Origin of the sequence: Pantoea sp. K16 (genome assembly GCF_048452805.1) — a bacterium.
In the GTDB taxonomy this organism is placed as follows: domain Bacteria; phylum Pseudomonadota; class Gammaproteobacteria; order Enterobacterales; family Enterobacteriaceae; genus Pantoea; species Pantoea agglomerans.
Genome location: NZ_JBLWNV010000017.1, coordinates 1 through 57,671 on the forward strand (window position 1 = coordinate 1; position 57,671 = coordinate 57,671).

The window sequence follows — 57,671 nt, forward strand, 5'->3', positions numbered from 1 at the left end:
CCTCTTTCTCAGAAGTTTTTCTCCGGCGGCGCAGTCTCCTGTGCCTCTCAACCCGTTTTCCGTTGCCGGTGTTCCGTGTCGATGGAGGCGCATTATAGGGAGTTCGCGCGGGCTGACAAGTGTTTATTACGAAAAGATTATCGTTCGCAGTAATTTTCATCAAATCGCGCTATTTCGCTACGATTTGCCTGGTAACTGTGCAAAATCATTGGCAAAAGTGCTTACCTGCTGCCAGTCCGTATACTCCACTTCTTTCGTCGAATCTGTCTCACCACCGGTCATGCGCATAATCAACTGAATCATGACGCGATCGAACCAGCGATAGCGCGGATAATAGAGCGCGCCTGCGAACACGGCACAGCAATCAGGCTGCCACGGCGAGTGTGCCAGGAACTTCTGCGTATAGGCATTGGTTTCAGGAGAGCGCTTCTCAGGTTTGCGCGCCGTCAGGTTCACCGAAAAGAAACCGCTGGTACGCTGCTGCAACTCATGAAGGTGTTGTTTAACGAACTTATCAACGACCGGCTGAAAATGGCCATAGCGGATAGATGCGCCAATTAACACGCGATCATACTGTGCCCAGTCAGGCAGAGTGGCATCCTGAATGTTCAGTACATCACACTGCTGCTGCTGCTGACGGATCACATCAGCAATAGAAGAGGCAATCTTCCTGGTTTGTCCGTCGCGAGTGGAATAGAGAATCAGCGCTTTCATGTCAGCATCCTTATTAATTATTCACGCCAGAAAGTAGGCGTGAACAGCACCAGCAAGGTGAATACCTCGAGACGCCCGAACAACATGGTGGAAATAAGAATCCATTTCGCCACGTCATTCATTGAAGTGAAGTTATCAGCTACGACCCCTAAGCCAGGGCCGAGGTTATTGAGCGTCGCGGCAACGGCAGCAAAAGCCGAGAAGTCATCAACACCGGTAGCGATGATCGCCAGCATGCTGATCAGGAACACCAGCGCATAAGCCGAGAAGAATCCCCATACAGCTTCAAGGATACGTTCCGGCAGCGCCCGGTTGCCCAGCTTAATGGTGTAGACCGCATTGGGGTGAACCAGACGCTTAAGCTCACGGTTACCCTGCTTGCATAACAGCAGTATGCGAATCACCTTCAGACCACCGCCGGTTGAACCGGCACAGCCGCCGATAAAGGCGGAGCACAACAGCAGTACCGGCAGGAACAATGGCCAGCGTGCGATGCTGTCGGTCGTGAATCCCGCCGTCGTCGCCATGGAGACCACCTGGAAAAAGGCCTGGTTCAGCGTCTGCCAGCCACTTTCATAGACATTATGGAACCAGAGCACCAGGGTACAGATCAACACCAGCGTCAGCTGAACGCCAATAAACATGCGGAACTCAGGGTCGCGCCAGTACACACGCAGATTGCGTCCGCTTAACATGGCAAAGTGCAGGCCGTAGTTGCAGCCGGAGATCAGCAGAAACACCGCCACGATGGTATTGATGGTGCCACTGTTAAAATAGCCGATACTGGCATCATGGGTTGAGAAGCCGCCAATGGCGATAGTCGAGAAACTGTGGCCAATAGCATCAAACGCTGGCATTCCCGCCAGCCACAATGCCAGCGCACAGGCTATCGTCAGCAGGACGTAGATCAGCCAGAGTGTTTTAGCCGTCTCGGCGATACGCGGTCGCATTTTATTATCTTTCAGCGGCCCCGGCATTTCAGCGCGATAGAGCTGCATGCCCCCGACGCCCAGAATCGGCAGTATCGCCACGGCTAATACGATGATCCCCATACCGCCCAGCCACTGCAGCATCTGCCGATAGAAGAGAATCGCCTTAGGCAACGAGTCCAGCCCCACCAGCGTGGTGGCACCGGTGGTTGTCAGGCCAGAGAAAGATTCAAAGAACGCATCCGTCACCGAAAGATGCGGCTGTTCGGCAAAGATAAAGGGCATCGCCCCTACGCTGCCCAGCACCGTCCAGAACAGGACCACAATCAGAAACCCTTCCCGCGGTTTGAGTTCGGTTTTCTTTTTGCGATTCGGCCACCACAGCAGCGAGCCGATCACCAGCGCCATCATAAAGGTCTGGCTAAACGCCCGCCCTGCGCCATCGCGATAAATTAAGGCGACCAGGCCGGGCAAAATCATCGTCACTGAAAAGAGGATCACCAGCAGACCGACTATGCGGGTAATGGCGCGAAAGTGCATTCAGCCGTTCCTTTAAATAAAAGAGATGAACATCATGGTGTGAGCGGGATCAGCGATAACGCGCCCCGACTAAAGTCTGACAAATTTTTTTTGAACCCGTCGATCTGTCCGTAAGGTACAGCCAGCGTCAATGCAATACGATCCTGAAACTGGCTGTCGGTCACCTTACCTTCAAAACGCTGTACCAGCCGTTCAATATCACTGAGCTGCGCATAGTCACATTGCAAAGTGAACAGCTTCATCGGCACTTTGCGCTGCCTTGGCAACTGCTTAAGCCCCTGCTGGACGCCACCACCATACGCTTTCACTAAGCCGCCGGTTCCCAGCATGATGCCACCGTAATAACGCACCACCACAGCGGTAATCTCGCCAATATCCGCGCCCATCAGTTGCGCCAGCATCGGTTTCCCTGCCGTACCCGAAGGTTCACCATCATCAGAGAAACCGAGTTGCTGAGAATCATTCGGCGCGCCCGCTACCCAGGCCCAGCAGTGATGCCGGGCAGTGGGATGCTCGCTTTTAACCTGCTGGACAAACGCGCGCGCCGCCTCTGCACCCTCGGTGTGCGCCAGTAGCGTAATGAAGCGACTCTTTTTGATTGTCTCCTCACTGCTGCTTACTGGCACAGCGGGAATATCAAAGGCCTCCATCAGGCCAGATGCAGATCGCGGGTCATGTTCTCAACGCGATGCGCATGGATCACCACGTTATCCTCGATACGAATCCCGCCATAAGGCCGAAGCGCATCAATGGCCTGCCAGTTAAAGTGCTGACTGAAACGGCCTTCACGCAGCGGCTTGAGTAACGAATCAATAATATAGAAGCCCGGCTCAATGGTTAATACCATGCCCGGTTGCAGCACGCGGGTGCAGCGAAGATAAGGATATTGCGCTGGCGCGGCGAGATGGGTGCCCTGCTCATCCTGCATAAAACCGGCAACGTCATGGACCTGCAGACCCAGCGGATGCCCCAGGCCATGTGGCATAAACGGACCGGTCAGATCTTCAGCCACCAGCGCTTCTTCGCTGATTCCCTGAACCAGCTCAAACTTCAGCAACATCTTCGCAATACGCTGATGCATCTGAAGGTGGTAATCGGTGTAGCGTACGCCCGGTTTCAGCGTGGCTATCAGGGCCAGCTCTTCAGTGTTCATCGCCTCAACCATTCTGGCATAGAGCGAACTGCTCTGCGCCGCATAGCTGCGGGTCAAATCAGCGGCATAGCCAAGATACTCGGCACCCGCATCAATCAAAAAGCTATGGCGTTTCGCCGGTGGCTGATGATCCAGCCGGGTGTAGTGCAGCACCGCAGCGTGCTCATTCAGCGCAATGATATTGCCGTAAGGTACATCGGTGTCGCGATGACCGGTAGCGGTCAGATACGCCTGATTGATATCGAACTCGCTTAAGCCCGCCGAGAACGCCTCTTTAGCCGCGCGATGACCGGCAACCGCCAGCTTCTGCGCCTGGCGCAGACAGGCGAGTTCATAATCAGTTTTGATGCTGCGATGGAAGTGCAGGAAGTCGATTACCGCTTTGGGATTAATATTGCCAGAGGCGATGCCGAGCTGAGATGCACGCGCGTTAACCGGGCCGATATAGGCGACGTTATCACGCTGTGCAGGCAGCAACTGCGCTATCTCATCCGCATTTTTCAGGCCGATAACGTCGACATCCCCGGTCCAGAAGCTATCCGGCAACGGTTCAACGTTATGCCAGTAATCCACCGGAGAGTAGAACCACAGTTTCGGTTTGTTCACCCCATCAATCCAGAGCCAGCAGTTGGGCACCTGCGTCACCGGCACCCAGGCCTTGAACTGCGGATTCACCTTAAACGGATAAGTGTGATCATCCAGAAACACCGTCAACAACTCACCGGAATGGATCAACATCGCATCCAGTTTATTGCGTGCCAGCACCTGCTGCGCCCGTTGTTGCAACGTGGCGATGTGCGCGTGATACAAGGTCTTCAGTGAATCCATTGACGTCTCTCCAGTGTCGCGAAATGGCCGCAGTTTAGCATACCCCTTGCGCAGATGCCGAAGTCGGCGCAGCTGTGATCTTGTTAGCAAATAAGCAAAGACCAGTTTGCAAAAAATTAACATCGCTCCCACACTCACGATCATCTGGTATGACCAGATCACCTTTCGCGGTTTCAGGAGACGCACATGCTCTACCAAGGCGCTAACCTTACTCTTCACTGGCTGGACGATGGCATCGCCGAGCTGGTTTTTGACGCTACGGGCTCGGTCAACAAGCTCGATACGCAAACTGTCGCCAGCCTGGGCGAGGCAATAGCTGTGCTGGAACAGCAGCCAGAACTGCGCGGCCTGCTGCTGAGCTCCGCTAAACCTGCCTTTATTGTAGGGGCAGATATCACCGAGTTCCTTTCACTGTTTGATGCACCCACCGAAAAACTGAGCCAGTGGCTGAGTTACGCCAACAGCATCTTCAATCGTCTGGAAGATTTGCCGGTACCGACTCTGGCCGCCATTGACGGCTATGCACTGGGCGGCGGATGTGAATGCGTACTGGCAACCGATCTGCGTATCGCTACTGCGGACGCCCGTATTGGCCTGCCGGAAACCAAACTCGGCATCATGCCGGGATTTGGCGGCAGCGTGCGATTGCCGCGCCTGCTGGGCGCCGACAGTGCGCTGGAAATTATTGCGGCGGGAAAAGATGTCGATGGCAATGCCGCTCTTAAACTCGGTCTGGTCGATGCGGTGGTGTCTCGCGAGAAACTGCGTGAGGCGGGAATCACCATGCTCAAAGCCGCTGCCACTGATGGCAGCTGGCGCGCCCGCCGGGCCCCTAAGCTGGCTCCGCTGAAACTCAGCCCGATTGAAGCGGCCATGAGTTTCACTATCGCGAAAGCCATGGTGCTGCAAACCGCAGGCAAGCATTATCCCGCTCCGCTGATGGCGGTAAAAACTATTGAAGCCGCAGCCAGCCTTGGCCGCGATGACGCGCTGAAACTTGAAACCGCAGCGTTTGTGCCGCTGGCCCAGTCTGATGAAGCACGCGCGCTGGTCGGCATCTTCCTCAACGACCAGTATGTGAAAGGTCTGGCGAAAAAGCGCGGCAGCGAAAGCGGCGCACCCGCTCATGCAGCGGTACTGGGCGCAGGCATCATGGGTGGCGGCATCAGCTACCAGTCTGCGTGGAAAGGCGTGCCGGTCAGAATGAAAGATATTAATCCACAGGCGTTAACGCTGGGGATGAACGAAGCCAGCAAGCTGCTCAATAAGCTGCTGGAACGCGGCAAAATCGACGGCAACAAACTCGCCAGTGTGATCGCCACTATCCAGCCCACGCTGGATTACGCCGGTTTTGAACAGGCTGATGTGGTGGTTGAAGCGGTGGTAGAGAATCCGCTGATCAAGGCAAAAGTGCTGGCGGAAACCGAACAGCATCTGCGTGAAGATGCGATTCTGGCCTCCAATACCTCGACCATTCCCATCAGCCAGCTGGCGCAGGCGCTGCAGCGTCCGGAAAACTTCTGCGGCATGCACTTCTTCAATCCGGTACCGCGTATGCCGCTGGTAGAGGTGGTTCGTGGCGAGAAAACCAGTGAAGCGACCCTGAGCAAAGTGGTGGCCTGGGCCAGCAAAATGGGCAAAACCCCGATCGTAGTGAATGACTGTCCGGGCTTCTTTGTTAACCGGGTGCTGTTCCCTTACTTCGCCGCTTTCAGCCTGCTGCTGCGCGACGGCGCCGATTTCCGTCAGATTGATAAAGTGATGGAAAAACAGTTTGGCTGGCCGATGGGCCCATCATGGCTGCTGGATGTGGTCGGCATCGATACCGCGCACCACGCGCAAAGCGTCATGGCTGACGGTTTCCCGGATCGTATGAAGCATGACTATCGTGATGCGATCGATCTGCTGTTTGATGCCGGTCGTTTTGGCCAGAAAAATGGCAAAGGCTTCTGGCGCTGGGAAGAAGATAAAAAGGGCAAGCTGATAAAAGTGGCTGATACCGAAGTGGATACGCTGCTGGAGCAGGTCTGCCAGCCTAAGCGGGTCTTCAGCGACGAAGAGATCCTGAATCGTATGATGCTGCCAATGCTGAATGAAGTAGTGCGCTGCCTGGAAGAGAAGATTATTGCCTCGCCAGCGGAAGCGGATATGGCGCTGGTCTATGGTCTCGGCTTCCCGCCTTTCCGTGGCGGCGCTTTCCGCTATCTCGATACCCTGGGCAACAGCAACGTGGTGGATCAGGCCCGGCGTTATAGCGCGCTCGGAGGCTTATATGCCCTGCCTGCGCTGCTGGTGCAGAAAGCCCATCAGCATGAAAGCTGGTATCCCGCCGCCAAACCGATTGATGAAGCCGCGCTGAAAAGCGCCTGAGGGCAAAAAGATGGAAAATGTGGTGATTATTGATGCGGTGCGCACGCCAATGGGACGTTCAAAAGGCGGCGCCTTTCGTCACGTGCGCGCTGAAGATCTCTCTGCGCACCTGATGCGCGAACTCCTGAGCCGCAACCCGGCGGTGAACCCGACATCACTGGACGATATCGTCTGGGGCTGCGTACAGCAGACGCTGGAGCAGGGATTTAATATCGCGCGTAACGCCGCGCTACTGGCCGAAATCCCGCATTCAGTGCCGGCCACCACCGTCAACCGACTGTGTGGCTCTTCAATGCAGGCGCTGCATGATGCGGCCCGCGCCATTATGGTCGGCGATGCGCAGTGCTGTCTGATCGGTGGCGTGGAGCATATGGGACATGTGCCGATGAATCACGGCGTCGACTTTCATCCCGGTCTGGGCCGTACTGTGGCAAAAGCAGCAGGCATGATGGGCTTAACGGCTGAAATGCTGGCGCGAATGCATCATATCAGCCGTGAGCAGCAGGATGCATTTGCCCTGCGTTCACACCAGCGGGCATGGCAGGCCACCCAGCGTGGGGACTTTGCAACAGAGATTGTCGCCACCTATGGTCACGACAGCGACGGCATTCTTAAACGCTATGACTTCGATGAGGTGATTCGCGAGGAGACCAGCGCCGAAGGACTGGCGGCACTCAAACCCGCCTTCGATCCGGTTAACGGCACCGTCACGGCGGGTACATCGTCGGCGTTGTCAGATGGCGCGGCCGCCATGCTGGTCATGAGTGAATCACGCGCCCGTGAGCTGGGGCTGACACCGCGCGCGCGCATCCGCAGCATGGCGGTGGTGGGCTGTGATCCTTCGATAATGGGCTATGGACCGGTACCGGCCAGCAAACTGGCATTGAAACGGGCGGGACTGAGCGTCAGTGATATCGATGTGTTTGAGCTGAACGAAGCCTTTGCCGCGCAGACGCTGCCCTGCATCAAGGACTTAGGTTTGCTGGAACGGATAGATGATAAGGTCAATCTGAATGGCGGCGCGATTGCGTTAGGCCATCCGCTGGGCTGCTCCGGCGCACGCATCAGCACAACGTTGCTGAATATTATGGAGCGACGCGACGCCCGTTTTGGCCTCGCCACCATGTGTATCGGACTGGGTCAGGGCATTGCGACCGTATTCGAGCGTCTGTAATACGTTGAGTCTTACTTTGTCAGATTTACCCGCCAGTAAATCGGCGGGTTTTTTCTGTCTGCTACAGGCTGCTACAGGGAATCAGATAAAGGCAAACGCATCGCCGTACATCTGTGACTCCACCGCGCCACGCTCGGCACAGAAACGATCGCGGGCAATCTTCGCCATCTCAAAACGTCCGGCGATGTAGATCTCATGCTCGCTCAGCGTACTGAAATCCTGCATTACTGCCGTCAGTACCGTGCCTGAACGGCCCTGCCAGCCCGCTTCAGGTTGCTCGACAACCGGGATCACCTTCAGATTCGGGTGCTTCACCGCCAGCGCATCCAGCTCTTCCAGATCGTACAGATGCTTGAGCTCACGTCCGCCCCAGTAAATGGCGATATCGCGCTCTGGCTGTTCCGCCAGTGCAGTGAGCAGAATCGAACGGGCATAGGAGAAACCGGTGCCGCCTGCAATCAGAATCAGCGGCTTGCTGCTCTCTTCACGCAGCCAGGCATCGCCGTGCGGCATATCAACCGTAATCTGGCGATCGTTACGGATGCGATCCATGACGGCCATGGCATAGAGGTTCAGATCGGACGCGCCGATATGCAGCTCAATGATATCTTTTTCCATCGGCGTTGAGGCCAGTGAGAACGGACGCTTGTCACGCTCGTCCATCACCACCATCAGATACTGTCCCGCGCGAAAACTGAATTCCGCTTCAGGGATCAGGCGAACGCGATAGACCGTGTCGGTAATCGCCTCAACCGAAGTTACTTTACAGCTTAACGTTGTCATGCGTTCCCTCTGTCGGGTCGTCTTTATGGTTGTGCTCGCCATCAACGCTGTGGCGGCTGATCAAAAATACCTAGCTCATCCCAGATAGCATCAATGCGCGCGGTGACCGCAGGATCTTTGACGATAGGTGTACCCCATTCGCGCTGCGTTTCACCTGGCCACTTATTGGTCGCATCCATCCCCATCTTCGATCCCAGCCCGGAAACGGGCGAAGCGAAATCGAGATAATCGATTGGGGTATTTTCCACTAATACCGTATCGCGGGCCGGATCCATACGCGTAGTGATCGCCCAGATCACGTCGTTCCAGTCACGCGCATTAACGTCATCGTCACACACAATAACAAATTTGGTGTACATGAACTGCCGCAGAAACGACCAGACGCCAAACATGACACGTTTGGCATGCCCCGCGTACTGCTTTTTAATCGTCACGACCGCCAGCCGGTATGAACATCCTTCTGGCGGCAGATAGAAGTCCACGATCTCCGGGAACTGCTTCACCAGAATCGGCACCAGCACTTCATTCAGCGCCACACCCAGCACCGCAGGTTCATCTGGCGGACGGCCGGTATAGGTAGAGTGATAGATAGGCTTATGGCGCTGCGTAATATGCGTAACGGTAAACACCGGGAAGCTATCTACTTCATTGTAGTAGCCGGTGTGGTCGCCGTAAGGTCCTTCCGGCGCCATATCGCCCGCTTCGATATACCCTTCCAGCACGATTTCCGCGCTGGCGGGAACTTCGAGATCGTTCGAGAGGCATTTCACTACTTCGGTTTTATTGCCGCGCAGTAAACCGGCAAACGCATATTCTGACAGCGTATCAGGCACCGGCGTTACGGCCCCAAGGATAGTGGCAGGATCGGCACCCAGCGCCACCGAGACCGGAAAACGCTCACCCGGATGCGCTTTCGTCCACTCCAGATAATCGAGCGCACCGCCACGGTGCGACAGCCAGCGCATGATCAGCCGATTTTTGCCGATCACCTGCTGCCGGTAGATACCGAGATTCTGCCGCTCTTTGTGCGGGCCGCGCGTCACGGTCAGCCCCCACGTAATCAGCGGGGCCGCATCGCCCGGCCAGCACTTCATCACCGGAATCCGCGTCAGATCGACTTCATCGCCGCTGAACACCTCTTCCTGACAAGGTGCATTGCGCAGGCGTTTGGTCGGCATGTTCAGGACCTGCTTAAACTGCGGCATCTTATCGAACAGATCGCGGAAGCCTTTTGGCGGCTCCGGCTCTTTCAGGAAGGCCAGCAGTTTACCCACTTCACGCAGTGCGCTGACCTCTTCCTGGCCCATGCCCATTGCCACACGCTTTGGTGTGCCGAACAGATTGCACAGCACCGGCATGTCGTACCCTTTCGGGTTTTCAAACAGCAGAGCCGGGCCACCGGCACGCAGAGTGCGGTCGGCGATTTCGGTCATTTCCAGTTCAGGATCGATCGACTGGGTAATGCGCTTTAGCTCACCGCGCTGTTCGAGCAGCGCGAGAAAGTCTCTTAAATCGTGATATTTCATGCGGCTTTAGCTTTCCGGCCAGAGTGAATCGGCCATTATAGGTCTGATTAAGCGGTTATGCTGAGGTTTATATGGCAGCGTCATACGCACTGAAAGGGAACCAGCGGTTGTAACGCGCGGGCATCGTGATACCCCTGAATCGGCTCGCCGTGGCGAAACAGTTTAAAATCTTCGTTTCGCACGCTGTGATAGCGCAGCTGATTGTCGTGAACGTGCAGAAAACTGCCTTCACGCAGTGCAATCACCGACTCAGTCGGATTAACTGCACAGAACTCTGCCAGCCGTTCGTCACGGGTTTCGCCCATATGACTGCTGACGCTGGCATCCAGATAGTGGGGATTAATCTGCACCGGAAAGAGTCCCAGCGCAGGCAGCACCACGCTGCTGCGCACCGGCATATCGTTCGTGGTACGGATTGAGGGCGTCGCCACGTTGCAGCCTGCGCTCCAGCCGACATAAGGTACCTGCCGCTCCCGCACCGCGCGCTGAATCGCCCCGATCAGACCCTGCTCATGCAGCATCTGATTCAGGAACCACGTGTTGCCGCCGCTGACTAAAATCAGCTCTGCCTGCGCAATCGCTTCAGCCGGTGAGGCGAATGCCTGAACCCGCTCAACCTGAATGCCCAGTGAGGCACTGAGTTCGGCGGCGCGTTGCTGCTGATCGCCACGAATAATCGCATAGGGGATCAGTACCGCCGAGCGGATAGCGCGTCGGGCGATCATGGCGTGCAGCTGCGGCTGCGCATAGCCCAGCAGCGGCGCATCATCCGCCAGCTTGCCGTTGCTCAACAGAAAGAGTTCCATCAGAGGATCCTTTTGCAGATGTGATGGACATTGAGTCTGATACAGAGCAATAGCAGACGTCAATTTTCAGTCACCTTTTCTACTGCCATCGGGCATCTTAAGAAAAGTCTCAGTTTATTTTCTTTGCGGGACGCTTTACCCTGCCCCTGCGCTATAACTCTGGCAGCAGGTTTGCTATTCTTAGCGTCCATTCAATGGGAGCAGTTATGGAATCCTGGTACTTACTCTATTGCAAACGTGGACAGCTACTGCGCGCGAAGGAGCATCTGGAGCGGCAGGAAGTGCATTGCCTCAGCCCGATGATCGCTCTGGAAAAGATCGTGCGCGGTAAACGCACCACCGTGAGTGAGCCACTGTTCCCGAATTATCTGTTTATCGAGTTTGATCCAGAAGCCATTCACACCACGACGATCAGCAGCACCCGTGGCGTCAGCCACTTCGTGCGCTTTGGCACGACGCCCGCGACAGTGCCTTCAGCCGTTATTGAAGCGCTGGAAACAGACGTCCCGCAAATCCTGCTTGACCCTGAAACGCCGCAAAGCGGTGATGAAGTGGTCATCACCGACGGGACGTTTGAAGGGCTGCGCGCTATCTTTGCCGAGCCGGATGGTGAAACGCGCTCAATTCTGTTGCTTAATTTGCTGAACAAGCAGGTAATGCGCAGCGTCGACAACAAGCAGTTCCGCAAGATTTAAGCCAGTCTGAATAACGTCCGCGCATTATGGTCGATGCGGGTCGCCAGTTCCTCAGCACTCTCACCACGCCATGTCGCCACCTGGTGCACAATATGCGGTAAAAAGCAGGGTTCATTACGGCGCGAAGTCGGGCGTGGACGCATGTCGCGCGGCAGCAGATATGGGGCATCCGTTTCCAGCAGCAGGCGATCGGCCGGAATCAGTGGCAGCAGCTCGCGCAACTCCAGACCACGGCGCTCATCGCATACCCAGCCCGTAATCCCTACCGATAATCCCATGCCCAGACAGGCTTCCAGTTCGTCACGCGTGCCGGTAAAGCAGTGGATCACCGCGCCAGGCAGTTTTGGCAGCCAGGGCGCCAGCACTGCGGCGAAACGCGTATGGGCTTCGCGGCAGTGCAGAAAGACCGGCATATTGAGTTCTGCCGCCAGAGCCAGCTGCGCATCAAACGCATACTCCTGCTGCTCATGAGCCGACAGGTTGCGATTGAAATCGAGTCCGCATTCACCGATGGCAACCACTTCCGGTTTTTCAGCCAGGCGACGCAGGGTGCTGGCAATTTCCGTTGACCATTCGCTGGCATGATGAGGATGGACGCCCGCGGTAGACCAACAGAAGCCCGGTTGATCCTCAGCCAATCGCTGAGCCTGCTGGCTCTCCAGCGCGTTAGTGCCGGTAATAAGCATGCCGGTGACGCCCGCATCACGCGCGCGTTTAACCACCTTTTGCCGGTCGGAGGCGAATTGCGTGCTGGTCAGGTTTACACCGATATCAAACATAATTTTTCCCACAGTTTATAAACAAAAACCGCCCATCAGGGCGGTTTGGATTGATCGCTTCCCGCCAGTGCGGGTAAAGCTGTCCGCATCAGGAGTCGGTATTCTCTTCTTCATCCTGTAACCGGCGGCCTTTACCCACATAGTAACGGGAAAAGAATACGCCGACTTCAAACAGGCAGTACATCGGAATAGCGAGCAAAGTTTGGGAAAAAACATCCGGCGGTGTGAGCAACATCCCGACCACGAAGGCGCCCACCAGAATATAGGGACGTTTCTTCTTCAACTCTTCCGGGCTGGTGATACCGGTCCAGCACAGCAACACAATCGCCACCGGCACTTCAAACGCCACGCCAAATGCCATAAACAGCGTCATGACAAAATCGAGGTATTTGGAGATATCCGTTGCTACAGTCACGCCGATCGGCGCTGTCTTGGTGAAAAAACCAAATGCCAGCGGGAAGACCACGAAATAGGCAAAGGCCACGCCGAAGTAGAAAAGGAAGGTGCTGGAAAACAGCAGCGGCATAACCAACCTGCGCTCATGACGGTAAAGCGCCGGGGCGACAAATGCCCAGACCTGATAGAGGATCACCGGCACCGCAAGAAACACCGACACTATAATGGTCAGCTTAATCGGGGTGAAAAACGGTGAGGCCACATCGGTCGCGATCATGCTGGAGCCCACCGGCATCTGGCTGATTAGCGGTGCCGCAACCAGCTGGTAGATGTCGTTGGCGAAATAAACCAGCACCAGGAAAATCCCTAATACGGCGATGATGCAGTTCAGTAGTCGCTTACGCAGCTCAATCAGATGACTGATGAGCGGTTGGGTATCTTCAACGGCCATTATCGTTCATCACTTGCAGAAGAGGGGGTAGCGGACTGACGCGCAGGATCGGCCGGCCTGGCGACGTCGCCAGTGGGTGCCTGTGCCGGTGCGCTGGCCACAGCGGTTGGTGCGGCAGAGGATTGCGCCGCCGGACCTGATGAAACCGCTGAAGAAGCCGGTGCCGGAGCATTGGCGACGGCAGAAGGTGCGGCAGAGGGCTGCACCGCCGGGCCTGAGTCTGAAACCGCAGACGGTGTCTGTGCCGGGGCACTGGCCTGATGTTCTGCTGTAGCCGGTGTCGCCGAAGGCTCAGCCGGAGCAGGCGCGGGCCTGTGCTGAGGCGAATGGATGGTGTTTGCCTCGTCTTCCTCTTTTTCAATGTCGATGCTCTGACTGACCGAGCGTTTCATTGAATCCGCAGTTTTACGCAGCTCTTCCATCGACTCTTTCAGCTCGGGTGAGAGCGTGCCACGGCCCGCTTCTTCCACCTTTTTCAGGCTCTCCTGCAACTCCTGCAGCTTGAGCTCCTGCGCCAGTTCATGTTGTACATTGGCTGCCAGCGAACGAATCGCCCTGATCCAGCCGACCACGGTTTTCACCGCAACCGGTAAACGTTGCGGGCCGAGTACAATCAGCCCGATCACGAACACCAATACCAGTTCACTAAAACCAATATCAAACACGGTTTACACCTGCTTGTCGTTCTTGGCTTCTTCTTTGTTAGCCGAAGTTTGCTGTTTGTCCGCCAGCGTTTTGGCAGCGAAGTCAGCGTCCTGCTCTTTCGGTTGATCCTTTTTGTCGTCCTCGTCACCCATGGCTTTTTTGAAGCCACGAATCGAAGAACCCAAATCTGAACCCAGATTACGTAATTTGTTGGTACCGAACAGAAGTACAACAATCACGGCAATGATTAACAATTGCCAGATACTGATACCGCCCATGAGATAGCCTCTAATATTCTGTGAAAACGATGAGGTAATGCACCACAGAGTGCCCTTTTCAACCGGGCCTGAGCCAGCGACATTACCTTTTTTTAGACGGACGTGACAATCAGTTTGTCTTACGCCAGCCGATTAACCAGGAGACAATTCCTGCGGCCATCAAAACCGCCGGGAAAAAGTCCCAATCCGGTCGGGTGAGCAGCACAGCCGTTCCGCTTAACAGCAACGTTGCACCGACGCCGAACAGGTAACGCGCCTGATGGTGCCGGACGCGCTGCGCATTCATATCGCCCACTAATTTATCGACGCTGTGCCTTAAAAGTTTGTGCTGGCGCATGCTGTCGTAAAACAGCTCCGGCAGCTCAGGGAGCTTCTCAGCCCAGAATGGCGCTTTCTCTTTTACCGCACGGATAATAGCCGGTAATCCCACCTGATCTTTGATCCACTCTTCCAGGAAGGGCTTGGCTGTCTTCCACAGGTCGAGCTGCGGATAGAGCTGACGGCCGATGCCTTCAACATAGAGCAGCGTTTTTTGCAGCAGGACCAGCTGCGGCTGCACTTCCATATTAAAGCGGCGTGCGGTGTTGAACAGGTTCAGCAGCACATGCCCGAAGGAGATTTCAGCCAGCGGTTTTTCAAAAATCGGCTCGCAGACCGTACGAATCGCAAACTCGAAATCTTCTACGTTGGTATCGGGCGGCACCCAGCCTGAGTCAACGTGCAACTCCGCGACCTTACGGTAGTCACGGTTGAAGAAGGCGATAAAGTTTTCAGCCAGATAGCGCTTATCTTCTTTGTTCAGTGAACCCACGATACCGCAGTCGATGCCGATATATTGTGGATCTTCCGGATGTTCATAGCTGACAAAAATATTGCCAGGATGCATATCCGCATGGAAGAAGCTGTCGCGGAAGACCTGGGTGAAGAAGACCTGCACGCCACGTTCTGCCAGCAGCTTCATATTAACGCCATGACGCTCCAGCGTGGCAACATCTGAAATCGGAATGCCGTAGATGCGCTCCATCACCATCATGGTTTCGCTGCAGTAGTCGGAATAGACTTCCGGCACATAGAGCATGCGGCTATCTTCAAAATTCCGGCGCAACTGAATGGCGTTGGCCGCTTCACGTAACAGATTCAGCTCATCAAGCAGGGTTTTCTCATAATCGCGCACCACTTCGACCGGACGCAGACGACGGCCATCCGGCAACAGGCGCGGGACCCAGCGGGCCAGGCGATAGATCAGCTTCATGTCCGCCCGAATCACCGGCAAAATATCGGGGCGAATCACTTTGATCACCACTTTCTTGCCAGTTGATTTCAGCGTGGCGGTGTGCACCTGCGCAATGGATGCCGAAGCCAGTGGCTTGATATCAAAATCATCAAACCAGGTTTCAATCGGCGCGCCCATTGAAGCTTCAATCTGCGCTTTGGCTTTGACGCCATCGAACGGCGCAACACGGTCCTGCAGGATCGCCAGTTGATCGGCAATCAGCGGCGGGAAGAGATCACGACGGGTCGACAGCATCTGGCCAAACTTGATCCAGACCGGACCCAGCTGCTCCATCGCCATGCGCATACGTGCGCCGATCGGTTCATGCTGATGCAGATTAGGGATCCAGAAAACAGAGCGACGCCACAGGCGAAACAGGAAAGTGAGGCGTGTCTGAGGAATCAGTTCATCAAGGCCATAGGTCAGAAACACCTTCATGATCAGATATAAGCGGCGGATCTCTCCAAAACTCATTTTGCCTCCAGCTGCGCCAGACGCGCATCAAGCGCCTCAAGCGAACGTTCCATCGCGTCGACCTCCTCAGAAAACCAGGCTAATTCCAGCGAGCCAGGCGCAACACGCCACTCTTCGGTTATGGCCTGTCCGAGATAATCCTGGCGACGCTGCACTTCACCTTTGAAAAAGCGTAATGCCTGTTGTGAGCGCTGGCTGATCCCCTGTGCGGCGATATCGCCGACCCAGGGAGCCAGATATTCTGCCGGATCCAGCTCAGCCAGATCCATCAGCGCAGAGAACTGCTGCACCACCTGCAGGTCACCTTCAACCTGCAGTTCACCGCTACGGATCAGCGGCGTCAGCTGCTGGCGATCGCGCAGCTTCGGCAGGGTTTTCAGCGAGGTGATCACCGTGCAGTCACTGCGATCCTGCCAGTCAGCTAACACATCGACCTGCTGTTCACTGAAGACCAGCACCAGCGGATGAGAGAGCTCATTCAGGCGCAGCGTCAGCACTTTGCCATTCAGGCGTTGCCGCGCCGGTTTCAGGCCACGATCGCGATAGAGAATACGGTTCAGCGCCGTTTCCAGGCCCGCGGTAATCAAGGGCGTCAGGTTCATTACCATCTCACTCAGAACTTAAATCCACGATGCAGCGCCACAATGCCGCCGGTCATATTGGAGTAAGTGGTATTTTCAAAACCGACATCGTTCATCATCGCTTTCAGGGTCTCCTGATCGGGATGCATGCGGATCGATTCGGCCAGATAGCGATAGCTCTCTGCATCCTGCGCCACCAGCTGTCCGATACGCGGCAGAATGTGGAACGAGTAGGCGTCATACGCTTTGCTCAGCGGATCCAGAACGGGTTTAGAGAACTCCAGCACCAGCAGGCGTCCGCCCGGCTTGAGTACCCGGAACATAGAGGCCAGCGCCTTCTCTTTTTCCGTAACGTTACGCAGGCCAAAAGAGATGGTAATGCAGTCGAAATAGTTATCGGGGAAAGGCAGGGCTTCGGCATTGGCCTGTACGTAACTCACGTTGCCGACCACGCCCTGATTGCGCAGCTTTTCGCGGCCCATCTTCAGCATGGAACTGTTGATATCGGCCAGTACAACCTGACCCGTTTCGCCCACCAGGCGAGAAAATTTAGCCGTCAGATCGCCGGTACCCCCCGCCAGATCCAACACGCGCTGACCGCGACGTACGCCGCTGCTGTCAATGGTAAAACGCTTCCAGATACGATGGACGCCAAACGACATCAAATCGTTCATCAGGTCATATTTTGCCGCTACGGAGTGAAACACGTCCGCGACTTTGTCAGCTTTTTCGCTTTTGGCGACCGTCTGAAAGCCAAAATGGGTAGTTTCCTGCTGTGATTCATCTGCCATCGGTTTTACCTGCTCCACAAACAATACTTCCCGAAGTGTATCAGAGTCACGGAAGTCAGGCACGCTGCGCCCATACTATTCGTGGAGGCGCCTCACATGCATCTCACTCTCATCCGCATCACTGTCATCATCTGCATCATCAGCCGCCCGGTTTTCCGGCATGGCACGTTCGGCCAGCTGAGGATTGATTGGTCGTTTGATCTCCACGCCCAGCGCTCGAAATCCTTCAGTCTGCGCAATCAGATTGCCGCGCCCTTCCGACAGCTTTTTCATCGCCTCGCGATAGCTGTTCTGTGCTTTATCCAGGCTGTGACCAATGCCGCTCATGTCATCGACAAACAGCCGCATCTTGTCATAGAGCCGCGTTGCCCGATCGGCAATACGCTGTGCATTGCGGCTCTGATGCTCATAGCGCCACAGATTATTAATGGTACGCAACGCCACCAGCAGCGTGGTGGGGCTGACCAGCATGATGTTCTGCTGCAGCGCCTCACCAATCAGCTCAGGCTGGCGGTCAATGGCCAGCAAAAAGGCGGGCTCCACCGGGATAAACATCAGCACATAATCCAGCGATCGTAAGCCGGGCAATTGTTGATAATCTTTTCGTCCCAGCAGGCGGATGTGCGCCCGCATGGCAGCGACATGTTCCTGAATAGCCTGCTCTCGTTCGATCTCATCATCTGCATTGAAGTAGCGCTCATAGGCCACCAGCGTCATTTTGGCGTCCACCACCACATCTTTGCCCTGCGGCAGGCGCACAATCACATCCGGCTGCATCCTGCCCTGCTGTTCTGACTGAATGCTCACCTGGGTTTCATATTCGTAGCCTTCACGCAGTCCGGAAGCTTCCAGTACCCGGCTCAGCACCACTTCACCCCAGTTACCCTGGATTTTATTATCGCCCTTCAGCGCTTTGGTCAGGTTAAGCGCCTCCTGCGCCATCTGCGCATTCAGCTGCTGTAACTGCCGGATTTCATGGGTCAGGGTATGTCGCTCACGCGCTTCTGCGCCAAAGCTTTCATGAACCTGACGACGGAAGCCATCAAGCTGTTCACGCAACGGACCAATCAGCCCGTCCAGACTTTGCCGGTTCTGTTCATCGACGCGACGGCCGCTGTTTTCGAAAATACGGTTGGCGAGGTTTTCAAACTGGGCGCTAAGGCGTTGTTCGCTGTTGGTCAGCAGGCGCTGTTTCTCTTCTGCGGCGAAACGGGTCTCTTCAAGGCGAATGGTCACCTCACGCAGCTCCGCTTCCTGTGCGCTGTTGACCTCCAGCTGATTGCGCAGTTCACGATTAAGCTGCTCACTTTCATTACGCCAGTAATCAAGCTGTTGCAGTCGCTCATTGGCGCCGCTCAGCGCGCCGTGCAGCTGACGAAGCTCCTGCTCACGCTGCTGCGTCTGCTGCTGAAGCTGTTCGATTTGCTGCTGCTGACGCTGTTGCGCCTCTTCCTGCAGACGGCGCTCGGTCTGGAAACTGGCGACCTGATGGCCGGCACGTAACTGTGCCAGCATCCAGCCAATCCCTAACCCGGCAAGCGCCAGACAGGCGCTGATAATGATGTGCTGATCCATGATTTCCCCCGCGACTCAGGCTGCTGAGGGAAAGGTAGAGTCGCACTGTATGAATGTCCAGATAATTTTAGCAGGATTCAGCGCCTTACAGCGCCGCCACCGTGAGCTTGCCAGCCTGCCACTCATCAATCAGGAAAAACGGCATGGGCAATAGCCACTCACCCTTTTTAACCTGCGCCAGATAGTGCCAGGTTGTCCCGCCCGAGGTGATCGCGACGCGCTGTCTGCTTCCCTCAGCGGCGCTGGATTTGCCGGTCATACTGGCAAAACCGGCATTGCTGCCCACATGGAAATGCGGCGTCTGCCAGCGCACGGGGGCATGGTCAGGCCACGGCTGGGCCTGATGAAAATGAAACAACTCATCGTGGCTCAGGAGGCTTTCACGCACCGTCGGCCACAACGCCACCTTGAGGAAATATTGATCGGTGAAGCGCTGGCTGCCCTGATACTGCGCAATGAAATCGCGCATCGCCTGTTCCACATCCCGGAATACGCCGTGACAGCCGCCCCACATCCCTGCCAGCAGCAGCTCAGTATGGGAGAAGTAGTCACGCATATGGTGGAACCAGTAAGGCGACGCCAGCCAGGCGTTTACCGCTGCCGCTTCGCGCTCCGAGAGCAGCGAGTCGGCATCACGCACGATAAAACGCTTCACGCCCGGATCGTCCATTACCAGGAAACGCCACAGGGTCGGAAACAGCGTTTTCTCGTGAGACATATCGATCAGCTGGACGTGCGGCTGGTCAAGGCGCTGCCAGACATGCTGCGGCACGCTGTCATCGAGATAGATGCGGCAGACCCAGCCGGGATAGAGCTCAGGCGCCACTTCAACGTTTTTGATTAAGGTTTCACAGTAGCGCGGCTGATCGCCATAGAGGCAGAAAGCGATGACATTCTGGTGCGGATGAGTGAGATCGACAGGCTCCGGTTGCGGAGCGGGAAACGCGGCGCGCTGCCCCTGACTGAAACGCGCATCAGAGCGCATCAGCGAGGCCAGCCCATGACGCGCCACCTCGTCCTTTTTATCCAGCCAGCCACACACTTCGGTCAGGCCATCCAGCCAGGTTTCAGAGGCGGTAGCCTGTACAGCGGGCGGTGACTGATAAATCTTCTGGTAGATTTTGTACGATTTATTGTACTGACCCAGACGCAGCAGGCAGAGCGCGTAGTCGCTCAGCACCTGCATCTGATTGGGCATCGTGCGCAATACCTCTTCACAGCATTGAGCGGCCAGCGCATAGTCGCCCTGTTGCATGGCGGCACGGAAACGTTCGGCACTGCGTTCCAGCATGGCTTTGAGTGCGGCCGGATTAGCACCAGGGGCAGGACGTCGGACGGGAATAGTATTGCGCATAAAAACTCTCAGGTTTCACTGATATTACGCGCCGTTAACTACCGGCAGCAGGTTTTGAGTCTGGACAAAAAACCTGCTGCCAGACGCGGTCGTTATAGTAAGCGACGCGCCGCTTCGACCACAATCTTCACTGCGTCACTTTCTGTCTGTTTCATGGTGACCGCATCCGGGATCTCTTTCTGAGTGCGGTTCACAATCACGCCCGCCACCATGCCGGCTCGCAGACCCTGGCTGGCGCACATGGTTAACAGTGTAGAGGATTCCATCTCATAGTTGAGAACGCCCATATCCTGCCACTCTTTCATCGATCCCCTGAAGCGACTGACTACGCGGCCCGAGACGGTGTCGTAGCGCTCCTGACCCGGATAGAAGGTGTCAGAAGAGGCGGTGATGCCGATATGCGTTTTCGCGCCACAAGCTTCTGCGGCGGCAACCAGCGCGGTGGTGCAGGCGAAATCAGCCACTGCCGGGAACTCCATCGGCGCAAAATGCAGGCTGGCCCCGTCCAGGCGAACAGACGCAGTGGTCACCAGCACATCGCCGACATTGATATGCGGCTGGATAGCGCCCGTGGTACCGACACGCAGGAAGGTACGTACGCCAAGCTGTGCCAGCTCTTCGACCGCAATCGAGGTAGACGGACCGCCAATGCCGGTTGAGCAGACCACGACCGGCTTACCATCAATTTTTGCCAGCCAGGAGGTAAATTCACGGTGTGAGGCGAGATGCGTGGCATCTTCCATCAGTCCGGCAATTTTCTTCACGCGCTCCGGATCGCCCGGCACAATCGCCAGGGTGGCGCCCTGCAGATCGGCTTTGGTCAGGCCAAGATGGAAAACGTCAGACTGTGTCATTTTCAGACTCCTGTTAAGGGAAGGTAGCGCGCCACTCTACGCCAGCACGCCCAATAAATATGTGACAACATTCACTTAAGAAAATGAAAGTTACATTTCCCGAAAGATAAATTGTGACAGCAATCACACAATAGCATCTTCCGGGTGCGGATAGCTCTCAGTGGGGCTGTGTCAGGGTCAGCGCAATGTTAAAGAGGAGGATGATTTTATTCGCTGCTGATTCTGTGACCCAACACCTGGCGCATACGCTTTCCGGCCAGGCTATAGTTACGTGATTGCGCAAATGCTTGCACGGAGAGAATAATGAAACCCAGTGATAATATGGCACAAAAACCGGCGACGGGCGGCTTTGCCCCTGCCGTGCAGCCCACCGCCTCCACCACCATCATTACCGACAGCCCGGCGATTCACGCGGGTGAAACCTCAGTGCCCAGCCAGGGCGAAAACATGCCGGCATTCTTTGCAAAACCCCAGTCAGCGGAAGGCCCGTGGCCTGTCGTGCTGGTCGTGCAGGAGATCTTTGGTGTGCATGAACACATCCGGGATATCTGCCGCCGTCTGGCGCTGGAAGGCTATCTGGCGATTGCGCCTGAGCTCTATTTCCGCGAGGGCGATCCCGCTGAGTATAACGATATCCCGACGCTGTTCAGCGAGCTGGTCAGCAAAGTGCCTGACAGCCAGGTGCTGGCCGATCTCGATCATGCCGCTAACTGGGCCGCACGCAACGGCGGCGATATTCGTCGCATGGGCATCACCGGTTTTTGCTGGGGTGGTCGCATTAGCTGGCTCTACGCCGCGCATAACCCGCAACTGCGCGCCGCCGTGGCGTGGTATGGACGACTGACCGGTGAGCGCACGCTGAAGCAGCAGAGGCATCCTATTGATATTGCGGTCGATCTGAATGCGCCGGTATTAGGTTTGTATGGTGGCCAGGATGAGGGTATCCCGCTGGAGAGCGTCGAGCAGATGCGTCAGGCACTGCATGCCGCCAATGCAACCGCAGAGATCATCGTCTATCCCGAAGCGGGCCATGCCTTTAATGCTGACTATCGTGCAAGCTACCATGCTGAATCTGCCAATGATGGCTGGCAGCGGATGCTGGCCTGGTTCAGGCAGTATGGTGTTGCATCGCAGTAAATGAAAAAGGGGCGCTTATGCGCCCCTGATTTTTTCGTCCACCAGACCCGATTCCCTACGCCGTTTCTCCACGCAATTTCTTCGCTGCCGTCACCATGTTCGCCAGCGCCTGACGCGTTTCCGTCCAGCCCCGTGTTTTCAAACCGCAGTCCGGGTTCACCCACAGACGCGCTTCCGGAATACGTTTCGCCGCCTTAAGCAACAGTGCTTCTATCCACTCCACGCTGGGGACGTTAGGCGAATGGATGTCGTAGACGCCGGGGCCGATTTCATTCGGGTAGTCGAAGTTTTCAAACGCCTCCAGCAGGTCCATGTCAGATCGCGAGGTTTCGATGGTGATCACATCGGCATCCAGCGCCGCGATAGCGTCCATGATGTCGTTGAACTCGCAGTAACACATATGGGTGTGAATCTGGGTTTCATCCCGCGCCACCGCCGCATTCAGTCGGAAGGCCTCCACCGCCCAGTTCAGGTAGGCGGCCCATTCAGACTGATGCAGTGGCAGACCTTCACGCAGCGCAGGCTCATCAATCTGGATAATCCCGATGCCCGCATTCTCCAGGTCTTCGACTTCATCACGCAGCGCCAGCGCGATCTGTTTCGCGATGGTTTCACGTGACACATCTTCACGCGGGAATGACCAGCAGAGGATGGTTACCGGACCGGTCAGCATCCCTTTTACCGGCTTGTTGGTCAGCGACTGGGCATATCTGGCCCACTCAACGGTGATCGCCTCCGGACGACTGACATCGCCGATGATGACAGGCGGTTTCACACAGCGTGAACCGTAGCTCTGAACCCAGCCATTCTGTGTGAAGACAAACCCCTCCAGATGTTCGCCGAAGTACTCAACCATGTCGTTACGTTCCGCTTCACCGTGAACCAGCACATCCAGCCCCAGCCGCTCCTGTTCGAGAATCGCCTGCTTAATGTGCTCCGCGATGCCGGTGCGGTAATGGTTGCTGTCGAGCCGGCCCTGTTTAAAGTCGAGGCGCAGGCCGCGAATTTCAGTGGTCTGCGGAAAAGAGCCGATGGTGGTGGTAGGCCAGGCTGGCAGATTAAAACGCTGACGCTGCAGGACAGCCCGCACCGGATAAGCGCTCTGGCGTTCACTGTGCTGTGAGGTAATGGCCTGCAGACGCTGGCCCACCCCCGCATTATGCACGCGGCGGGAGTGAGCGCGGGCGTGTACCGGTGCGCTCCAGGCTTCCAGCGCCGTCGCATCGTTGTTGTTGAGTGCCTGACTCAGCAGTGATAGCTCGGCACATTTCTGCAGCGCAAAGGCGAACCAGCTTTTGACTTCATCATCCAGACGGGTCTCGACGCTCAGGTCGATAGGGCTATGCAGCAGCGAGCAGGAGGAGCCGATCCACACCTGTTCACGCGCTCTGGTCAGCGGTTGCAAGCGGCTGAACCAGCGGCTCAGATCGGCGCGCCAGACGTTGCGTCCGTTGATCACGCCGAGCGACAGCAGCCAGCTGGCGGGCAGTTGCTGATTCAGTTGCTGAATATCATCACGACCATGGACCAGATCGACATGCAGCCCCTGCACCGGCAGCGAACGAATCACATCAATGTTCTGGCCGATGCTGTCAAAATAGGTGGTCAGCAGCAGTTTGCTGTGACCCTGCAGTGCGTCATACGCCGGCTGGAAGGCTTCGCGCCACGTCTGCGGCAGCTCCAGTGCCAGAGCAGGTTCATCAATCTGTACCCATTCGATGCCGCGCTTAGCCAGTTCCGCCAGCACCTGCTGATAGACCGGCAGAATTCCCTCCAGCAGCGACAGACGTTCAAACGGCTCACCCTTCACTTTACCCAGCCACAGATACGTCACCGGCCCCAGCAGCACTGGCTTGATGTTGTGTCCCTGCGCCAGTGCCTCATCCACCTCATCCAGCAGCTGGGTCCAGGTCAGTTTAAACGTCTGACCCTGGGTAAATTCTGGCACTATGTAGTGATAGTTGGTGTTAAACCATTTGGTCATTTCTGCCGCCGCCGCAGGCTCGCCGGTCGGCGCACGACCGCGTCCCAGGCGGAACAGGGTGTCGAGATCCACTGTGCCGGCTTTGTTCTGATGACGCGCGGGCACGTTACCCAGCATCAGGCTGGTGGTCAGCACATGGTCATACCAGGCGAAATCGCCGACCGGCAGCAGATCGACACCCGCCTCTTTCTGTTGTTGCCAGTGTCGCGCACGCAGCTCACGGCCCGTCGCCAGTAATGCCTGCTGCGTGCTTTCGCCAGCCCAGTAGCTCTCCAGCGCTTTTTTCAGTTCACGGCGCAGGCCAATACGGGGAAAGCCGAGGGTATGGTTCAGGATAGTCATGTGCTGTTCTCCAGATAATCTTTCACTTTGGCTTAAATGGGCAGCCAAAGATGTTTAGCCGTCCAGATGTTTACACTGCTATACTCTGCGGGTACTGTATATTGCTCAAGCGCAATATGTTCATTTTCGATGTGAAGGACTCTCATGATCGAACTCAAGCACCTGCGGACGCTTCAGGCTCTGCGCAATACGGGCTCGCTGGCGGCGGCGGCGGCCCAGCTTCATCAGACGCAATCGGCGTTGTCTCATCAGTTCAGCGATCTGGAGCAGCGGCTGGGATTCCGCCTGTTCGTGCGTAAAAGTCAGCCGCTGCGCTTTACGCCGCAGGGCGATATTCTGCTGCAGCTGGCAGAGCAGGTGCTGCCGCAGATTCAGCAGGCATTGCAGGCCTGCCATGAGCCGCATCAGACCACGCTGCGGGTGGCGATAGAGTGTCATAGCTGCATCCAGTGGCTGACTCCCGCGCTGGATAAATTCCGCCAGAGCTGGCCGCAGGTGGTGATGGATTTCAAATCGGGCGTGACCTTTGATCCTCAACCCGCCCTGCAACAGGGTGAGCTGGATGTGGTGCTGACCTCCGATATCCTGGCGCGCTCGGGTCTGTTCTACTCCCCGATGTTTGATTATGAAGTGCGGCTGGTGCTGGCAACGGATCACCCGCTGGCGAAGGTTGAGCAGATTTCGCCGGAAGATCTAGCCGATGAGGTGTTGATGATCTATCCGGTGCAGCGTCAGCGTCTGGATATCTGGCGTCACTTCCTGCAGCCCGCAGGCGTCAGTCCGGCACTGAAAAGTGTGGATAATACCCTGCTGATGATTCAGATGGTCTCGGCACGTATGGGGATTGCCGCGCTGCCGCACTGGGTGGTGGAGAGTTTTGAGAAGCAGGGTCTGGTGGTCACCCGCACGCTGGGCGATGGCCTGTGGAGCCGTCTTTATGCGGCCGTGCGCGAAGGGGAGCAACGTCAGCCGGTGCTGGAAGCGTTTATCCGCTTTGCCCGTCAGCACGCCTGTGAGCATCTGCCTTTTGTGCGCGACGCCGCGCTGCCCGGTGCGGTGTTGCAGCGATAATCTGGCGGGCACAAACCTGCGCGAAGGCGGGCAAAATCCCCTATAATGCGCAGCCTGTCGACTGACCACGAGAAGATTTCACCATGACTAACAATGATATTCTGCGCAGCGTGCGCTATATGCTCAACCTGAGCGATGCCAAAATGGTGGAGATTTTTGCGCTGGCGCAATGTGACGTGCCGCTGGCGGATATTCAGGCGTGGCTGAAAAAAGATGACGATGCTGCGTTCCGTCCCTGCCCCGATGTGCTGATGGGTTATTTCCTGAATGGCCTGATCTTCTACCGTCGCGGCAAAAGTGAAGATGCGCCCGCGCCGTCGATTGAGCGCAAGATGACCAATAACATCTTCATGAGAAAGCTGCGTATCGCTTTTGATCTGAAAACCACCGACATCCCTGATGTACTGAAACGCGTGAATTTTACCGTTTCACAGGCTGAGATTGGTGCGATTTTCCGCAAACCTGATCATAAGAACTACCGCGAATGCGGCGATCAGATTCTGCGTAACTTCCTGAAAGGGCTGGCGATGATTCAGCGTCCTAAGAGTGAGAAGCCTGCTTAACGTCTGTGGCTGATCGCTTCGGGTACCTGCGTGGTCAGAAGTGGCGCATCTGATCGCAAAGAAAGCCTGCATCCATGCAGCACGGCCTCGCCATCCCTGGCTCGGACGCTTTGCTCCTCAGTTGCGCCACCTCTTCCCTCAAGCTTCTTCATGGCTTTTTAATCAGCAACACCAGGCCAGCCCTGGGGAGTGAAAGCGGGTCATCGGTGGAGCGTTCGTCGCAGGGAAAAAGCGCCGGGGGCATTTCTGAAACATCCTGTAAGATTCCTTCGCAATCGCACACGCCAGCTCCAACGCGAATGCTCTACGTTTCAGCGCGCCATCCCCTCCTTCATATTCGCTCTGAGCCCCTGGTTCAACTGCGATGATGCTGTTAAGTCTCCAGGGCTGGCGCGTCTGAAGAGCGAAGCGTCCGGGCCAGGGATGGCCCGGACGATCCACAGGGATGTGAGATTCCTTCGCGATCGGACGCGCCAGCCCGGGAGGCCGCTCCCATGTAACAGCCCTGTTTATGATCGGTCACCGCGCCCCACCACCCAGCGCTTATGCACCCACAGCGAGGCGAGGATCACCAGTGCGCCCGCTATAAAGCTTGGCCAGTGCGGTTTCTCCTGCCAGATAGCCAGATTCACCAGCAGCCCGGCAGGAACGTGCATGTTATTCATAATGCCCAGCGTGCCGGCATCGACCTGGGTCGCACCATAATTCCACATAAAATAGCCGAGACCGGAAGCCGCAATGCCCAGCCAGACCAGAATGCCCCACTGCAATGAGGTGGTCGGCAACTTCTGCGGATTGCCCCAGGCGCACCAGGCGATCACCGCAATCAACACCGCACCCAGATAGAACCAGGAGAAGGCGGTGTGCTGCGGCATCGGGCGGGTCTCCTGCAGACGCTTATAGCCCACCATTCCCGCCGCAAAGCAAATGTTTGCCAGTTGCACTAACAGCAGACCAAACCAGAAATGATCGCTGACTTTGTCATAGCGAATAATGGCCGCACCTGCCACAGCCAGCAGTGCACTGAAGATATAACCCATGCGCAGTGGACGACGGCTGATCAGATCGTAAATCAGCGTCACATAAAGCGGCGTCATCACCGTGAACAGCAGGAATTCCGACACGCTAAGGTAGAGATAGGCTTCGAAACTCAGCAGATACATCACGCCCAGCTGCAGCATCCCGACCAGCATGTAAAGCAACAGCGTTGAAGGGCGATGACCACGCCAGCGCAGGAAAGGTAAAAATACCAGCGCAGCCAGCGCCAGTCGCATCAGTACAGAGAACCAACTGTCCACCTGCCCGGCAAGGTATTCGCCAATCAGACTGAACGAAAAGGCCCACAGAATGGTGGTAATAATCAATAAAAACACGGTGACGACCCCGAAATTAACAGGCCGTCAGTGTAAACAATGTGCTGCCATCAGGCTGTGAAATCTGGTTGACATCTGATTACAAACCAGGCGATCAGAATGTCCATCGGTAAAGGACTCTCGCCTCCTGACATAACTGTCTGCATAAAGATCTTTCAGCCAGATAAAATGCGCGAAATGATCCATCGCATGATCACTTCCGCTCCAGAATGTAATAAAAGTGTAACAAATGTGTCATTCATCACAGTAACGTTGCGCAACTAACACTATTCTTTGCGCGAAATGGAACATTCTGCGTCCATTTTCTTCTGCTCTTTTCCTGCCCCAACCTGCTGGGAATTAAAAACCATAATGTGCCCTGGAGGGCCTCACTGATGCTGAGCATTTTTAAACCTGCACCACGTCAGCCGCAGGTGGCGGAGGATCACGTTGATCCGCTCTACCGTCGTCTGCGCTGGCAAATTTTCATCGGGATCTTCTTTGGTTACGCCGCCTACTATCTGGTCAGAAAAAACTTCGCACTCGCCATGCCCTACCTGGTAGAGCAGGGTTTTTCACGTGGCGATCTCGGTTTTGCCTTATCCGGCATATCCATCGCCTACGGCTTTTCAAAATTCATCATGGGATCGGTCTCTGACCGCTCAAACCCGCGCGTCTTCTTACCGGCAGGCCTGATTCTGGCTGCGACAGTGATGCTGATCATGGGATTCGTTCCCTGGGCCACCTCCAGCATTATGGTGATGTTCGTGCTGCTGTTTATCTGCGGCTGGTTCCAGGGCATGGGCTGGCCACCTTGTGGACGTACCATGGTTCACTGGTGGTCGCAGAAAGAGCGCGGCAGGATCGTTTCGGTCTGGAACTGCGCCCATAATGTCGGCGGCGGTATTCCGCCTCTGCTGTTCCTGCTCGGTATGGCGTGGTTCAACGACTGGAAAGCGGCACTCTATATGCCGGCGTTTGGCGCCATCGCCATTGCGATTCTGGCCTTTGCGCTGATGCGTGATACGCCGCAATCCTGTGGTCTGCCACCGATTGAAGAGTACAAAAACGACTATCCGCCCGACTATGATGCCAGCCACGAAGAGGAGCTGACGGCTAAACAGATCTTCATGAAATATGTGCTGCCGAACAAGCTGCTGTGGTACATCGCGCTGGCCAACGTGTTTGTTTATCTGCTGCGCTACGGCATTCTCGACTGGTCGCCGACCTATCTCAGAGAAGTAAAACACTTCACGCTGGATAAATCGTCGTGGGCTTACTTCCTGTATGAGTATGCGGGGATCCCCGGAACGCTGCTGTGCGGCTGGATGTCGGACAAAGTGTTCCGCGGTAATCGCGGTGCGACCGGGGTGTTCTTTATGACGCTGGTAACCATCGCGACCGTGATCTACTGGCTTAACCCGGCGGGCAATCCTGGCGTCGATATGGCCTGTATGATTGTGATTGGCTTCCTGATCTACGGTCCGGTGATGCTTATTGGTCTGCACGCGCTGGAGCTGGCCCCGAAAAAAGCGGCGGGGACGGCGGCGGGCTTCACCGGCCTGTTCGGCTATCTGGGTGGATCGGTGGCGGCCAGCGCCATTGTCGGTTACACCGTCGATTACTTCGGCTGGGACGGCGGCTTCATGGTGATGATTGCTGGCTGTGTGCTGGCGGTTATCCTGCTGTTACTGACCATGGTCAGCGAACACAAACACAAAAAGACCCCTGCCTGACGGCAATAAAAAAGGGCCGGATATCCGGCCCTTTTTTTGCGCTGACGGCTTAAGCAAGATAGAGCGTGCGCAGCGTCTGCGGCACGGCATCATCGGCATTTGAACCGATCACATCCAGCTCCGGCAGCGTATCTTTCAACCTCTGATGGGCGTTCTGCATGATAAATCCCTTACCCGCCATGCTCAGCATCTCCACATCGTTCATGCCGTCGCCAAAGGCGATACAGCTTTCCAGTGAATGGCCCAGCGTTTTCGCGACCGCTTCCAGCGCATGCCCTTTCGACACGCCGCCCGCCATCACTTCCAGACAGGTAGGCAGTGAGAAACTGACGTTAACCCGATCGCCCCAGCGCGCTTCAATCGCCTGTTCCATCGGGATCAGATGCTCGGGATTTTCGCAGGTGAAAAAGACCTTGCTGATATTATCGGTTGGCAGCAGACCCGGCTCATAGACCTGATAGTTGAACACCGACTCGCGGAAATAGTCCTGCTCAGCCGGGCTTGAGCGGCTGACAAACCACTCATCGTCGCGGTAAACGTGGGTCAGGATATCGCTGTGATGATATTGCAGGCCAAACAGATCGCTGGCGATATCCTCATCCAGATTATGACTGAACACCAGTTCGCCCTCTGCGTTGTGCACGCGCGCGCCGTTTGAGGTGATCATATAGGCCGGAATCGCCAGGCTGTCGCGCATCTGTCCGACATCGATATGATGACGGCCGGTGGCGAATATAAAGTGAATATCTTTCGCGACCAGCTGCTGCAGCGTTTCACGCGCAAAAGGGGTCAGACGATGTTCGGGAGAAAGCAGCGTGCCATCCAGATCGGATGCAACGATGTGATACATGAAAACCTCGGGTATCTGGTTCTGCCGGCCTTAACCGGTCGGATAAATAACGTCAGTGGTGCGAGGAAAAGAAGTCGACCACTGCATTGAGTGCTTCGGCGCGCATCTCATCCTTTTCAAACAGGATCTCATGACGCGCACCGTCGATCACCCGTGGCTTATTGCCCTCACACGGATGACCCGCCGCCGCCATCGCAGCACAAAAAAGGTCCTGCGAACGATTGTCGACCACCCGATCATCGCTGGCCTGTAACAGCAGCAGTGGCGTGGTGATCTTATCGACCTGACTGATGATGTTGCGACCTGCATGGATGCCTTCACGTACCCAATGGTAGGTTGGCCCGCCAACGCGAATCGCCGGATCGTCCGCATAAAAGCGCAGATTTCGCCGGTAACGCTCGGTGCTGTGCGTCAGCCGGTTAATGCCAAACGGATGCGCACGCCAGCGGCCGGTGCCGAGCGCATAGCCATCGCGCATGGCCGGACGCTTCTCCGCCCAGTCCAGGATCCGATGGGCCAGAAAAGAGGGCAACGGTAAAGCAATGCCAAACATCGGCGCCACCAGCGCGACCGCATGAAACGCCTGCGGCTGACGCGCCAGAAACAGCGTTAAGATTGCGCCGCCCATGGAGTGAGCCAGCGCATAGCGCTGCTGGTAGTGACCGCTGATAATCTCTTTCAGATAGAGCGTTTCAAGGTCGTCGACATAATGGGTAAATTCCGCCACGTGACCGCGGTGTGAATCTTCCAGCAGGCGATCGGAACGCCCCTGACCGCGATGGTCAAGGATCACCACATCAAATCCGCAGTGAAACAGATCGTACGCCAGCTCAGGATATTTTATGTAACTCTCGATGCGTCCCGGCACAATCAGGATCACACGCTTGTGTTGCGGTGATGTGAAGCGGACGTAGCGCAGCGTCAGATTACCCACGCCGGTAAACTCAAGCTCTTCGCGGCTGTGCCAGAAATCGAGCAGTGGCCCGGTAGCGAAGGCAGCAAAGGCTTTTTCTCGTCGCAGCCAGCTGGCTTTGTGTTGATTCATTCGCCCTCCTGATGACCGGATAAAGAGTCCTGAATGCCATGCGCAGGCCGTAGCGCCGCGCTTATTTCTGGCGTATTGTGTCACAATTCCGCTACTAAAGAGAGCCTGACCCATGACCATCGAATGGTGGCTGACCTATCTGCTTACCACTACAATTCTCAGCCTGTCGCCCGGTTCCGGCGCAATCAACACCATGAGTACCGGTATCAGCCACGGCTATCGCGGCACGGTGGCCTCTATCTCCGGTTTGCAGGTCGGCCTGGCGCTGCATATCGTGCTGGTCGGCATCGGTCTGGGCGCGCTGTTTTCTCAGTCACTGCTGGCGTTTGAGATTCTGAAATGGGCCGGTGCGGCCTATCTGGTCTGGCTGGGTATTCAGCAGTGGCGCTCAGCGGGTGGCATTGATCTGGATGCAGTCGCCAGAGCGATGCCGCGTCGTCGCCTGTTCAAACGCGCCGTGCTGGTTAACCTGACCAACCCGAAAAGTATCGTCTTTCTCGCCGCCCTGTTCCCGCAATTTATTCAGCCGCATCAGCCGCTATTTATGCAGTATCTGGTGCTGGGCGTCACCACCGTTGTGGTCGATATCATCGTGATGATTGGCTACGCCACGCTGGCAACGCGGATTGCGGGCTGGATTAAGGGACCAAAACAGATGAAGTTAATGAACCGCATTTTTGGCGGGCTGTTTATGGCAGTAGGCGCGCTGCTGGCCAGCGCCAGAAAAATCGCTTAACGTCTGACGCGCCGAATTCGGCGCGAAAGATTATCCCTTCTTCCCTGGCCCCGCTACGGCGCTGTCAGTGGAACCGCACGCAACACAATGATGCCCGGCTTCGAACGCATATATTCCCTGAACGGCGCATCGACAACTTTTCGATTAACGGCCAGCGAAGAGGCGTTCCTGAACCACAAGCGGCCATCATGCCGGACAGCAATCCCCACATGCGTAACATCCAGGCTCTGACTGGTGGCGTAAACCCCCACGTAATCGCCGGTCTGAATTTGCTTCAGCACCGGCGGTGTGATCGCCCGGGCCGGAATGTAAGTGACAGGACGTGCAATCACACCCAGACCGGGCACCTGTTCTGCTCCGCTGGCCTGACGATTCAGGTGCTTCACCACCGTCACCGTATCCGGGCTAAGAGTGCGGGTCACGTCATCGGCATTGCGCGGGCTATCGGCAAACCAGTCGGAAAAAAAGTGGCGACGATTCCGGTAGCTGACCTCACCGCCAGCGTAGCGGGTCCGAATCAGGTTAGCCTCAAAGCTGGCACGATCGTGGCTGCGGCTCAGCGCCTGCACGTAATCAAGCAGCGTGTAACAATCCACACCGTTGAAATTGATCACCAGCGCTTCCGGACGCGTGGGAGAACCGATCAGCGTATCCGCTTCATAGGGTGTTCCGAGAAACGTCGCAGAGATCCGGCTAATCCTTTCGCCCTGCGTCTGATCGACATCGGACAGCGTCTGCATCAGGATCGAGGTGACCTCATCGGTCTGGCCCGGCTCTGGCGCAGGGTTGCGGGCGGCATCAGGCGAGGCGCAGGCGCTGATACAGGCCGTCATCAACACCAGTAATATGAACTTCACTCTCATCATCCTCTCCATAAACGTTGCGCCTGCTTCCCGACTTTAATGGAGATATGGATATGAATGATTAATAAAGAGTGACGATTTATCTGCGGTTGCAACAGCAAAACTCCCTGAGCCCTGGAATGTGACATCCGTCACACAAGCGAACTCTCTGGAGGAAGCGACAGCAAGGGAGGTTTCTGCCGGAGGCGCAACGCGCACGCCGGCATAAGGACTGAAACGGTGTTTAACGCGAAAGAATCAGGTGGATACCAAAACCGGCAAACAGTACGCCGGCCATGCCATCGACCCATTTCGCCAGTCGCTGATACTTAGCGCGGATCCACGGCAGCGCAAAAATCGCCGCCACCAGGGTAAACCAGGCAAAAGTTTCACCGACAATCAGCAGGAACAGACCCCAGCGCTCCGCCGAACCGACATCGTCGCCAACAAACAGCGAGAAGACGCTGCCGAAGTAGATAATGGCTTTAGGATTCGACAGATTCGTCAGCAGGCCTTTGAGAAAGCTCATGCCGCGTTTCGGCAACGCAACCACCGGCTCATCCTGCTGCGGCTGTTTATGACGCTGACGTGCCGAGCACATCAGCTGCCAGCCCATCCACAACAGATAAAGTCCACCGCCGACCATGATGATCTGATGCAGCCAGGCCATTTTTTCCAGAATCAGATGCAGCCCCATCAGCGCCACACCCGCCCAGACCACAATGCCCAGCGTAATGCCCAGTACACCCATCATCGCCTCTTTGCGCGAGCGGCTGGCGGCAGTCTGTGACACGAAAAAGAAATCGGGGCCGGGGCTCATCAGTGCCACCAGATGCACCAGCGCCACAGTGGCGAATAACATCAGCATAATCAGTGTCCTTTACTCTTCATCATCAAGATGCTCTTTGATCATCACCAGGAAAGGTTTGCCAAAGCGCTCCAGTTTGCGGTGACCCACGCCGTTGACGCTGAGCATCTCGGACGCGCTGACCGGCATCTGTTCTGCCATCTCTATCAGTGTGGCGTCATTGAACACCACGTAAGGCGGAATATTCTCTTCATCGGCGATCGCTTTTCGCAGCTTACGCAGCTTGGCGAACAGTTTGCGATCGTAGTTACCACCGTGAAACTTCGCCGGACTGCTGCTTTTTGTTTTTGCGGTGATCAAACGCGGCACCGCCAGCATCAGTGGCACTTCACCGCGCAGCACCGGGCGCGCCGCTTCGGTGAGCTGCAGAGCCGAATGCATAGCGATGTTCTGCGTCACCAGCCCCAGATGGATTAGCTGACGTAACACGCTCACCCAATGTTCGTGGCTCTGATCTTTGCCCAGTCCATAGACCGGCAGCTTGTCATGACCCTGCTCACGGATACGCTGATTGTTGGACCCGCGCAGCACCTCAACGATATAGCCCATACCAAAACGCTGACCCACGCGGTAGATACCGGAGAGCGCTTTTTGCGCTTCAACCAGGCCGTCATAACGTTTGGGTGGGTCGAGACAGATATCGCAGTTATCGCACGGCTGCTGGCGGCCCTCGCCAAAATAGTTCAGCAGCACCAGACGGCGGCAGGTCTGCGCTTCAGCAAACGCGCCCATGGCGTTGAGTTTGTGACGCTCAATATCCTGCAGCGGTCCGGGCACTTTCTCTTCCAGACATTTACGCAGCCAGGCCATATCGGCCGGGTCGTAAAGCATCATCGCTTCGGCAGGCAGACCATCACGTCCGGCTCGCCCGGTTTCCTGATAATAGGACTCGATGTTGCGCGGGATATCGAAGTGGACCACAAAACGGACGTTGGGCTTGTTGATGCCCATGCCAAAGGCCACCGTCGCCACCACGATTTGCAGATCGTCACGCTGAAACGCTTCCTGCACCCGGCCACGCTGCTCGCTGTCGATACCGGCGTGGTATGCCCCGACGCTGAACCCTCGGCTTTGCAGTCGCGCGGCGGTGTCTTCTACCTTCGCCCGGCTGTTGCAGTAGATAATGCCGCACTTGCCGCGCTGATCCTGAACGTAACGCAGCAGCTGATCGGTGGGTTTAAATTTCTCCACCAGCGTGTAGCGAATATTGGGGCGGTCAAAGCTGCTGATCTGGATCAGCGGATCCTGCATATGCAGCAGGTTAACGATGTCGTTGCGGGTGGTTTCATCCGCGGTCGCGGTCAGCGCCATTACCGGTAATTCCGGGAAGCGCTGACGCATCTTGCCGAGTGCGCCATATTCCGGACGGAAATCGTGGCCCCACTGGGAAATACAGTGCGCTTCATCCACCGCCAGCATCGCCGGTTGCCAGTGCGCCAGACTGTCCAGGAAGTTATCCATCATCAGGCGTTCCGGGGCGATGTAGAGCAGCTTAACCCGACCGGTTCGGCAGTCGGCCATCACCGTCTGCTGCTGATCGCGCGTCATGGTGGAGTTGAGATACGCCGCCGCCACGCCGTTCGCCAGCAGCTGATCGACCTGATCTTTCATCAGCGAGATCAGCGGCGACACCACCAGCGTCAGCCCCTCGCGCACCAGCGCAGGGATCTGATAACAGAGCGATTTACCACCGCCGGTGGGCATCACCACCAGACAATCGCGCCCGCTCAGCGCCTCATTGATGATCGTCTGCTGACCGGGACGAAAATGCTGGTAGCCGAAGGTATCCTGCAATACCTGCTGCGCCAGCGCTTCCTGATTAAGAACTGCCGAGGTTGCCACGCGATTCCTGTCTTTCGTTATGGATTAGAACAAGTCGTTAAGTGTTACACCCACACCCAGACGCGTCTGGCGATGGTTGTAATCGATCAGTGATTCACCGTAACCGCTAAACACCTGAGTATAGAAGCGAACGTGCTCAGTGATAGGGTAGCTCCAGCCCAGGGTCGCGCCGCCATAACCGCTGTTCCAGTTATAGTTGCCCTCTACGCTGAAGATATTGTCGCCGAGCTTATAGCCCAGACGGGTGCGGTAGTAACCCATATATTTGGTGATATCAGGATTATCATCGCTGTTCGCCCCTTCAGGGATGCGATACCAGGGTTTGATTTCCGCCAGGAAGTTACCATTCTCTGCCATCAGACGCGCATAGACGCGGTTCCAGCTGCGCGAGGTGGGATCGCTTCGTCCATTGGATTGGTGATTCAGACCCACTTCGACATCACGCAGTGTCCAGCCCGCCAGCGAATAGTCGGTCGCCCAGCCCAGGAAAATCTGCGGCTCATAGTTGGTCTCACGGAATGGCGATGACTCAGCGCTATTCGACAGCTGCCACCAGGAACGCTGGGTGTAAGAGGCTGCCAGCACCGAGTTGTCGCCCAGAATACCGCGCCACAGCGGAAACGCCAGGCTGAGCTGGAATTTCACTTCATCTTTGCGGGCATTCTCTCCCCAGTTATAGGAGGAGATCGCCTCTTTATTGAGGTCGCTGGTATAGGTATAAAGCAGATAGTTGTTCTCGTAAGGATAGAGAACAAACGGGTTATCATGCTTCTCCAGCAGGTTAGCAATAATGCTGCCCTGAACCTGTGGCGCGTCATGAACCTCTTTAATATGGGCTTCATCCGCCTGCGCCAGCGCAGGAAATATCAACATTGCCGCCAGCAAGGCGCGATGCTTACGCATAAAATTCTCCGGTGAGCAGCTGCGTATCAAAGTAACTGAAAGGGTGTCGTAAAAAGCAGGCCATTCTACACGCAAATGGCAGTGAGCATGAGTGCTGATTTCTTAAACTGGAAACACCCTCGCAGGCGGCATAGAATACACAACTCATTCATGTTCCGCGCCCCTCTGGCCCGATTTTTTCAGGACACATCATCATGTCATCACCCGTGCTGACACAGCAGGACGCTCGCCAGCTGGTCGGCGAAATTTTCGTTTATCACATGCCGTTTAATCAGGCGCTGGGCCTGGAACTGATGCGCCTTGACGCAGACTACGCAGAGATCAGCTTCAATAACAAAACCATGCTGGTGGGCAACCAGGCGCAGCAGATTCTGCACGGCGGCGTTATCGCGTCGGTACTGGATGTGGCGGCGGGCATGGTCTGCGTCAGTAATGCGTTAACCCGTCAGGAAAGCATCAGCGAAGCGGATCTGCGCCAGCGTCTGTCACGCATGGGCACCATTGATATGCGCGTCGACTATCTGCGTCCCGGACGCGGCGAACGCTTCACCGCCACCAGCAGCCTGCTGCGCGCCGGTAACAAAGTCGCCGTGGCGCGCGTGGAACTGCACAATCAACAGGGCGATTATATCGCCACGGCTACCGCCACCTATCTTATCGGCTAACCACGCCATTGAATGGAACGCATATGGATACGCAACAAACCCGCCAGGGCGTTGGCTTTGCACTGGGCGCTTACTTTATCTGGGGCATTGCGCCCGCTTATTTCAAACTGGTAAAGCAGGTTCCCGCCACGGAAATCATGACGCACCGGGTGATCTGGTCTGCACTGTTTATGCTGTTACTGATTACCCTGAGCCGCAGCTGGCCCGGCGTTCGCAGCGTGTTGCGCCAGCCTAAAAAAGTGCTGCTGCTGGCGCTGACGGCCGTGACTATCGGCGGCAACTGGCTGCTGTTTATCTGGGCAGTCAACAATCAGCATATGCTGGAAGCCAGCCTGGGCTACTTTATTAACCCGCTGATCAACGTGGTGTTCGGCATGCTGTTTTTGCGCGAACGGTTTCGCCGTCTGCAGTGGCTCGCCGTGCTGCTGGCCACCGTCGGTGTGCTGGTGCAGCTGTGGCAGTTTGGGTCGTTACCGATTATCGCGCTGGGCCTGGCGCTGAGCTTCGCCCTGTATGGCCTGGTGCGCAAAAAGATTCAGGTCGATGCGCAGAGCGGCATGCTGATTGAAACCCTGTGGCTGTTTCCACTGGCGGCGATTTACCTGTTTGGTTTTGCCGACAGCGCCACCAGCCACTTATCCGCCAACCCACTGAGTCTCAACCTGAAGCTGATAGCGGCGGGCATTGTAACCACCATTCCGCTGATGCTGTTTGCGGCGGCCTGCAGCCGTCTGCGACTTTCCACCGTAGGCTTCTTTCAGTATCTCGGCCCGACGCTGATGTTTGTGCTGGCGGTCGCGTTTTACGGTGAGACCATCACGCCAGACAAGATGGTGACCTTTGGCTTCATCTGGCTGGCGCTGCTGGTATTTGTCTGCGATGCGGTGGCGTTTTCATTCCGTTCCCGTTCGCGCATAGCGTGAAATAAAGCGCGCTAAAGCCGGGCCGGTCAGCAGGATGGTAAACAGACGCAACGTCTGCAACGCCATCACAAACGCCATGTTGACCTGGGTTCCCGCCGCAATGATCGCCACCGTGTCCAGCCCGCCTGGACTGGTGGCGAGATAGGCCGTCATCAGATCGATATCCAGCATTCGCGTCAGCATCCACGCCAGGCCGCCACACAACAGCATCAGCCCGAAGATGGAGGCCAGCATCTGCGGCAGCGTGCGCAGTGCCAGCAGAAAAATCGGGCGGGTGAAACGTAATCCCACGCTCCAGCCAATCAGTGCATAGGCCACGGCCAGCAGCCATTCCGGCACCTGTAACACCGCGATGTCGCTACTGTGCAGTGCCGCACCCGCCAGCGCAGGCAGCAGCAGCGCGCCAGAAGGAATGCGCAGTCGGGTGCCCAGCCACGCGCCCGTCAGCATCACCACCAGGGTGATAACAAAGCCATGATTCAGCGGCGGAAACCAGAGCAGCGAGACGCTGTGCGCCTCATCACCCAGCCCGATGCGTGCCACCAGTGCGGCCGCCGAGGCGACAAACAGCACCCGCAGATATTGCATGAATGCGACCAGCCGCACGTCAGCGCCAAAGTCACCCGCCATCGCCACCATGGCCGTTGCACCGCCCGGCGACGATCCCCATGCGCCGGTCGGGCCAGGCAGATGACTGAAGCGCACCAGCAGAAAACCTGACAGGCCGCTGGCCGCCAGCGTCAGCAGCAACACCGCCAGCACGATCGGCCAGTCCTGAATCAGCGGAGCCAGAATCGAAGGCGACAGACTCTGCGCAATCATGCAGCCCAGTACGGCCTGAGCGAGCAGGAACAGCCGTTTATCAATTCGCAGCGTGGCACCCGACAGCCCCATCACTACACCCACAATCATCGGTCCCAGTAACAGCGCAGCGGGCACATGAAAATAGTGCAGCACCGCGCCCAGCAATACCGAGATCAGCAGCAGCAGCGTCCACTGCGCGCGCAACGAAAAAGCGTCCATAAGAAGTTAATAATTTGTAAAAACAGGAGGGTAAGATTACGCAGAAATGGGGACAGGAGCCAGCAGAACGGGCCATCTCAGATGGCCCGTTCTTATTTTAAAGCCAGTTTTTACGCTTGAAATAGAGATAAGGCGCCAGTCCGGCCAGAATCATCAGGCCGATCGCGGCCGGATAACCAAAGCTCCACTTCAGTTCCGGCATAAACTCAAAGTTCATCCCATAACTGGAGGCCACCAGCGTCGGCGGCAGAAACACCACGGAGACCACCGAGAAGATCTTGATGATGCGGTTCTGCTCAATGTTGATGAAACCCATCGCCGCCTGCATCAGGAAGTTGACCTTCTGAAACAGTGATTCGTTATGCGGCAGCAGCGATTCGATATCGCGCAGAATTTCACGCGCCTGCTCCAGCTGATTGCCCGGCAAACGTGCTTTGCGTACCAGGAAGTTCAGGGCGCGCTGGGTATCCATCAGACAGAGACGCACCTTCCAGCCGATATCTTCCAGTTCCGCTAGTCGCGACAGCGCCTGATCGTACTCTTCGCCCTGCTGACCTTCCATGATCACCCGGCTGAGTTTCTCCAGTGCGCTGTAGATGTTCTCGATTTCGTCCGCCAGCTGCTCGATTTTGGTTTCAAACAGGTCGAGCAGCAGCTCAAAGGCATTGCCGTCGATCAGGGTCTGATTACGGGCGCGCATGCGATAGAGACGGAACGCAGGCAGCTCACGTTCGCGCAGCGTGTAGAGACGGCCTTCACGGATGGTGAACGCCACGGTGGAGTTACCGGCATGATCGTCAGCATCTTCATAGAAGAAGAAGGAGTGGATATGCAGACCATCTTCATCTTCGAAGAAGCGTGCCGAGGCCTCGATATCTTCCAGCTCAGGCCGTGTTGCCAGACTCTGGCCCAGCTCAGATTGCACGCGATCACGTTCGCCCTCTTCCGGCTCGATCAGATCGACCCAGACAGAGGTCGTCAGTTTGTCGTTTTCGTCTTCCAGCTCCAGTCGCGTCAGGCGGCTGTGATCCAGTTTAAATGCGCTCAGCATAGCAATACTCCCCATTGCAGACTAAATGGGACAAGGCAGTCCGCCGTTCCTCAACATGGAACGGGCAGCCTGAACACGGAAACAGAGTTTCAGAGATAAATCAGTGCTGACTCGCGACGGAATCAAAAAGGGAGGTCGCTGATAACCGCTAAGGCTACCCGCGTAAAGAGGTAGCCTTAGATGTTATTCCTGGAATCCAGGTCATTGAGCCAGCATCGACTGGGCGTGTCCAAGGCATTGTCCTCTCATGATAATAGTGGGCGCATGTTACGCTGAGACGAAAAAGCCGTCAACCGCACGCTAAAGCGTTTCAAGCTTCGCGTAAGCCGCCACCAGCCACTTGATTCCCTGCCCCTGAAACGCCACCTGAAGACGGCTATGCTCGCCGCTGCCTTCCAGATTAATGATGGTGCCTTCGCCAAATTTTGCGTGATGAACACGCTGACCCAGCGCGAATCCACTGTCATTTTTGGTCACCGGGGCACCCATCCGCTGATGGTTTACCGGACGGCTGACGCTGGCGCGCAGACGCACTTCTTCTATGCACGCTTCGGGCAGTTCGCCGATAAAACGGGACGGCCGGTGATACACTTCCTTACCATAGAGTCGGCGGGTTTCGGCGTAGGTCAGCGTCAGCTTGAGCATCGCACGGGTCACGCCGACATAAGCCAGACGACGTTCCTCCTCCAGCCGGCCACCTTCATCCAGTGACATCTGGCTCGGGAACATGCCCTCTTCCATGCCGACGATAAACACCTGGCTGAACTCCAGCCCTTTTGCCGAGTGGAGCGTCATCAGCTGAACCGCATCCTGCCATTTGTCTGCCTGGCCTTCGCCCGCTTCCAGCGCGGCGTGGGATAAAAAGGCCTGCAGTGGCATCAGATCTTCATCTTCATCCTGATAGCTGAACTGCCGCGTAGCGGTCACCAGCTCCTCCAGGTTTTCGATACGCGCCTGACCCTTCTCACCTTTTTCCTGCTCATACATCAGCCACAGGCCAGAGTCTTTGATAACCCGGTCGGTCTGAACATGCAGCGGTAACTCGGCGGTTTCGGTTGCCAGTGAATCAACCAGTTCACAGAAGCGTTGCAGCGCAGACGCGGCCCGGCCAGCCAGCGCACGGCTTTGCAGCAGTTCACGCGTTGCCTGCCACAGCGTCATCTGACGTTCACGGGCCGTCTGACGCACCACGTCGAGCGTGCGATCGCCCACGCCGCGCGTCGGGGTATTCACCACGCGTTCAAATGCCGCGTCGTCATTGCGGTTCGCCATCAGACGCAGATAGGAGAGCGCATCTTTGATCTCCTGACGTTCGAAGAAGCGCATGCCGCCATAAATACGGTACGGCATGCTGCTTTGCAGCAGCGCCTCTTCCAGCACACGCGACTGGGCGTTGCTGCGATAGAGAATGGCGCAGTCGTTGAGCGCGCCGCCGTTCTCCATCCAGACTTTGATGCGGTTGACCACGAAGCGTGCTTCATCCAGCTCGTTAAAGGCGCAGTAGATCGAGATCGGTTCGCCATCGCTGCCTTCGGTCCAGAGCTCTTTCCCCAGGCGACCATTGTTGTTAGCGATCAGGGCGTTGGCGGCTTTCAGGATGTTATTGGTTGAGCGATAGTTCTGCTCCAGACGGATCGTTTCCGCGCCGGGGAAATCCTGCAGAAAGCGCTGAATATTCTCGACCTGTGCGCCGCGCCAGCCGTAGATCGACTGGTCATCATCGCCCACGATGATCACCCGGCCGCTGTCGCCCGCCAGCATCCGAATCCAGGCATACTGAATGTTGTTGGTATCCTGGAACTCATCCACCAGCACGTTGGTAAAGCGTTCGCGGTAGTGATTAAGAATGTGTGGCTTGTTGAGCCATAATTCATGGGCGCGCAGCAACAGCTCGGCAAAGTCGACTAAACCGGCGCGATCACAGGCTTCCTGATAGGCCTGATAGATGCGCAGCCAGGTCTGCTCAATCGGATTGCCGTAGCTTTCGATATGCTTTGGTCGCAGGCCTTCATCTTTTTTGCCATTGATGTACCACATGCCCTGACGCGCAGGCCACTGTTTGTCATCAAGGTTCATTGATTTGATCAGGCGCTTGAGCAGACGTAGCTGATCTTCGCTGTCGAGGATCTGAAAATCCTGTGGCAGACCGGCGTCAAGATGGTGGGCGCGCAGTAAGCGGTGCGCCAGACCGTGGAAGGTTCCGATCCACATTCCGCCCTGACTGGTGCCGATCAGATGCTCGATACGGTGACGCATCTCCGCTGCCGCTTTGTTGGTAAAGGTCACCGCCATAATCGAATAGGGCGAGCAGTTCTCCACCGACATCAGCCAGGCAATGCGATGCACCAGCACCCGCGTTTTACCACTGCCCGCGCCTGCCAGCACCAGCAGGTTACTGCGCGGTGCCGCAACGGCAGCGCGCTGATTGTCATTCAAACCATCGAGCAGTTCAGAAACGTCCATAAGCACCGATTACCAAAGAAAAAAACGCCGTCGTCACACTGATTATTCCGCCTGCCGTAAGGCATTATCGCTGCCAGTCAGGCGGCGCCACAGACGCCGGATAAGGGACGGCGGCAAAACAGAAAAGAGGAGACGACTGGATAAATTTACAGCCATTATAGCAGTGAGGTGAGTGATGCCAACCGCGAAATTTCGACATGCGGCAACAGGCGCGCATCCGGGATATGCATCAGATTGCCCTGCCGCAGGTTAATCCAGCAGGCCTGCAGCCCGCAGCGCAGTGAGCCCGCCACGTCGGTGGTCAGGTCATCACCCACGTGCAGAATATGGTGTGGCGCGATATCAAGGCGTTGCGCGGCAAGCTGATACATATCCTGCCACGGCTTGGCGCGCCCGTCTGGCCCGGCCCGCAGCGTGAAGCGGAAGTATTCGGCAATGCCCATTTTTTCCGGGCAGGCGTTGCCGTTGGTGACCGCCACCAGCGGGATTTTCTCCGCCAGGGTTTTCAGCGTCTGGTGCGTCTCATCCGGCATCTCGACCTGACTCCGCCACTGATGGAAGACCGCCATCACTTCTGCCGCACCCGCAGTGGCTTCAGCGGCAGAGAGGCCGATATTCAGCATCGCCAGCTCAACCGAACGGCGTCGCCACTCCGAAACATCATGATAGATATCAGGTTCGCGCTGCAGCAGCTCATCGCGCAACTGCTGATAATCCTGCGGCGTGAAGTCACGCAGCGCCGGATGAAAAGCCTGCAACGCGGCATGGGACTCCAGGGTGGTACGACGGATGACCGGGTAGTTATCGTAGAGAGTGTCATCAAGGTCGAAGGTCATGGCTTTTATGGCCGACAGCGGACGATAAAACTTCATTCGTTCTTTCCTCGTTTGGCGCGGGGATGCGCAGCGTCATACACCGAAGCCAGATGCTGGAAATCGAGATGGGTATAGATCTGGGTCGTCGACAGGTTTGCGTGACCCAGCAACTCCTGCACGGCGCGCAGGTCACCGCTGGATTCCAGCAGATGCGTGGCAAATGAGTGTCGTAGCTTATGCGGATGGATATGGCTGGCCACGCCCTGTCTGATGCCCCATTCGGCAAAGCGTTTCTGCACGTTGCGTGGCGAGATGCGGTTGCCGCGCGTCGAAAGAAACAGCGCATCATCCTGGCCGCCAAAGGTTTCACGCAGCGGCAGCCAGTGCTGGATCCAGGCGACCGCCGTGCGACCAATCGGTATCCGGCGCTCTTTGCTGCCCTTACCGACTACCCACACTTCGCCTGAATGGAGATCGACGTGGCGACAATCCATATTCACCAGTTCAGAGAGACGCAAACCGCCGCCATACATCACTTCCAGCATCGCCCGGTCGCGCACCGCCAGCGGATCGCTAAGGTCGATCTCCAGCAGCTGATTTACTTCATCTACATCAATGTTTTTAGGCAGATGGCGCGCTTTACGCGGCGTCATCACCCCTTTGGCCGGGTTGGCAGAAAGCAAACCCTGGCTCACCTGCCAGTCGAGAAAACTGCGCAGGGCGGAGAGCCGCAGCGCGAGGCTGCTGGCGGCCAGTCCGGCGCGACGGCTGCGCGCCGCCATGCTGCGCACCTGCGCCGGTTCCAGCTGCGCCCAGCTGCTGAGCTTCATCTCATCAGCAATCGCCACCAGCGCGGCAAGCTGGCGCGCATAGCTGCTCTGGGTTAACGGACTGAGCTGGCGCTCCACTTTCAGGTAGCGCAGAAATCCGTCGACGGCCTCCTGCAGCGCGCTGCTCATGCGCGTTCAACCCAGCGGGAGAGCAGATCAGGCATCATCTGCGACAGATGCTGCAACAGCAGTGTCCCCATGCCCGATTGATAGTGCTGGCTGTCACGACTGCTGAACACCAGCACGCCGAGATCGCCCTCCTCACCCATTAGCGACATGGCAACCGACCCGATCGCTTTGGCCTGCGGCAACAGCAGCAGCAGTTCCGGCCCGTTAATGTTGCCAAGATAGTGATGCTGGTTACCGAAGCGCTGAATACGCAGCGGTTCAAACGCCTGACGCGAGAGGCTCAGCTGAAAGAAATCGGAGGGCGCGCCCAGCAGCCATTTATCACTGAACAGCCGCACATTGGCACCCGCCAGGCCCAGCTCACGCGCCCAGCGATGCAGACGGTTGAGCATATCCTGCAGCGAGTCAGCCGCGGCCAGATGGCTCTCCAGCGACAACAGACGGTCAAACAGTTCGTGGTTAGCGCTGGCCTGCTCCATCAGCAGCGTGATCTCTTCTTCCAGCCGCTGAATATGGTTGCGTTGCCGTGCCATATGCCATTCGACCAGAGAGACGCTGCCACGCACCGGATGCGGCACGGCCATCTGTTCAACTGCACGGGCATTGCGGATAAAGAAATCGGGATTCTGCCGCAGATAATCACTGACGGCCTGATCGTCCAGCAGAACCGAACTGTCAGCCTGCTCTTCGATATTTTTCATAGATGAATAAACCCATCGTAGACGTGTGTCGCAGGCCCGGTCATATAGAGCGGCTGACCGGCGCCTTTCCAGGTGATGTGCAGCGTTCCGCCAGGCAGGTCGACACGCACTTTGGGTGCCAGAATGCCCTGCTGAATGCCACATGCAACGGCAGCACAGGCGCCGCTGCCGCACGCCTGCGTTTCACCCGCACCGCGTTCGTAGACGCGCAGGCGGATATGTTCGGGATTGATGATCTCCATAAAACCGACATTGACGCGATCCGGGAAGCGTTCATGACTCTCCAGAATCGGACCCAGCAGTTCAACCTGCGCGGTTTTGACACTTTCGACCTGGATAACGCAGTGCGGGTTGCCCATCGACACCGCACCCAGCATCACCGTCTGTTCGGCCACGCGCAGCAGATAGAGATTTTCGGCCTTGTTGGCGCGGAACGGCACCTGCTGAGGCTCAAAGTTTGGCTCGCCCATGTTGACGCGCACCTGGTCGTCAGGCGTGACGGTCAACACCATGCGGCCATTCTGCGTACTGACCCGGATGTCACTTTTGTTGGTCAGCCCTTTCAGCTGAACAAAGCGGGCAAAGCAGCGCGCACCGTTGCCGCACTGTGCGACTTCACTGCCGTCAGCGTTGAAAATGCGATAGTGGAAATCGAGATCGGGATCGTAAGGCGGTTCAACAATCAGCAGTTGATCAAAACCGATCCCCAGATGACGATCGGCCAGCCGGCGGATCAATTCCGGCGAAAAGAAGACGTTTTGTGTCACCGCATCCACAACCATAAAATCGTTGCCGAGACCGTGCATTTTGGAGAACTGCATTTTTTGCTCCGCCGGATAAGCCATCAGATTAGTTCGCTTTTACGCCTGAATTGCCGGTAACCAGCCCGCCGACATCGGCTTTAGAGGCATCCGCTTTCTGGCGGTCGGTTGGGGCTTGTTGTTTCTTCGGCTGATCCTTCGGCGGGAAGTAGAGCGGTCCTTTCAGACCACAACCTGCAAGGCTGATTACTGCCAGTGTCATGGCCAACAGGCTTATTACTTTCTTCATTCTTTATGCTCTTCATGTCCTTTACCTGGATGCTTATCATCGCAGTTGAAGGTGGAAAAGCAACAGGAAATGCCCGCAAATAGCGTGAAGCGGGTGACAAGCCGGGAAGATAGCGGCCACCTGCAGAGCGCAGGCAGCCCGTCAGCATCAGTGCACCTGATAGCGTGGCTGATAGTCGCTGTTGTCGTTGTCAGGCTGCGAGGTACACAGCTGCGTCAGCGTCTGGCTACGGAACGGAATCACCTGGAATCGCTCACCGGTGTTCACAATCTGGTAGAACTGCGGCAGGTTGAAGTTGATAAAGCTCGAACCATAGGTAAAGCGATCGTGCGATGAGGAGTAGAACCGGCTGACATCGCGCACCAGCTCCTCTTTACTGCCTTCACAGTGATGATAGACCTCAACCCGATTGGTCTCATCGAGGATGTAGATATTGAAGCCGCGCTCATCAGTGGTGTTTTCAAAGAAGAACTGAATAATGCCTTCGCTGGCATACCCATTGACCACCGGTGGCAGCGGCGTCTGATTCGTTTCGACTTTGATCGACAGTCCGTGCAGCTTGTTGTTGGAGATCGCGCCATAAAACTCAACCGCGTTTTCCAGCTTCTGCACCGAAACGCTCATGCGTTCAAAGAACAGGCCCCAGGTCTCGCCCGCCATACGCAGCGCTTTAAAGCGACCCGGCTCCTGACGTGTGCTGGAGAGGCGCAACTCAATGCATTCTGAGACCAGTTGCTGTACCCGCGTCCGAATCAGACCGCGCAGATGCTGGCTGTAGCAGAACACTTCCACCGTATCGGGCGGTGCAGCATCCTGATGCATCTTGCCGAGAATGGTTTTCAGCCCTTCGATCATCGCCTGTTCGCCGCTGAAGTGCAGCGTACGCACCTCATTCCAGGAGTTGCGATAAAGCAGATCGATGCTGCCAATCAGGCACTGCTGCTGCTGACCAAAACTAAAGACATCCAGCTTACGGAAGTCGAAGTGCACCACCTGATTGCGGAAGGCCGCCGTCGGATCGTGTTCAAGGTTAACAATAATCGCAAGGTGCCGGATTTCGCACGGACTGTAGAGCGCTTTTGGCGTCGGCGAAGGCAGACGCAGCGGGAAGTGGCTGGAAACATCGTTAACCAGCTCCTGCAGACGCGCCAGATCGCAAACCTCATTGCCTTTAATATGCAGCCGGGTTTTACGGGTCAGCAGTCCATTGAACCACGCCCACGCCACCAGCTTGTTCAGGTAGCGGTTATATTCCAGCGGTTGATGGCTGATAATCGAATCCATGTCCGGCGCCTGGTTATAGAGATACCAGCCGGAACGGTTGGCGCGGCCAGGCGGCACATGAATAAAGGTCAGATTGGGTTCGGAGAGATCGGGCGAAATCTGCGGATTCACCAGCGTCACTTTGCCCGGCAGCGCTTCAAACGCAGCATACAGTTTACGGGTCAACACACCGATATCCTGCGGGCTGGCGCTGACGCTTAAGTTATTGCGGCGGGCAAAGCGGATCAGGTTGCGATAACTCTGCATCATCGCATCCAGCAATTCATTATGGGCTTCGCGCACCCGCTCGATTTTCCACTCAGCGCGGTTATCCAGAATGGCAATCTTCTCTTCGTTCCAGCCCCACTCTTTGACCAGCTGCGATAAAATTTCGCGACGCCAGCCGGTGCGGTGCTGATGATCTTCGGTGCTGAGCTTTTCACACACTTTGAGGTAGAAACAGCGACGCACCAGGTCGAGACGCGGCTGATCGTCAACGCTGGTCAGATAGTGCGTAACGCGCTCCAGCATCATGCAGTAAGGATCAAGCCCGAAGCAGATGATTTCACCGTCATGCAGGCGCTGTTTGATATCCATCGCCAGTAGCTGCGTATTCGGGTATTCCCAGCTGTAGGCTTCCAGCAGCAGCGTTTTCAGTACGGCTTTATATGGGGAGTCGATGCTTTTATAGAGCTGCCACAGACTGGCGCCGAAATACTCTTCCGCCGACAGCGTGCCGAGGCCGCCAAGATCGAGCCACTCATTAGGGGTCAGCACGCCTTTGGCGTAGAGCGACATTACGTAGTCGTCGTAATTGTGCTCTTCTTCGCCCGGCACCATATTCCACAGGATGCGTTTACCCGCCATACGAACTGCCGTACGGTAGAACTCATCCAGCAGTAAAATGTGTTGTGTTGAACCGCAATCTTCACCGCCCAGACTGCCGCTTTCGTTGTGGCGGAAGCGGTTTTCATCAATCAGAAAGAAACTCACCTCTACGCCCATCGAAACGCACCACTTCTGCAGCAGCGTACATTTGCGCTGCAGATTCAGACGCTCTTCATTATCAAGCCAGGATTGATGGCAGACCCAGATATCGAGATCCGAGACGCTGTTCTGGCCGACAGATGAGGTGCTGCCCATAGAATAGATCGCCGTAATCGGCATTTCGCCTTTCGGCGCATCGGCATGACGCAGATCGCTGTCGCCGGTGAGATCGGCCAGCAGCTGACGCTGATTTTCATCAGGCGTGAAGAAGCTGATGCCATGTGGAACGCTACCTTCAAGGTAACCCGGCATCTGCGGATGTTGATAATGTAATAAGGTTGGCAGCAGACTGTAGACGCGCTGAAAAGCGGGTCCCATAGCAGCCAGCGCACGATCAACGCGCAGCTGGTTGATTGCATCCAGTCTCTGTTTCAGTGTCTCAATGTAGAGGTACAAGACGTTTCGCCTGATTGTCCCAGTGTTTAAGCACCCTGTTTCCACACTCTGCCGCTTATAAAGTAAAAAAGTGGGCAGATAATTGCTGGAAACGTGATCAATCTAACACCCTGCAGATTGACCGTAAAGAAAGTTGCGCTACCTGACAGTTTAGCACGTTCTTACCAGCTTCCCGCCTTTTCAGCTCTGGTTCCCACGTTATGGCTTAATAAACCGGCCTGAAACCGCACGCAGGCCGTTTTCAATCCGTTGAAACTGACAGTCTTCACCCAGAGATGATAGGATATTCAGTGAACGATAAAAATGGTTAACAGCATGTTAGACAAAATTTTCAGAATTGCTACAAGACAAAGCCCGCTCGCATTATGGCAGGCACATTATGTACAGCAACGACTCATGAGTGCCCATCCGGGACTGCGCGTTGAGCTGGTGCCTATGGTCACGAAAGGTGACATCATCCTTGATACGCCGCTGGCAAAAGTGGGGGGCAAAGGGCTGTTTGTCAAAGAGCTTGAGCTGGCGATGCAGGATGGCCGTGCCGATATGGCGGTGCACTCGATGAAGGATGTGCCGGTCAATTTCCCGGAAGGTCTGGGCCTGGTAACCATCTGCGAGCGCGATGATCCGCGCGATGCGTTCGTTTCTCATCATTATGACTCTATTGACGCGCTGCCACAGGGTGCCATTGTCGGCACGTCCAGCCTGCGCCGTCAGTGCCAGATTAGTGCGCGCCGTCCGGACCTGGTTATCCGCTCGCTGCGGGGCAATGTCGGCACCCGCCTCGGCAAGCTTGATGCCGGAGAGTATGACGCGATTATTCTTGCTGTCGCCGGGCTGAAACGCCTGGGACTGGAAGATCGCATTCGTCAGGCGATGCCTGCCGAAGTTTCCCTGCCCGCCGTGGGTCAGGGTGCGGTCGGCATTGAATGCCGTCTGGACGACACCACCTTAATTGGCCTGTTGCAGGCGCTGAATCACGATGATACCGAAGTCTGTGTCAGAGCGGAGCGCGCCATGAATACCCGTTTAGAGGGTGGCTGCCAGGTGCCAATCGGCAGTTTCGCGGTGCTGGAAGGCGATGACCTCTGGCTGCGCGGCATGGTTGGCGCACCGGATGGCCGGGTCATGGTCAGCGGCGAACGTCGTGGTCCCCGCGCTCAGGCTGAACAGATGGGTATTTCACTGGCCGATGAACTGCTGAATGGCGGCGCGCGTGAAATCCTGAAAGAAGTTTACCAGGGGCAGCCGCCGGCATGACCATTCTGGTGACGCGCCCGGAACCCGCAGCGGCAGAGCTGGTGTCACGCCTGCATGCCCTTGGCAAACAGGCGTGGAGCCTGCCGCTGATAGAATTTGCGCCGGGCGCTGATCTCACCTCTCTGCCACAAAAGCTCGCCGCACTTCGCCCTGGCGACCTGGTTTTTATCCTTTCTCAGCAGGTTATACATTACGCACAACACACCGTCACAGCATGGCCCGCTGAGCTGGACTATTATGCAATTGGTCGCAGCACCGCCCTGGCGTTTCATACCGCCAGCGGACAGCAGGTAACCTGGCCTCATGCACATGAAACCAGTGAAGAATTGATCCAGCTGAATACCCTTCAGCAGGTTGCGGGTAAACGTGCGCTGATCCTGCGTGGCGATCCCGGACGTGAGTTGCTGGCTCAGACGTTAACCCGGCGAGGTGCTGAGGTGTCGTTTGCAGCCTGTTATCAGCGCTGCCAGAAGTATTATGATGGACCCGTTGAGGGACGCCGCTGGCGCGATCGCGGTGTCTCCGTGCTGGTGGTGACCAGCGGTGAAATGTTACAACAGCTTTTTTCGCTGTTCCCCGCAGTTGATCGCGAGGAATGGCTGCTCAACTGCCGACTGGTTGTCGTCAGTGAACGTTTGGCTACCCTGGCCGCAGGATTGGGTTGGCAGGATATTCAGGTAGCCGATGGTGCCGATAACGATGCGCTGCTGCGCGCGTTACGCTGAACTTTAACAATGGGATGTGCCACATATGACGGAACAAAAAGACTCCTCCGCCATGGTTGAAGAAACCACCCCAGCGGTCGACCGCTCTCCTTCCAGCAACAGCACACCACCGCGTAATGCGAAAAATGGTGGCATGGTGCTGGGTGCAGTTGCGATTGTGATTGCGCTGGCGATTGGTGCGGGTTTATACCTTAACGGGAAACATCAGGCTGATTTACAGGCACAAACCAATCAGAAGCTGAGCGAACAATTAAGCGCGTTGCAACAGCAGGCCAGCAGCGACAAACAGCAGCTGACTCAGCAACTGAGCGGCGCCGAAACCGCGTTGCAGACAGCCCAGACACAGCAGAACGCGTCAGCAAAAGAGCTGGAAACCCTGCGTGAAAAAGTGGCCGTGATTTCTGGCAACGACGTGCGCAGCTGGTTGCTGGCACAGGCGGACTATCTGGTGAAACTGGCTGGCCGCAAACTCTGGAGCGACCAGGATGTCACCACCGCCGCTGCTCTGCTGAAAAGCGCCGATGCCAGCCTGGCCGACATGAACGATCCCAGCGTCATGAATGTGCGTCGTGCGCTGACCCAGGATATCAGTAACCTCTCTTCGGTTACGCAGGTCGATTATGACGGCGTGATCCTCAAACTGAACCAGTTGTCGAACAACGTTGATAATCTGCGTCTGGCCGATAATGACAGCGATGATGCGCCGATGGACAGCGATGGCGGTGAACTGTCAGGTTCCGTGCGCGAATGGCGTCAGAATCTGGTGAAAAGCTGGCATAACTTTATGGATGATTTTATTACCATCCGCCGCCGCGATAACACCGCCCAGCCCCTGCTGGCACCTAATCAGGATGTTTACCTGCGTGAGAATATCCGCTCGCGTCTGCTGATTGCTGCTCAGGCGGTACCGCGTCATCAGGATGAGATTTATAAACAATCTATCGACACCGTGTCCGCGTGGGTTCGCGCCTGGTACGACACCAATGATGCCGCTACCAAAGCCTTCCTTGCCCAGCTGGATGAGCTGAGCCAGCAGAACATCAATATGGATCTGCCGGATAACCTGGAAAGTCAGCCGTTGCTGGAACAGCTGATGCAGACCCGCGTCCGGAACCTGTTAGCGCAACCTTCTGCCGCTGCTAATCAGCAGGGAGGCTAAGCATGCTTAAGGTATTTATCCTCTTTATCCTGCTGATTGCTGGCGTGGTGCTGGGACCGATGATTGCCGGTCATCAGGGTTACGTGCTGATTCAGACCGATAACTGGAACATCGAAACCAGCGTCACCGGCCTGGTCATTATCCTCATCCTCAGCCTGCTGGTGATTCTGGCCGTGGAATGGCTGCTGCGCCGCGTGCTGCACACCGGCGCGCGTACCCGTGGCTGGTTTACCGGACGTAAACGCCGTCGCGCCCAGCGTCATACTCAGTCGGCGCTGATGAAGCTGGCAGAAGGCGATCACCGTCAGGTGGAAAAACTGCTTTCTAAAGATGCCGATCACGCTGATGTGCCGGTGGCGAACTACCTGCTGGCAGCAGAAGCTGCGCAACAGCGTGGTGATGAAATCCGTGCCAATCAGCATCTTGAACGTGCTGCAGAGCTGTCGGAGAGCAACACCATTCCGGTAGAAATTGCCCGCGCACGTATTCAGCTGGCACGTAACGAAGATCATGCTGCGCGTCATAGCATTGACCGTCTGCTGGAAGTGGCACCGCGTCATCCTGAAGTGCTGCGCCTGGCCGAACAGGCGTATGTCCGTACTGGTGCCTGGAGTGCATTGCTGGATATTCTGCCTGCCATGCAGAAGGCGCAGGTCGGCGATGAGCTGCATCGTGATGCATTACAGCAGCAAGCCTGGCTGGGTCTGATGAATCAGGCGATGGCTGACCAGGGCAGCGATGGGCTGAAGCGCTGGTGGAACGATCTGAGCCGCAAAACCCGTCAGGAAACGACGCTGCAGGTGGCCATGGCGGATCATTTGATTGAATGCAACGATCACGACACCGCGCAATCGATCGTGCTGGAGGGCCTCAAGCGTCATTATGACGATCGTCTGGTACTGCTGATGCCTCGCATCAAAAGCGGTAGTCCGGAAGCGCTGGAGAAAGTATTGCGCCAGCAAATCAAACAACACGGCGCAACACCGCTGCTGCACAGTACGCTGGGGCAGTTGCTGATGCGTCATGGTGAATGGCAGCAGGCTGCTGAGGCACTGCAGCAGGCGCTGGCACAGCGTCCTGACGCGTTTGATTATGCATGGCTGGCGGATGTTTATGATCGTCTGCGTCGCCCGGAAGAAGCGGCGAAGATGCGTCGTGAAGGGTTGTTGCTCACCTTGAAGAACAATCCCAACGCCTGATCCTCTTTTCATACCTGATAAAGCCGGGCTTGCCCGGCTTTTTTGTGCCCGCAATCTGCCAGCACGCTTTCGCAGGCAAAAAAAACACCTGCCAGTGGCAGGTGTAAGATCAGGTCGGTAAGACAACCGGGAGGTACCTGACTCAACGTGGTGTCTGTTAACCCTATAAGACTTTCGCGATACAGGCAGGCAGACAACAGGTACCTAAAATTGGCTCTGCATCATTCCCAGGTTTATGTAGCATCAGCAGACATAAGAGGTGGAATGAGCATCTACAGCAGAAGTATTGCACAAGCCATGCCAGGTTTATGATTATTTTTAAAATCACAATAAATCAGCATGTTAAAGAATTAGCTCAAAGCTTCATTCAACAGGCCTGTCGGGAAATGTCGGTATCCAGCGACAGCTGGCATTTTCTCTGTCTCTGAATGGAGACAGCAAGGCAAATCTCTCTGTGAAATCAACAATAACAATGACTTATTTGTCGGCAATTCACGACGCTGTTGCTCCTGCTTATATTGCGAAAGGAATCAAAGCCTAGTAACTCTGGTTGCAACGGATAAGCTCACACGCTGGCCGCTCTCACCGCTGTGCGGGCTAGGGTTTACAGCAATGAAGATGCTTAACGCGCAGGGAATACGGTCAGAGGAGGAAAGCGTCCCGCGCCAGGGACGGCGCGGGCCGAGCGGCCATGGATGGCATTAGCGCCTTTCCGATCTGACCGTATTCCCTTCGCAGGCTCGAACTCACCGCTACGTTGTTCCACAGCATGCGCCCCGGCTCAAACCTCCTTCGGAGGTCCTCATCCTCTTTTCTGCAGACGAAAAAAAACCTGTCTTTTCAGACAGGTTTCTAAAATGGTCGGCGAGAGAGGATTCGAACCTCCGACCCACTGGTCCCAAACCAGTTGCGCTACCAAGCTGCGCTACTCGCCGATTTTTTTAACTGTTTTGCCTGGTGCGAAGAGAGGGACTTGAACCCTCACGTCCGTTAAGACACTAACACCTGAAGCTAGCGCGTCTACCAATTCCGCCACCTTCGCGTTTCCCAGCAAAATCTGGGGTGGCTAATGGGACTCGAACCCACGACAACTGGAATCACAATCCAGGGCTCTACCAACTGAGCTATAGCCACCACAATACTTAATGTCACAAGTTAAAAACCTGCAGCATTTAAATCTCTACTGCCAACCGCGGTAAATCAACCACCGAAGCTCATGCGCACAAACGATATGGCGCGCCCGACAGGATTCGAACCTGAGACCTCTGCCTCCGGAGGGCAGCGCTCTATCCAGCTGAGCTACGGGCGCGTAGCGCCGTTGCGGATGTGCATACTAGAGATAAGCGCCCATCGTGTCTAGTGCTTTTTAAATAAAAAGACGCGTTTGATTACGCTTTGTGCATTTTGTCGACAAATAGTGCATTTCCACTCTCACAACGCGTAAAAATGCGGCATTTATCAGCAATATCAGAGATCGCCACGCCAGTGATAGCGCAAATATTTAAGCAGTTTTAATTGCCGGCGCAGGCGGCCAGGCTGCCGAATCAGACGATAGAGCCACTCCAGCCCCAACCGCTGCCAGATCTCAGGCGCTCGCTTCACATGGCCGGTGAAAACATCGTACGTTCCACCCACGCCCATATAGAGCGCATCAGGCCAGTGCGCACGGCACGCCAGCATCAACAGCTCCTGACGGGGCGACCCCAGCGCTACAGTCACCAGCTTCGCGCCGCTGGCCGCAATCCGGGCAAACAGCGCATCCTGATCGGCTGGCGCAAAATAGCCGTCCTGCGCCCCGACAATATTCACATTCCACTGACGACGTAGCTTATCGCAGGTTTCATCCAGCACCTGCTGACGACCGCCGATAAGAAATACAGGCGTCCCTTCCCGCCCGGCGCGTTCCATCAGCGCTTCCCATAAATCAGCACCCGCAATGCGCTGCACCGACGCGTGTGGATACTTTTTACGAATCGAGCGCACAATGCTGATGCCATCGGCGTACGCATACTCCGCCTGCGCTAACAGCGTGCGTAATCCCTCATCCCGCTCAGCGGTCAGGATCTTCTCCGCATTAATCGCCACTAAAATACCGCTGCGTACGCTGTGCGGCGGCATCAGAAAATTCACCGCCGACGGCATGTTTTCGAAGCCATACAACTCAACGCCGCGAATCCGGTACTGCGGCGTCTCAGTTAACTTTGTCATATCTTCCGTCAATCCCAGAGGCTACTCAGAGCGGGCTGTGCAACACCCGCCTGCTGCGGTCGCGAATCAAACCTGCGCGATCCAGTAACCAGAAAAGTAATTTAGCCATGCCCAGACAGGCAGCAAAAATGATGCAGAAAAACACCACGCGTGAACCGAACGCATCAAGGCCTTCGCGTGCCAGCACGATCATGTTAAAGACCGCGCCAAAACAGAAGCTTTGCAGGATGGCGCCGGTGTAACGGTTGGTCTCTAGGCAGCCACGCTGATAGATTGCATCAAAGGCTTTTATAATCATCCCTACCGCGACCGCACCGATCGGAATCGCCCAGACGCCGCCCATCACCACCAGCGACCCTATCAGCGTGGGTGAAATCGCCAGGCCAGAATGGTTGTTCAGCACTTCCCAGGTAAAGTAGTTAGCACTGTTTAACACTGCCAGCGGCCGATCCGGCCAGAGCCAGGTCGGAATGAAAACGTAGAAATCACGCCACAGCGGTGCCAGCCCCTGAAACTCAATTCTGGCGTAGTTATCCAGCAGCAAGGCGAGATTCTCCCACGGCGAGAAGGTATCACGCGTCAGATAGAGGAAAGTATAAAACGCTTCATCGCCCATAACGTCGAGGTTATAGCGGCGCAGTGCCAGCCAGAACATTCCTGCAATCGCCAGCACGCCCGCCGTTGCCAGCATCCACAAAGTGATCCAGCCACGGGTAATCCCGATAAACAGGAACAGGGCAAACGCAATAATGATATTGGCGCGGGTACCACCCACCAGCGCGTAGGTCAGTAAACCAAAGGCAACGGTCACCACCAGGAACAGCAGCCAGTTGCGGCGCGTCGGGCTCAAAAAGTAGGGGATCAGCATCGCCGGAATAAAGAAATAGAAGAAGCGCTTAAGCGCTACACCCGACACTTCACTGGAGAAAATCTGGTTATAGGCAGTCAGGCGGAACAGCAGAAAACCGTTATGAATGAAGAACACCGTCACCGTACCCAGCGCCACCAGCGCCAGGATCACGCAGGTCAGATGGGTTTCGACGCGATTCATCTGCAGCCAGGGCTTCGCCGGAGACGCGCTGGCGGGTTTCAGCCGCACTTTATAGCTGACGTAATAAATGGCGTAAAACGCCGTGGCCGACAGCAGCGCCTCCAGCAGGTTCTCAACCGGCACCACTTCAACATTAAAGCGAAACACCAGCACGGAGGTCAGCGGGAAGCCGAAGTAAAAGGTCAGTAAGAACAGCAGCGTGAAGAACAGATGAAAGTTAAAACGGACGCGCTTAAACTCCCGCCAGGTCAGGGTCAGAATAAAAACCAGCGACAGCAGATAGACCACCAGCAGGCCGCCAAACTGCATAAGACTCATGACAACTCCCCTTCGCTGAGCTGTAACGCGGCTCGCCAGCCCGCCAGATAACCCGGCGCAAAAAAGGCGATAGCCTGTTTATCACAGCTTATCAGCTGACGACGTGCCTCGGCGATCACCGCAGGCGACAGCGTATCTTCGCTGAACAATACCGGAAGCTGCTGCTCTGCCACATCACGCCAGAATGGATTTTTGCGGGTCAGGACAAACGGCACGTTGGCCTGAATCAGCAGGCAGAGTGTTCCCACCCCTTGCTGACGTTCAAACATAAAATAGCCGACATGGCAGCGCGCCAGCAGGGCTAAGTAATCATCAAACGCCAGGTTTTCACGCATCAGATTCACCTGCCCGTTCGGGAACAGCGCATCGGCAGCGGCCTTAATCTGGCTGATATAAGCCTCATTACCTGGCGGATAGCCCAAAGGGACCTCGATACGCACCTGCTCGCCAAACTGCGCGTGAATCGCTTTTAAGCCTTCGATGTGTCGGTTACTCGGATCGCCCGAGTTGCCCAGCAACAGCGTAAAAGGCTCCGACGGGACAGATTCAACGGCTGCGGCGGGCATTCTGGTGGGAAAATAGAGCAGTGAACCGGGTACGCGCCGATGGCGCTGCTGGTAGTGATGCAGGTCGCCACGGGTCGCAAAAACTTGTGCAACCCGTCCCTGCGCTATCCGGCGGACCAGATAGAACAGGCGGAACTTCAGGCTGCGCGAATCTTCATAAAGATCGGCACCCCAGACGTGCCAGAAGAGCTGTGAACGACGCAGCTTACCGCTGAGTAACGCCAGCCAGATCCACGGGTTAAACTGTCCGTGGCAGAAAAAACGCTGCTGACGATTTCTGGCCCGCTGCAGTACCGCCTGCGCCAGCGCTTTCTTGCTGGTAAAGCACTCGATCTGCAACGCACTGAACGGCGCCAGGCTCTCGGGCTGCTGCGTCACCACCATAAAATGGCGTGGCGCAGCCGCAGGCTGCTCAACGCTGAGTACGTCGTTGAAAAAGCGCAGCACCGTAAGATTGTGGTGGGGAATGTCCGATCCCAAAACGTGAATTAAAGTCATTTTTTCCGGCAGTAAACAATAAAAGCGCCACAACACAGGGCAAAGTAAGCCATATAGGTAAACATATAGGCCTGCGCCGCACCCGTCGCGCCAT

At 56.2% G+C, this 57,671-nt stretch carries 53 protein-coding genes and 4 tRNA genes (1 of these 57 running past the window's edge); 14 read left to right on the top strand and 43 right to left on the bottom strand.

The features are described 5' to 3' along the window. Positions 1–177: 177 nt before the first annotated feature. From hemG to pepQ, 4 genes are read right to left on the bottom strand one after another with little or no spacing between them, the layout of a single operon-like run. On the bottom strand, positions 178–714 hold the full coding sequence (gene hemG / locus ACK13D_RS19525; RefSeq protein WP_163850973.1) for a menaquinone-dependent protoporphyrinogen IX dehydrogenase: 537 nt from the start codon (positions 712–714) through the stop codon (positions 178–180). Positions 715–731: 17 nt separating this feature from the next. Beyond that, positions 732–2,183 (bottom strand): Trk system potassium transporter TrkH, encoded by a 1,452-nt coding sequence (gene trkH / locus ACK13D_RS19530; protein WP_010257200.1) that lies wholly within the window; start codon positions 2,181–2,183, stop codon positions 732–734. A gap of 32 nt (positions 2,184–2,215) precedes the next feature. After that, complete coding sequence (locus ACK13D_RS19535; protein ID WP_010257205.1) at positions 2,216–2,833, bottom strand: IMPACT family protein; 618 nt, start codon at positions 2,831–2,833, stop codon at positions 2,216–2,218. After that, on the bottom strand, positions 2,833–4,164 hold the full coding sequence (gene pepQ, locus ACK13D_RS19540) for a Xaa-Pro dipeptidase (RefSeq protein ID WP_010671687.1): 1,332 nt from the start codon (positions 4,162–4,164) through the stop codon (positions 2,833–2,835). The genes ACK13D_RS19535 and pepQ overlap by 1 nt, the downstream gene beginning before the upstream one ends. A 186-nt stretch (positions 4,165–4,350) precedes the next feature. On the opposite strand from pepQ, the gene fadB reads away from it, so the two are divergent. Next, a complete protein-coding gene (gene fadB / locus ACK13D_RS19545; RefSeq protein WP_418796996.1) occupies positions 4,351–6,534 on the top strand; it encodes a fatty acid oxidation complex subunit alpha FadB in 2,184 nt (727 codons plus the stop codon). A 10-nt stretch (positions 6,535–6,544) separates the two neighbouring features. Continuing rightward, positions 6,545–7,708: an acetyl-CoA C-acyltransferase FadA gene (gene fadA / locus ACK13D_RS19550; protein ID WP_064690483.1), complete on the top strand. Its 1,164-nt coding sequence runs from the start codon at positions 6,545–6,547 to the stop codon at positions 7,706–7,708. Between the two features lie 81 nt (positions 7,709–7,789). Here fadA and fre read toward each other — a convergent pair whose 3' ends face one another. The 3 genes from fre to pepE form a co-directional block, all read right to left on the bottom strand. Next, the gene (gene fre, locus ACK13D_RS19555; RefSeq protein ID WP_010257219.1) at positions 7,790–8,491 is read right to left on the bottom strand and encodes an NAD(P)H-flavin reductase; all 702 of its coding nucleotides are present in this window, start codon (positions 8,489–8,491) and stop codon (positions 7,790–7,792) included. Positions 8,492–8,532: 41 nt separating this feature from the next. Continuing rightward, positions 8,533–10,017, bottom strand: coding sequence for a 4-hydroxy-3-polyprenylbenzoate decarboxylase (gene ubiD, locus ACK13D_RS19560; protein ID WP_010257222.1), 1,485 nt, complete (start codon positions 10,015–10,017; stop codon positions 8,533–8,535). Between the two features lie 80 nt (positions 10,018–10,097). Further along, entirely contained in the window at positions 10,098–10,823 is a 726-nt protein-coding gene (pepE, locus tag ACK13D_RS19565; protein WP_022624874.1) for a dipeptidase PepE, read from the bottom strand. 206 nt (positions 10,824–11,029) lie between these two features. Here pepE and rfaH point away from each other — a divergent pair, with 206 nt between their 5' ends. Further along, positions 11,030–11,518, top strand: coding sequence for a transcription/translation regulatory transformer protein RfaH (gene rfaH, locus ACK13D_RS19570; RefSeq protein ID WP_010257230.1), 489 nt, complete (start codon positions 11,030–11,032; stop codon positions 11,516–11,518). On the opposite strand, the gene tatD is transcribed toward rfaH, so the two are convergent. The 10 genes from tatD to udp form a co-directional block, all read right to left on the bottom strand. Beyond that, the gene (tatD, locus tag ACK13D_RS19575; protein WP_033785764.1) at positions 11,515–12,297 is read right to left on the bottom strand and encodes a 3'-5' ssDNA/RNA exonuclease TatD; all 783 of its coding nucleotides are present in this window, start codon (positions 12,295–12,297) and stop codon (positions 11,515–11,517) included. The genes rfaH and tatD overlap by 4 nt on opposite strands. A gap of 88 nt (positions 12,298–12,385) precedes the next feature. Beyond that, on the bottom strand, positions 12,386–13,144 hold the full coding sequence (gene tatC / locus ACK13D_RS19580) for a Sec-independent protein translocase subunit TatC (RefSeq protein WP_062759643.1): 759 nt from the start codon (positions 13,142–13,144) through the stop codon (positions 12,386–12,388). Next, the gene (tatB, locus tag ACK13D_RS19585; RefSeq protein ID WP_346460544.1) at positions 13,144–13,809 is read right to left on the bottom strand and encodes a Sec-independent protein translocase protein TatB; all 666 of its coding nucleotides are present in this window, start codon (positions 13,807–13,809) and stop codon (positions 13,144–13,146) included. The genes tatC and tatB overlap by 1 nt, the downstream gene beginning before the upstream one ends. 3 nt (positions 13,810–13,812) lie before the next feature. Beyond that, complete coding sequence (gene tatA / locus ACK13D_RS19590) at positions 13,813–14,067, bottom strand: Sec-independent protein translocase subunit TatA (protein ID WP_010257244.1); 255 nt, start codon at positions 14,065–14,067, stop codon at positions 13,813–13,815. Between the two features lie 109 nt (positions 14,068–14,176). Further along, a complete protein-coding gene (ubiB, locus tag ACK13D_RS19595; RefSeq protein WP_010257248.1) occupies positions 14,177–15,814 on the bottom strand; it encodes a ubiquinone biosynthesis regulatory protein kinase UbiB in 1,638 nt (545 codons plus the stop codon). Then, positions 15,811–16,416 (bottom strand): ubiquinone biosynthesis protein UbiJ, encoded by a 606-nt coding sequence (ubiJ, locus tag ACK13D_RS19600; RefSeq protein WP_033785768.1) that lies wholly within the window; start codon positions 16,414–16,416, stop codon positions 15,811–15,813. The genes ubiB and ubiJ overlap by 4 nt, the downstream gene beginning before the upstream one ends. Positions 16,417–16,427: 11 nt before the next feature. Then, positions 16,428–17,186, bottom strand: coding sequence for a bifunctional demethylmenaquinone methyltransferase/2-methoxy-6-polyprenyl-1,4-benzoquinol methylase UbiE (gene ubiE, locus ACK13D_RS19605; protein ID WP_008926452.1), 759 nt, complete (start codon positions 17,184–17,186; stop codon positions 16,428–16,430). Positions 17,187–17,261: 75 nt separating this feature from the next. Then, positions 17,262–18,761: a DNA recombination protein RmuC gene (gene rmuC, locus ACK13D_RS19610; protein WP_010257260.1), complete on the bottom strand. Its 1,500-nt coding sequence runs from the start codon at positions 18,759–18,761 to the stop codon at positions 17,262–17,264. 85 nt (positions 18,762–18,846) lie between these two features. Next, positions 18,847–20,115 carry a tetratricopeptide repeat protein gene (locus tag ACK13D_RS19615; RefSeq protein WP_061901871.1) on the bottom strand — a complete coding sequence of 423 codons (1,269 nt, stop codon included), beginning with the start codon at positions 20,113–20,115 and terminating at the stop codon, positions 18,847–18,849. Positions 20,116–20,207: 92 nt separating this feature from the next. After that, positions 20,208–20,969, bottom strand: a complete 762-nt coding sequence (udp, locus tag ACK13D_RS19620; RefSeq protein ID WP_418796997.1) for a uridine phosphorylase — start codon at positions 20,967–20,969, stop codon at positions 20,208–20,210. 303 nt (positions 20,970–21,272) lie between these two features. Between udp and ACK13D_RS19625 the strand changes: the two genes are divergently transcribed. Beyond that, a complete protein-coding gene (locus tag ACK13D_RS19625) occupies positions 21,273–22,106 on the top strand; it encodes a dienelactone hydrolase family protein (protein ID WP_341576545.1) in 834 nt (277 codons plus the stop codon). A gap of 55 nt (positions 22,107–22,161) precedes the next feature. Here ACK13D_RS19625 and metE read toward each other — a convergent pair whose 3' ends face one another. Beyond that, positions 22,162–24,432: a 5-methyltetrahydropteroyltriglutamate--homocysteine S-methyltransferase gene (metE, locus tag ACK13D_RS19630; RefSeq protein ID WP_341576547.1), complete on the bottom strand. Its 2,271-nt coding sequence runs from the start codon at positions 24,430–24,432 to the stop codon at positions 22,162–22,164. A gap of 144 nt (positions 24,433–24,576) precedes the next feature. Between metE and metR the strand changes: the two genes are divergently transcribed. Continuing rightward, the gene (metR, locus tag ACK13D_RS19635; RefSeq protein ID WP_010257274.1) at positions 24,577–25,503 is read left to right on the top strand and encodes an HTH-type transcriptional regulator MetR; all 927 of its coding nucleotides are present in this window, start codon (positions 24,577–24,579) and stop codon (positions 25,501–25,503) included. A gap of 83 nt (positions 25,504–25,586) precedes the next feature. Next, complete coding sequence (locus tag ACK13D_RS19640) at positions 25,587–26,066, top strand: YehS family protein (RefSeq protein ID WP_010257278.1); 480 nt, start codon at positions 25,587–25,589, stop codon at positions 26,064–26,066. 509 nt (positions 26,067–26,575) lie between these two features. On the opposite strand, the gene ACK13D_RS19645 is transcribed toward ACK13D_RS19640, so the two are convergent. Continuing rightward, complete coding sequence (locus ACK13D_RS19645) at positions 26,576–27,439, bottom strand: carboxylate/amino acid/amine transporter (RefSeq protein WP_031292613.1); 864 nt, start codon at positions 27,437–27,439, stop codon at positions 26,576–26,578. Between the two features lie 374 nt (positions 27,440–27,813). Between ACK13D_RS19645 and glpT the strand changes: the two genes are divergently transcribed. Then, positions 27,814–29,154 carry a glycerol-3-phosphate transporter gene (gene glpT / locus ACK13D_RS19650; RefSeq protein WP_010257284.1) on the top strand — a complete coding sequence of 447 codons (1,341 nt, stop codon included), beginning with the start codon at positions 27,814–27,816 and terminating at the stop codon, positions 29,152–29,154. 49 nt (positions 29,155–29,203) lie between these two features. Here the strand turns inward: glpT and yigL are convergent, their stop codons facing one another. Continuing rightward, positions 29,204–30,004, bottom strand: coding sequence for a sugar/pyridoxal phosphate phosphatase YigL (yigL, locus tag ACK13D_RS19655; protein WP_010257286.1), 801 nt, complete (start codon positions 30,002–30,004; stop codon positions 29,204–29,206). A 52-nt stretch (positions 30,005–30,056) separates the two neighbouring features. Next, entirely contained in the window at positions 30,057–31,049 is a 993-nt protein-coding gene (pldB, locus tag ACK13D_RS19660; RefSeq protein ID WP_010257288.1) for a lysophospholipase L2, read from the bottom strand. Positions 31,050–31,161: 112 nt separating this feature from the next. Between pldB and rhtB the strand changes: the two genes are divergently transcribed. After that, positions 31,162–31,785 carry a homoserine/homoserine lactone efflux protein gene (gene rhtB / locus ACK13D_RS19665; protein WP_010257290.1) on the top strand — a complete coding sequence of 208 codons (624 nt, stop codon included), beginning with the start codon at positions 31,162–31,164 and terminating at the stop codon, positions 31,783–31,785. A gap of 53 nt (positions 31,786–31,838) precedes the next feature. On the opposite strand, the gene ACK13D_RS19670 is transcribed toward rhtB, so the two are convergent. From ACK13D_RS19670 to pldA, 4 genes are all read right to left on the bottom strand, one after another. Beyond that, the gene (locus ACK13D_RS19670) at positions 31,839–32,648 is read right to left on the bottom strand and encodes a DUF1460 domain-containing protein (protein WP_418796998.1); all 810 of its coding nucleotides are present in this window, start codon (positions 32,646–32,648) and stop codon (positions 31,839–31,841) included. 223 nt (positions 32,649–32,871) lie between these two features. Then, positions 32,872–33,495 carry a threonine export protein RhtC gene (gene rhtC, locus ACK13D_RS19675; RefSeq protein WP_010257296.1) on the bottom strand — a complete coding sequence of 208 codons (624 nt, stop codon included), beginning with the start codon at positions 33,493–33,495 and terminating at the stop codon, positions 32,872–32,874. 12 nt (positions 33,496–33,507) lie between these two features. Beyond that, positions 33,508–35,337 carry an ATP-dependent DNA helicase RecQ gene (recQ, locus tag ACK13D_RS19680; RefSeq protein WP_010257299.1) on the bottom strand — a complete coding sequence of 610 codons (1,830 nt, stop codon included), beginning with the start codon at positions 35,335–35,337 and terminating at the stop codon, positions 33,508–33,510. A gap of 24 nt (positions 35,338–35,361) precedes the next feature. Then, on the bottom strand, positions 35,362–36,240 hold the full coding sequence (gene pldA, locus ACK13D_RS19685) for a phospholipase A (protein ID WP_010257301.1): 879 nt from the start codon (positions 36,238–36,240) through the stop codon (positions 35,362–35,364). A 194-nt stretch (positions 36,241–36,434) separates the two neighbouring features. On the opposite strand from pldA, the gene ACK13D_RS19690 reads away from it, so the two are divergent. Both ACK13D_RS19690 and rarD read left to right on the top strand, forming a co-directional pair. Next, complete coding sequence (locus tag ACK13D_RS19690; protein WP_010257304.1) at positions 36,435–36,905, top strand: thioesterase family protein; 471 nt, start codon at positions 36,435–36,437, stop codon at positions 36,903–36,905. A 23-nt stretch (positions 36,906–36,928) separates the two neighbouring features. Then, positions 36,929–37,828, top strand: a complete 900-nt coding sequence (gene rarD, locus ACK13D_RS19695) for an EamA family transporter RarD (RefSeq protein ID WP_010257306.1) — start codon at positions 36,929–36,931, stop codon at positions 37,826–37,828. Here the strand turns inward: rarD and ACK13D_RS19700 are convergent. The 10 genes from ACK13D_RS19700 to ACK13D_RS19745 form a co-directional block, all read right to left on the bottom strand. After that, entirely contained in the window at positions 37,799–38,851 is a 1,053-nt protein-coding gene (locus ACK13D_RS19700) for an AbrB family transcriptional regulator (protein ID WP_033767570.1), read from the bottom strand. The two genes, rarD and ACK13D_RS19700, sit on opposite strands and share 30 nt — an antisense overlap. Positions 38,852–38,948: 97 nt before the next feature. Further along, complete coding sequence (gene corA, locus ACK13D_RS19705) at positions 38,949–39,902, bottom strand: magnesium/cobalt transporter CorA (protein ID WP_003854370.1); 954 nt, start codon at positions 39,900–39,902, stop codon at positions 38,949–38,951. Between the two features lie 176 nt (positions 39,903–40,078). Beyond that, on the bottom strand, positions 40,079–40,135 hold the full coding sequence (gene ysgD / locus ACK13D_RS19710; protein WP_353748370.1) for a YsgD/CorL family protein: 57 nt from the start codon (positions 40,133–40,135) through the stop codon (positions 40,079–40,081). Between the two features lie 67 nt (positions 40,136–40,202). Then, a complete protein-coding gene (gene uvrD / locus ACK13D_RS19715) occupies positions 40,203–42,365 on the bottom strand; it encodes a DNA helicase II (RefSeq protein ID WP_010257313.1) in 2,163 nt (720 codons plus the stop codon). Between the two features lie 155 nt (positions 42,366–42,520). Next, positions 42,521–43,237 (bottom strand): 5-amino-6-(5-phospho-D-ribitylamino)uracil phosphatase YigB, encoded by a 717-nt coding sequence (yigB, locus tag ACK13D_RS19720; RefSeq protein ID WP_010257318.1) that lies wholly within the window; start codon positions 43,235–43,237, stop codon positions 42,521–42,523. Continuing rightward, positions 43,234–44,139 (bottom strand): tyrosine recombinase XerC, encoded by a 906-nt coding sequence (xerC, locus tag ACK13D_RS19725; protein ID WP_418796999.1) that lies wholly within the window; start codon positions 44,137–44,139, stop codon positions 43,234–43,236. Before xerC ends, yigB begins: the two co-directional genes overlap by 4 nt. Continuing rightward, a complete protein-coding gene (locus ACK13D_RS19730; RefSeq protein ID WP_010257324.1) occupies positions 44,136–44,840 on the bottom strand; it encodes a DUF484 domain-containing protein in 705 nt (234 codons plus the stop codon). The genes xerC and ACK13D_RS19730 overlap by 4 nt, the downstream gene beginning before the upstream one ends. Next, on the bottom strand, positions 44,837–45,661 hold the full coding sequence (gene dapF, locus ACK13D_RS19735; RefSeq protein WP_010257326.1) for a diaminopimelate epimerase: 825 nt from the start codon (positions 45,659–45,661) through the stop codon (positions 44,837–44,839). Before dapF ends, ACK13D_RS19730 begins: the two co-directional genes overlap by 4 nt. 28 nt (positions 45,662–45,689) lie before the next feature. Beyond that, entirely contained in the window at positions 45,690–45,890 is a 201-nt protein-coding gene (gene lptM, locus ACK13D_RS19740) for an LPS translocon maturation chaperone LptM (protein WP_010257328.1), read from the bottom strand. A 147-nt stretch (positions 45,891–46,037) separates the two neighbouring features. Further along, on the bottom strand, positions 46,038–48,596 hold the full coding sequence (locus tag ACK13D_RS19745; protein ID WP_010257330.1) for a class I adenylate cyclase: 2,559 nt from the start codon (positions 48,594–48,596) through the stop codon (positions 46,038–46,040). Between the two features lie 315 nt (positions 48,597–48,911). Between ACK13D_RS19745 and hemC the strand changes: the two genes are divergently transcribed. Genes hemC through hemY form a run of 4 tightly spaced genes read left to right on the top strand, consistent with a single transcriptional unit; the run spans position 48,912 to position 52,936 of the window. Further along, a complete protein-coding gene (gene hemC / locus ACK13D_RS19750; RefSeq protein ID WP_033780891.1) occupies positions 48,912–49,853 on the top strand; it encodes a hydroxymethylbilane synthase in 942 nt (313 codons plus the stop codon). Next, positions 49,850–50,578, top strand: coding sequence for a uroporphyrinogen-III synthase (gene hemD, locus ACK13D_RS19755; RefSeq protein ID WP_010671672.1), 729 nt, complete (start codon positions 49,850–49,852; stop codon positions 50,576–50,578). The genes hemC and hemD overlap by 4 nt, the downstream gene beginning before the upstream one ends. A 25-nt stretch (positions 50,579–50,603) precedes the next feature. Beyond that, positions 50,604–51,737 carry a uroporphyrinogen-III C-methyltransferase gene (gene hemX / locus ACK13D_RS19760; protein WP_010257336.1) on the top strand — a complete coding sequence of 378 codons (1,134 nt, stop codon included), beginning with the start codon at positions 50,604–50,606 and terminating at the stop codon, positions 51,735–51,737. Positions 51,738–51,739: 2 nt separating this feature from the next. Then, on the top strand, positions 51,740–52,936 hold the full coding sequence (hemY, locus tag ACK13D_RS19765) for a protoheme IX biogenesis protein HemY (RefSeq protein ID WP_346455539.1): 1,197 nt from the start codon (positions 51,740–51,742) through the stop codon (positions 52,934–52,936). 858 nt (positions 52,937–53,794) lie between these two features. Here the strand turns inward: hemY and ACK13D_RS19770 are convergent. The 8 genes from ACK13D_RS19770 to wzxE all read right to left on the bottom strand — a co-directional run. Next, positions 53,795–53,871, bottom strand: a tRNA-Pro gene (locus ACK13D_RS19770). A gap of 20 nt (positions 53,872–53,891) precedes the next feature. Further along, a tRNA-Leu gene (locus ACK13D_RS19775) sits at positions 53,892–53,978 on the bottom strand. 16 nt (positions 53,979–53,994) lie between these two features. Further along, positions 53,995–54,070 (bottom strand) — tRNA-His (locus ACK13D_RS19780). Positions 54,071–54,168: 98 nt separating this feature from the next. Beyond that, a tRNA-Arg gene (locus ACK13D_RS19785) sits at positions 54,169–54,245 on the bottom strand. 158 nt (positions 54,246–54,403) lie between these two features. Further along, a complete protein-coding gene (gene wecG / locus ACK13D_RS19790) occupies positions 54,404–55,144 on the bottom strand; it encodes a lipopolysaccharide N-acetylmannosaminouronosyltransferase (RefSeq protein WP_010671671.1) in 741 nt (246 codons plus the stop codon). Between the two features lie 25 nt (positions 55,145–55,169). Then, positions 55,170–56,513 carry an ECA oligosaccharide polymerase gene (gene wzyE / locus ACK13D_RS19795; RefSeq protein WP_033767575.1) on the bottom strand — a complete coding sequence of 448 codons (1,344 nt, stop codon included), beginning with the start codon at positions 56,511–56,513 and terminating at the stop codon, positions 55,170–55,172. Continuing rightward, positions 56,510–57,577 (bottom strand): TDP-N-acetylfucosamine:lipid II N-acetylfucosaminyltransferase, encoded by a 1,068-nt coding sequence (locus ACK13D_RS19800; protein ID WP_191920544.1) that lies wholly within the window; start codon positions 57,575–57,577, stop codon positions 56,510–56,512. The genes wzyE and ACK13D_RS19800 overlap by 4 nt, the downstream gene beginning before the upstream one ends. Then, positions 57,574–57,671 carry the 3' end of a lipid III flippase WzxE gene (wzxE, locus tag ACK13D_RS19805; protein ID WP_010257347.1) on the bottom strand. The gene runs 1,153 nt beyond the window's last position, so the window shows 98 of its 1,251 coding nt (coding positions 1,154–1,251); its start codon lies beyond the right edge, outside the window; its stop codon occupies positions 57,574–57,576. Before wzxE ends, ACK13D_RS19800 begins: the two co-directional genes overlap by 4 nt.

Coding starts and splice junctions, on each gene's coding strand:
- dapF (WP_010257326.1), bottom strand. CDS start 45,661: ATGCAGTTCTCCAAAATGCACGGTCTCGGCAACGATTTTATGGTTGTG.
- rhtB (WP_010257290.1), top strand. CDS start 31,162: ATGACCATCGAATGGTGGCTGACCTATCTGCTTACCACTACAATTCTC.
- yigB (WP_010257318.1), bottom strand. CDS start 43,237: ATGAAGTTTTATCGTCCGCTGTCGGCCATAAAAGCCATGACCTTCGAC.
- fadB (WP_418796996.1), top strand. CDS start 4,351: ATGCTCTACCAAGGCGCTAACCTTACTCTTCACTGGCTGGACGATGGC.
- ubiE (WP_008926452.1), bottom strand. CDS start 17,186: ATGGCAGATGAATCACAGCAGGAAACTACCCATTTTGGCTTTCAGACG.
- hemX (WP_010257336.1), top strand. CDS start 50,604: ATGACGGAACAAAAAGACTCCTCCGCCATGGTTGAAGAAACCACCCCA.
- metR (WP_010257274.1), top strand. CDS start 24,577: ATGATCGAACTCAAGCACCTGCGGACGCTTCAGGCTCTGCGCAATACG.
- ACK13D_RS19625 (WP_341576545.1), top strand. CDS start 21,273: ATGAAACCCAGTGATAATATGGCACAAAAACCGGCGACGGGCGGCTTT.
- trkH (WP_010257200.1), bottom strand. CDS start 2,183: ATGCACTTTCGCGCCATTACCCGCATAGTCGGTCTGCTGGTGATCCTC.
- ACK13D_RS19670 (WP_418796998.1), bottom strand. CDS start 32,648: ATGAGAGTGAAGTTCATATTACTGGTGTTGATGACGGCCTGTATCAGC.
- lptM (WP_010257328.1), bottom strand. CDS start 45,890: ATGAAGAAAGTAATAAGCCTGTTGGCCATGACACTGGCAGTAATCAGC.
- rhtC (WP_010257296.1), bottom strand. CDS start 33,495: ATGCTGATGTTATTCGCCACTGTGGCGCTGGTGCATCTGGTGGCACTG.
- pepQ (WP_010671687.1), bottom strand. CDS start 4,164: ATGGATTCACTGAAGACCTTGTATCACGCGCACATCGCCACGTTGCAA.
- pldA (WP_010257301.1), bottom strand. CDS start 36,240: ATGCGTAAGCATCGCGCCTTGCTGGCGGCAATGTTGATATTTCCTGCG.
- ACK13D_RS19700 (WP_033767570.1), bottom strand. CDS start 38,851: ATGGACGCTTTTTCGTTGCGCGCGCAGTGGACGCTGCTGCTGCTGATC.
- hemY (WP_346455539.1), top strand. CDS start 51,740: ATGCTTAAGGTATTTATCCTCTTTATCCTGCTGATTGCTGGCGTGGTG.
- corA (WP_003854370.1), bottom strand. CDS start 39,902: ATGCTGAGCGCATTTAAACTGGATCACAGCCGCCTGACGCGACTGGAG.
- ubiB (WP_010257248.1), bottom strand. CDS start 15,814: ATGAGTTTTGGAGAGATCCGCCGCTTATATCTGATCATGAAGGTGTTT.
- uvrD (WP_010257313.1), bottom strand. CDS start 42,365: ATGGACGTTTCTGAACTGCTCGATGGTTTGAATGACAATCAGCGCGCT.
- hemD (WP_010671672.1), top strand. CDS start 49,850: ATGACCATTCTGGTGACGCGCCCGGAACCCGCAGCGGCAGAGCTGGTG.
- fre (WP_010257219.1), bottom strand. CDS start 8,491: ATGACAACGTTAAGCTGTAAAGTAACTTCGGTTGAGGCGATTACCGAC.
- pepE (WP_022624874.1), bottom strand. CDS start 10,823: ATGGAACTCTTTCTGTTGAGCAACGGCAAGCTGGCGGATGATGCGCCG.
- tatA (WP_010257244.1), bottom strand. CDS start 14,067: ATGGGCGGTATCAGTATCTGGCAATTGTTAATCATTGCCGTGATTGTT.
- xerC (WP_418796999.1), bottom strand. CDS start 44,139: ATGAGCAGCGCGCTGCAGGAGGCCGTCGACGGATTTCTGCGCTACCTG.
- rmuC (WP_010257260.1), bottom strand. CDS start 18,761: ATGGATCAGCACATCATTATCAGCGCCTGTCTGGCGCTTGCCGGGTTA.
- fadA (WP_064690483.1), top strand. CDS start 6,545: ATGGAAAATGTGGTGATTATTGATGCGGTGCGCACGCCAATGGGACGT.
- wecG (WP_010671671.1), bottom strand. CDS start 55,144: ATGACAAAGTTAACTGAGACGCCGCAGTACCGGATTCGCGGCGTTGAG.
- udp (WP_418796997.1), bottom strand. CDS start 20,969: ATGACACAGTCTGACGTTTTCCATCTTGGCCTGACCAAAGCCGATCTG.
- ubiJ (WP_033785768.1), bottom strand. CDS start 16,416: ATGAACCTGACGCCCTTGATTACCGCGGGCCTGGAAACGGCGCTGAAC.
- metE (WP_341576547.1), bottom strand. CDS start 24,432: ATGACTATCCTGAACCATACCCTCGGCTTTCCCCGTATTGGCCTGCGC.
- tatC (WP_062759643.1), bottom strand. CDS start 13,144: ATGGCCGTTGAAGATACCCAACCGCTCATCAGTCATCTGATTGAGCTG.
- ACK13D_RS19535 (WP_010257205.1), bottom strand. CDS start 2,833: ATGGAGGCCTTTGATATTCCCGCTGTGCCAGTAAGCAGCAGTGAGGAG.
- ACK13D_RS19690 (WP_010257304.1), top strand. CDS start 36,435: ATGTCATCACCCGTGCTGACACAGCAGGACGCTCGCCAGCTGGTCGGC.
- ACK13D_RS19640 (WP_010257278.1), top strand. CDS start 25,587: ATGACTAACAATGATATTCTGCGCAGCGTGCGCTATATGCTCAACCTG.
- ACK13D_RS19730 (WP_010257324.1), bottom strand. CDS start 44,840: ATGAAAAATATCGAAGAGCAGGCTGACAGTTCGGTTCTGCTGGACGAT.
- ubiD (WP_010257222.1), bottom strand. CDS start 10,017: ATGAAATATCACGATTTAAGAGACTTTCTCGCGCTGCTCGAACAGCGC.
- ACK13D_RS19800 (WP_191920544.1), bottom strand. CDS start 57,577: ATGACTTTAATTCACGTTTTGGGATCGGACATTCCCCACCACAATCTT.
- rarD (WP_010257306.1), top strand. CDS start 36,929: ATGGATACGCAACAAACCCGCCAGGGCGTTGGCTTTGCACTGGGCGCT.
- wzyE (WP_033767575.1), bottom strand. CDS start 56,513: ATGAGTCTTATGCAGTTTGGCGGCCTGCTGGTGGTCTATCTGCTGTCG.
- pldB (WP_010257288.1), bottom strand. CDS start 31,049: ATGAATCAACACAAAGCCAGCTGGCTGCGACGAGAAAAAGCCTTTGCT.
- ACK13D_RS19615 (WP_061901871.1), bottom strand. CDS start 20,115: ATGCGCAATACTATTCCCGTCCGACGTCCTGCCCCTGGTGCTAATCCG.
- glpT (WP_010257284.1), top strand. CDS start 27,814: ATGCTGAGCATTTTTAAACCTGCACCACGTCAGCCGCAGGTGGCGGAG.
- rfaH (WP_010257230.1), top strand. CDS start 11,030: ATGGAATCCTGGTACTTACTCTATTGCAAACGTGGACAGCTACTGCGC.
- tatD (WP_033785764.1), bottom strand. CDS start 12,297: ATGTTTGATATCGGTGTAAACCTGACCAGCACGCAATTCGCCTCCGAC.
- hemC (WP_033780891.1), top strand. CDS start 48,912: ATGTTAGACAAAATTTTCAGAATTGCTACAAGACAAAGCCCGCTCGCA.
- yigL (WP_010257286.1), bottom strand. CDS start 30,004: ATGTATCACATCGTTGCATCCGATCTGGATGGCACGCTGCTTTCTCCC.
- hemG (WP_163850973.1), bottom strand. CDS start 714: ATGAAAGCGCTGATTCTCTATTCCACTCGCGACGGACAAACCAGGAAG.